At 65.6% G+C, this 57,525-nt stretch carries 50 protein-coding genes and 1 pseudogene (1 of these 51 only partly in view); 28 read left to right on the plus strand and 23 right to left on the minus strand.

Going from position 1 to position 57,525, the window contains the following annotated elements; translation table 11 throughout:
- The 8 genes and pseudogenes from KGM94_RS01115 to KGM94_RS01150 form a co-directional block, all read left to right on the plus strand.
- Positions 1–233, plus strand: a pseudogene (locus KGM94_RS01115) (cytochrome c oxidase subunit I); the annotation flags it as partial.
- Positions 234–293: 60 nt separating this feature from the next.
- Complete coding sequence (locus KGM94_RS01120; RefSeq protein ID WP_300254011.1) at positions 294–1,238, plus strand: heme o synthase; 945 nt, start codon at positions 294–296, stop codon at positions 1,236–1,238.
- Positions 1,235–1,411: a CoxF protein gene (locus KGM94_RS01125; protein WP_300254013.1), complete on the plus strand. Its 177-nt coding sequence runs from the start codon at positions 1,235–1,237 to the stop codon at positions 1,409–1,411. Before KGM94_RS01120 ends, KGM94_RS01125 begins: the two co-directional genes overlap by 4 nt.
- Before the next feature lie 5 nt (positions 1,412–1,416).
- Entirely contained in the window at positions 1,417–2,064 is a 648-nt protein-coding gene (locus tag KGM94_RS01130) for a cytochrome c oxidase assembly protein (protein ID WP_300254015.1), read from the plus strand.
- Between the two features lie 78 nt (positions 2,065–2,142).
- Positions 2,143–3,039 carry a cytochrome c oxidase subunit 3 gene (locus KGM94_RS01135; protein ID WP_300254017.1) on the plus strand — a complete coding sequence of 299 codons (897 nt, stop codon included), beginning with the start codon at positions 2,143–2,145 and terminating at the stop codon, positions 3,037–3,039.
- A 76-nt stretch (positions 3,040–3,115) separates the two neighbouring features.
- Entirely contained in the window at positions 3,116–3,502 is a 387-nt protein-coding gene (locus tag KGM94_RS01140; RefSeq protein ID WP_300254019.1) for a DUF983 domain-containing protein, read from the plus strand.
- A complete protein-coding gene (locus KGM94_RS01145) occupies positions 3,499–4,275 on the plus strand; it encodes an SURF1 family cytochrome oxidase biogenesis protein (protein WP_300254020.1) in 777 nt (258 codons plus the stop codon). The genes KGM94_RS01140 and KGM94_RS01145 overlap by 4 nt, the downstream gene beginning before the upstream one ends.
- Before the next feature lie 95 nt (positions 4,276–4,370).
- Positions 4,371–4,736 carry a nuclear transport factor 2 family protein gene (locus KGM94_RS01150; protein WP_300254022.1) on the plus strand — a complete coding sequence of 122 codons (366 nt, stop codon included), beginning with the start codon at positions 4,371–4,373 and terminating at the stop codon, positions 4,734–4,736.
- Between the two features lie 35 nt (positions 4,737–4,771).
- Here KGM94_RS01150 and KGM94_RS01155 read toward each other — a convergent pair whose 3' ends face one another.
- Positions 4,772–5,566 carry a HAMP domain-containing protein gene (locus KGM94_RS01155; protein WP_366526203.1) on the minus strand — a complete coding sequence of 265 codons (795 nt, stop codon included), beginning with the start codon at positions 5,564–5,566 and terminating at the stop codon, positions 4,772–4,774.
- A gap of 135 nt (positions 5,567–5,701) precedes the next feature.
- Between KGM94_RS01155 and KGM94_RS01160 the strand changes: the two genes are divergently transcribed.
- The 5 genes from KGM94_RS01160 to KGM94_RS01180 all read left to right on the plus strand — a co-directional run bounded on the left by KGM94_RS01160 (position 5,702) and on the right by KGM94_RS01180 (position 10,857).
- Positions 5,702–6,346, plus strand: a complete 645-nt coding sequence (locus KGM94_RS01160) for a response regulator transcription factor (RefSeq protein WP_300254026.1) — start codon at positions 5,702–5,704, stop codon at positions 6,344–6,346.
- A gap of 388 nt (positions 6,347–6,734) precedes the next feature.
- The gene (gene thrC / locus KGM94_RS01165) at positions 6,735–8,153 is read left to right on the plus strand and encodes a threonine synthase (protein ID WP_300254028.1); all 1,419 of its coding nucleotides are present in this window, start codon (positions 6,735–6,737) and stop codon (positions 8,151–8,153) included.
- Positions 8,150–9,439 carry a pitrilysin family protein gene (locus tag KGM94_RS01170; RefSeq protein WP_300254030.1) on the plus strand — a complete coding sequence of 430 codons (1,290 nt, stop codon included), beginning with the start codon at positions 8,150–8,152 and terminating at the stop codon, positions 9,437–9,439. The genes thrC and KGM94_RS01170 overlap by 4 nt, the downstream gene beginning before the upstream one ends.
- A 37-nt stretch (positions 9,440–9,476) precedes the next feature.
- Positions 9,477–10,064 carry a GNAT family protein gene (locus tag KGM94_RS01175; protein WP_300254032.1) on the plus strand — a complete coding sequence of 196 codons (588 nt, stop codon included), beginning with the start codon at positions 9,477–9,479 and terminating at the stop codon, positions 10,062–10,064.
- A gap of 121 nt (positions 10,065–10,185) precedes the next feature.
- Positions 10,186–10,857 carry a hypothetical protein gene (locus KGM94_RS01180; protein ID WP_300254034.1) on the plus strand — a complete coding sequence of 224 codons (672 nt, stop codon included), beginning with the start codon at positions 10,186–10,188 and terminating at the stop codon, positions 10,855–10,857.
- 140 nt (positions 10,858–10,997) lie between these two features.
- Here the strand turns inward: KGM94_RS01180 and KGM94_RS01185 are convergent, their stop codons facing one another.
- From KGM94_RS01185 to KGM94_RS01205, 5 genes are all read right to left on the minus strand, one after another.
- Positions 10,998–11,483 (minus strand): ATP F0F1 synthase subunit B, encoded by a 486-nt coding sequence (locus KGM94_RS01185; RefSeq protein ID WP_300254036.1) that lies wholly within the window; start codon positions 11,481–11,483, stop codon positions 10,998–11,000.
- Between the two features lie 5 nt (positions 11,484–11,488).
- Positions 11,489–12,055 carry a F0F1 ATP synthase subunit B gene (locus KGM94_RS01190; protein ID WP_300254038.1) on the minus strand — a complete coding sequence of 189 codons (567 nt, stop codon included), beginning with the start codon at positions 12,053–12,055 and terminating at the stop codon, positions 11,489–11,491.
- A gap of 60 nt (positions 12,056–12,115) precedes the next feature.
- Positions 12,116–12,346: a F0F1 ATP synthase subunit C gene (locus KGM94_RS01195; protein ID WP_007599451.1), complete on the minus strand. Its 231-nt coding sequence runs from the start codon at positions 12,344–12,346 to the stop codon at positions 12,116–12,118.
- A gap of 51 nt (positions 12,347–12,397) precedes the next feature.
- Positions 12,398–13,147, minus strand: a complete 750-nt coding sequence (locus KGM94_RS01200; protein ID WP_300254055.1) for a F0F1 ATP synthase subunit A — start codon at positions 13,145–13,147, stop codon at positions 12,398–12,400.
- A gap of 104 nt (positions 13,148–13,251) precedes the next feature.
- On the minus strand, positions 13,252–13,626 hold the full coding sequence (locus KGM94_RS01205) for an AtpZ/AtpI family protein (protein ID WP_300254057.1): 375 nt from the start codon (positions 13,624–13,626) through the stop codon (positions 13,252–13,254).
- Positions 13,627–13,995: 369 nt separating this feature from the next.
- On the opposite strand from KGM94_RS01205, the gene KGM94_RS01210 reads away from it, so the two are divergent.
- Both KGM94_RS01210 and KGM94_RS01215 read left to right on the plus strand, forming a co-directional pair.
- Positions 13,996–14,517, plus strand: coding sequence for a hypothetical protein (locus tag KGM94_RS01210; RefSeq protein WP_300254059.1), 522 nt, complete (start codon positions 13,996–13,998; stop codon positions 14,515–14,517).
- 17 nt (positions 14,518–14,534) lie between these two features.
- Positions 14,535–15,008, plus strand: coding sequence for a secondary thiamine-phosphate synthase enzyme YjbQ (locus KGM94_RS01215; protein ID WP_300254061.1), 474 nt, complete (start codon positions 14,535–14,537; stop codon positions 15,006–15,008).
- A 174-nt stretch (positions 15,009–15,182) separates the two neighbouring features.
- Here the strand turns inward: KGM94_RS01215 and KGM94_RS01220 are convergent, their stop codons facing one another.
- Entirely contained in the window at positions 15,183–16,817 is a 1,635-nt protein-coding gene (locus KGM94_RS01220; RefSeq protein ID WP_300254063.1) for an MFS transporter, read from the minus strand.
- A gap of 308 nt (positions 16,818–17,125) precedes the next feature.
- Here KGM94_RS01220 and KGM94_RS01225 point away from each other — a divergent pair, with 308 nt between their 5' ends.
- On the plus strand, positions 17,126–17,797 hold the full coding sequence (locus KGM94_RS01225; RefSeq protein ID WP_300254065.1) for a response regulator transcription factor: 672 nt from the start codon (positions 17,126–17,128) through the stop codon (positions 17,795–17,797).
- 86 nt (positions 17,798–17,883) lie between these two features.
- On the opposite strand, the gene KGM94_RS01230 is transcribed toward KGM94_RS01225, so the two are convergent.
- The 6 genes from KGM94_RS01230 to KGM94_RS01255 all read right to left on the minus strand — a co-directional run bounded on the left by KGM94_RS01230 (position 17,884) and on the right by KGM94_RS01255 (position 27,825).
- Positions 17,884–21,405 carry a PAS domain-containing hybrid sensor histidine kinase/response regulator gene (locus tag KGM94_RS01230; RefSeq protein WP_300254067.1) on the minus strand — a complete coding sequence of 1,174 codons (3,522 nt, stop codon included), beginning with the start codon at positions 21,403–21,405 and terminating at the stop codon, positions 17,884–17,886.
- A gap of 182 nt (positions 21,406–21,587) precedes the next feature.
- Positions 21,588–22,817 (minus strand): 5-aminolevulinate synthase, encoded by a 1,230-nt coding sequence (gene hemA, locus KGM94_RS01235; RefSeq protein ID WP_300254068.1) that lies wholly within the window; start codon positions 22,815–22,817, stop codon positions 21,588–21,590.
- 208 nt (positions 22,818–23,025) lie between these two features.
- Complete coding sequence (locus tag KGM94_RS01240) at positions 23,026–24,087, minus strand: MBL fold metallo-hydrolase (RefSeq protein ID WP_300254069.1); 1,062 nt, start codon at positions 24,085–24,087, stop codon at positions 23,026–23,028.
- Between the two features lie 173 nt (positions 24,088–24,260).
- Complete coding sequence (locus KGM94_RS01245; RefSeq protein ID WP_300254071.1) at positions 24,261–26,408, minus strand: HAMP domain-containing methyl-accepting chemotaxis protein; 2,148 nt, start codon at positions 26,406–26,408, stop codon at positions 24,261–24,263.
- A 162-nt stretch (positions 26,409–26,570) separates the two neighbouring features.
- A complete protein-coding gene (locus tag KGM94_RS01250) occupies positions 26,571–27,296 on the minus strand; it encodes an outer membrane beta-barrel protein (protein ID WP_300254073.1) in 726 nt (241 codons plus the stop codon).
- A 217-nt stretch (positions 27,297–27,513) separates the two neighbouring features.
- Positions 27,514–27,825, minus strand: coding sequence for a hypothetical protein (locus tag KGM94_RS01255; protein ID WP_300254074.1), 312 nt, complete (start codon positions 27,823–27,825; stop codon positions 27,514–27,516).
- Between the two features lie 254 nt (positions 27,826–28,079).
- Here KGM94_RS01255 and irr point away from each other — a divergent pair, with 254 nt between their 5' ends.
- On the plus strand, positions 28,080–28,574 hold the full coding sequence (gene irr / locus KGM94_RS01260) for a Fur family transcriptional regulator Irr (RefSeq protein WP_300254076.1): 495 nt from the start codon (positions 28,080–28,082) through the stop codon (positions 28,572–28,574).
- A 20-nt stretch (positions 28,575–28,594) separates the two neighbouring features.
- On the opposite strand, the gene KGM94_RS01265 is transcribed toward irr, so the two are convergent.
- Positions 28,595–29,146, minus strand: a complete 552-nt coding sequence (locus KGM94_RS01265; RefSeq protein WP_300254078.1) for a cytochrome b — start codon at positions 29,144–29,146, stop codon at positions 28,595–28,597.
- Between the two features lie 336 nt (positions 29,147–29,482).
- Between KGM94_RS01265 and mddA the strand changes: the two genes are divergently transcribed.
- A complete protein-coding gene (mddA, locus tag KGM94_RS01270; protein WP_300254080.1) occupies positions 29,483–30,259 on the plus strand; it encodes a methanethiol S-methyltransferase in 777 nt (258 codons plus the stop codon).
- Positions 30,260–30,383: 124 nt separating this feature from the next.
- Here the strand turns inward: mddA and KGM94_RS01275 are convergent, their stop codons facing one another.
- Positions 30,384–31,946 carry a winged helix-turn-helix domain-containing tetratricopeptide repeat protein gene (locus KGM94_RS01275; RefSeq protein WP_300254082.1) on the minus strand — a complete coding sequence of 521 codons (1,563 nt, stop codon included), beginning with the start codon at positions 31,944–31,946 and terminating at the stop codon, positions 30,384–30,386.
- A 339-nt stretch (positions 31,947–32,285) separates the two neighbouring features.
- Between KGM94_RS01275 and pcaB the strand changes: the two genes are divergently transcribed.
- The 3 genes from pcaB to KGM94_RS01290 all read left to right on the plus strand — a co-directional run bounded on the left by pcaB (position 32,286) and on the right by KGM94_RS01290 (position 35,706).
- Positions 32,286–33,647, plus strand: a complete 1,362-nt coding sequence (pcaB, locus tag KGM94_RS01280) for a 3-carboxy-cis,cis-muconate cycloisomerase (protein WP_300254084.1) — start codon at positions 32,286–32,288, stop codon at positions 33,645–33,647.
- Positions 33,648–33,748: 101 nt separating this feature from the next.
- Complete coding sequence (locus KGM94_RS01285; RefSeq protein WP_300254086.1) at positions 33,749–35,008, plus strand: aminopeptidase; 1,260 nt, start codon at positions 33,749–33,751, stop codon at positions 35,006–35,008.
- A 242-nt stretch (positions 35,009–35,250) separates the two neighbouring features.
- Positions 35,251–35,706, plus strand: coding sequence for a cupin domain-containing protein (locus KGM94_RS01290; protein ID WP_300254088.1), 456 nt, complete (start codon positions 35,251–35,253; stop codon positions 35,704–35,706).
- A gap of 66 nt (positions 35,707–35,772) precedes the next feature.
- On the opposite strand, the gene KGM94_RS01295 is transcribed toward KGM94_RS01290, so the two are convergent.
- The 6 genes from KGM94_RS01295 to KGM94_RS01320 form a co-directional block, all read right to left on the minus strand.
- Complete coding sequence (locus KGM94_RS01295) at positions 35,773–36,828, minus strand: amidohydrolase family protein (RefSeq protein ID WP_300254090.1); 1,056 nt, start codon at positions 36,826–36,828, stop codon at positions 35,773–35,775.
- A 12-nt stretch (positions 36,829–36,840) separates the two neighbouring features.
- Positions 36,841–37,650, minus strand: a complete 810-nt coding sequence (locus tag KGM94_RS01300) for an MBL fold metallo-hydrolase (protein WP_300254092.1) — start codon at positions 37,648–37,650, stop codon at positions 36,841–36,843.
- A gap of 71 nt (positions 37,651–37,721) precedes the next feature.
- Positions 37,722–38,117: a type II toxin-antitoxin system VapC family toxin gene (locus KGM94_RS01305; RefSeq protein ID WP_300254094.1), complete on the minus strand. Its 396-nt coding sequence runs from the start codon at positions 38,115–38,117 to the stop codon at positions 37,722–37,724.
- A complete protein-coding gene (locus KGM94_RS01310; RefSeq protein WP_300254108.1) occupies positions 38,114–38,368 on the minus strand; it encodes an AbrB/MazE/SpoVT family DNA-binding domain-containing protein in 255 nt (84 codons plus the stop codon). Before KGM94_RS01310 ends, KGM94_RS01305 begins: the two co-directional genes overlap by 4 nt.
- Positions 38,369–38,448: 80 nt before the next feature.
- Positions 38,449–39,975, minus strand: a complete 1,527-nt coding sequence (locus KGM94_RS01315) for a permease (RefSeq protein WP_300254096.1) — start codon at positions 39,973–39,975, stop codon at positions 38,449–38,451.
- Positions 39,972–40,763 (minus strand): ABC transporter ATP-binding protein, encoded by a 792-nt coding sequence (locus tag KGM94_RS01320; protein ID WP_300254109.1) that lies wholly within the window; start codon positions 40,761–40,763, stop codon positions 39,972–39,974. The genes KGM94_RS01315 and KGM94_RS01320 overlap by 4 nt, the downstream gene beginning before the upstream one ends.
- Positions 40,764–40,988: 225 nt before the next feature.
- On the opposite strand from KGM94_RS01320, the gene KGM94_RS01325 reads away from it, so the two are divergent.
- From KGM94_RS01325 to KGM94_RS01350, 6 genes are all read left to right on the plus strand, one after another.
- Complete coding sequence (locus KGM94_RS01325) at positions 40,989–41,864, plus strand: branched-chain amino acid ABC transporter permease (protein WP_300254098.1); 876 nt, start codon at positions 40,989–40,991, stop codon at positions 41,862–41,864.
- Between the two features lie 5 nt (positions 41,865–41,869).
- The gene (locus KGM94_RS01330) at positions 41,870–43,021 is read left to right on the plus strand and encodes a branched-chain amino acid ABC transporter permease (RefSeq protein WP_300254100.1); all 1,152 of its coding nucleotides are present in this window, start codon (positions 41,870–41,872) and stop codon (positions 43,019–43,021) included.
- On the plus strand, positions 43,018–43,776 hold the full coding sequence (locus tag KGM94_RS01335) for an ABC transporter ATP-binding protein (RefSeq protein WP_300254101.1): 759 nt from the start codon (positions 43,018–43,020) through the stop codon (positions 43,774–43,776). The genes KGM94_RS01330 and KGM94_RS01335 overlap by 4 nt, the downstream gene beginning before the upstream one ends.
- Positions 43,777–43,780: 4 nt before the next feature.
- On the plus strand, positions 43,781–44,569 hold the full coding sequence (locus KGM94_RS01340) for an ABC transporter ATP-binding protein (protein WP_300254102.1): 789 nt from the start codon (positions 43,781–43,783) through the stop codon (positions 44,567–44,569).
- A gap of 80 nt (positions 44,570–44,649) precedes the next feature.
- Entirely contained in the window at positions 44,650–46,488 is a 1,839-nt protein-coding gene (locus tag KGM94_RS01345; RefSeq protein ID WP_300254103.1) for an AMP-dependent synthetase/ligase, read from the plus strand.
- Between the two features lie 127 nt (positions 46,489–46,615).
- Complete coding sequence (locus KGM94_RS01350) at positions 46,616–47,815, plus strand: ABC transporter substrate-binding protein (RefSeq protein ID WP_300254104.1); 1,200 nt, start codon at positions 46,616–46,618, stop codon at positions 47,813–47,815.
- Positions 47,816–47,954: 139 nt separating this feature from the next.
- Here the strand turns inward: KGM94_RS01350 and KGM94_RS01355 are convergent, their stop codons facing one another.
- Both KGM94_RS01355 and KGM94_RS01360 read right to left on the minus strand, forming a co-directional pair.
- Positions 47,955–49,067, minus strand: coding sequence for a lysozyme inhibitor LprI family protein (locus tag KGM94_RS01355; protein ID WP_300254105.1), 1,113 nt, complete (start codon positions 49,065–49,067; stop codon positions 47,955–47,957).
- Positions 49,068–49,183: 116 nt separating this feature from the next.
- The gene (locus KGM94_RS01360) at positions 49,184–49,930 is read right to left on the minus strand and encodes a transglutaminase-like cysteine peptidase (RefSeq protein WP_300254106.1); all 747 of its coding nucleotides are present in this window, start codon (positions 49,928–49,930) and stop codon (positions 49,184–49,186) included.
- 646 nt (positions 49,931–50,576) lie between these two features.
- On the opposite strand from KGM94_RS01360, the gene KGM94_RS01365 reads away from it, so the two are divergent.
- Positions 50,577–57,525 carry part of the coding region annotated (locus KGM94_RS01365; protein WP_300254107.1) for a tandem-95 repeat protein on the plus strand (this coding region is incomplete at its 3' end). The annotated region continues 576 nt past the right edge of the window, so 6,949 of the 7,525 annotated nt are shown.

A 57,525-nucleotide genomic window follows, 5' to 3' on the forward strand; every position in this document is an offset into this window, starting at 1 on the left:
GCCGCTATGTGGACTATCCCGACGCGTTCGCGGGCTGGAACTACGTCTCGTCGGTCGGCTCCTACATCTCCGGCTTCGGCGTGCTGATCTTCCTCTGGTGCGTGCTCGACGCCTTCATGCGCAAGCAGAAGGCTGCCGACAATCCCTGGGGTGCCGGCGCGACCACGCTGGAGTGGACGCTGCCCTCGCCGCCGCCCTTCCACCAGTTCGAAGTGCTGCCCCGCGTGCAGTAGGCAACATCGGCCGCGACGCCCCTCGACGCGCCGCGGCCCGATCTCGAAGCGAGTAAGCCCGTGTCGGTCATCGATCAAAACGCCATCGACGTCGGTCCCCGGATCTCCGAGGCCGACGTTGCCGACTACCTCGCGCTGTTGAAGCCGCGGGTGATGTCGCTGGTGATCTTCACCGCGCTGGTCGGGATGATGATGGCGCCCGGGCATTTCCATCCCGTGCTCGCGATCACCTCGCTGCTCTGCATCGCGGTCGGCGCCGGAGCCTCCGGCGCGCTCAACATGGCGCTCGAGGGCGACATCGACGCCAAGATGACGCGCACGGCCAACCGGCCGATTCCGCGCGGCCGCGTGACCCGGGCCGAAGCCATGGCATTCGGCGTGACGCTGTCGTTCTTCTCGGTGATGACGCTCGGCATCCTCGTCAACTGGATCGCGGGCGGCCTGCTTGCCTTCACCATCTTCTTCTACGTCGTGATCTACACGCTGCTCCTGAAGCGCTGGACCGCGCAGAACATCGTGATCGGGGGCGCGGCCGGTGCGCTGCCGCCGGTGGTCGCCTGGGCCGCGGTGACCGGCTCCGTCGCGGTCGAGCCGCTCCTGTTGTTCGCCATCATCTTCTTCTGGACGCCGCCGCATTTCTGGGCGCTGGCGCTGTTCCGTTCCGACGACTACGCCCGTGCCGGCGTGCCGATGCTGCCCGTCGTCGCCGGACCCGACGCCACGCGGCTGCAGATCCTGCTCTACACCGTCGTGCTGGTGGCGGTCGCCGCCGCGCCCTGGCCGCTCGGCTATTTCGACGCGGTCTACGGCATCGCCTCGCTCCTGCTCGGCGCCGGCATGCTGGCGCTCGCGATCAACGTCTATGTGTGCCGCGAGCGCGGCCAATCGCTGCGCGCGACCCGCAAGCTGTTCGCCTTCTCAATTCTTTATTTGTTCGCGCTGTTTGCGACCCTGCTCGTCGAGGTCGTGTTCCCGGCGCTTGCTTCGATGGCAGGGGGCGCATGACGCTGATTATGGCCGATCCACGCGAGCCAGAAGGAATAGTCCTCACCGAGGCGCAGAAGCGAAGCCGCCGTCAGCGTTCGATCGCGATCGCGCTGGCGCTCGGCGTGCTGGTGGTGTTGTTCTTCGCGGTCACCATGGTGAAGGGGCCGGCGGTGCTGCAACGGCCGTTGTGACAGGGATGGATCAGAAGCCGACCATATCGCAGGACGTCCGCCCGGCCGGGGCCGGCAAGGCCGCGCGCCGGGGTTTGGGGCGCGATGCGGTGGTGGCCTCGATCTGCGGCGCCATCGTGGCGCTGATGGTCGGCGCGTCCTATGCGGCGGTGCCGTTCTACAACTGGTTCTGCCGCACCACCGGCTTCAACGGCACGACGCAGGTCGCGACCGCGGCGCCGAAGACCGGGCCGATCGCGCGCAAGATCGCGGTGCGCTTCGATGCCAACGTCGCGCCCGGCCTGCCCTGGAAGTTCGAGCCGGAACAGACCGAGATCGAGGTCAATATCGGCCAGGTCGTGACGGTCTACTACACCGTGACCAACCAGGCGGCGCGCACCACGTCGGCGCAGGCGGCCTACAACGTCGCGCCGCTGACGGTCGGGTCCTACTTCCAGAAGATCAACTGCTTCTGCTTCACCGAGCAGACCATGGCGCCCGGAGAGAAGCGGGAGATGCCGGTGGTGTTCTACGTCGATCCGTCGATCGTCGACGACCACGACAATGACGGGCTCGGCACGATCACGCTTTCCTACACGTTCTATCCGCTGCGCGACCCGGCCGTGAAGCCGCTCGCGGCGGGCGAGAACGACAAACGCAAGGGCAATCTTTGATCGCCGGGACCGCTCCCGGGAGATCGACGTCATGGGGATGAGTGCCTGATGGGCACGGGCTTAAGGAGAACGACCGCAATGGCTACGGCGCAAGGCAAGCAACACGATTACCACCTGGTCGACCCCTCTCCGTGGCCGGCCGTCGGGGCGGTGTCGGCCTTCATCATGGCGGTCGGTGCGATCGCCTGGATGCATCACATGTTCAAGGGCGCGCCGATCGTGTTCGGCGTCGGCGTCATCGGTGTGCTCTACACCATGGCAAGCTGGTGGGGCGACGTGATCCGCGAGGCCCAGTACAAGGGCGACCACACCCGTGTCGTGCAGCTCCATCATCGCTACGGCATGATCCTGTTCATCGCCTCCGAGGTGATGTTCTTCGTCGCCTGGTTCTGGGCCTTCTTCAACTCGGCGCTGTTCCCGGCCGACGCCGTCCATGCCACCCGCGATGCGGTGTTCGGCTGCGGGCTCGGCACGCAGGCCGGCGCCTGCAGCGTGCCGGGCACCTGGCCGCCGAAGGGCATCGAGACCTTCGATCCCTGGCACCTGCCGCTGCTCAACACGCTGATCCTGCTGACCTCGGGCACCACGGTGACCTGGGCGCATCATGCGCTGCTCGAGAACGACCGGCAGGGCCTGAAATACGGCCTGATCCTCACCATCCTGCTGGGCGCGACCTTCACCTGCGTGCAGGCCTATGAGTACGGCCACGCGGCGTTCCACTTCTCCGGCAACGTCTACGGCGCGACCTTCTTCATGGCGACCGGCTTCCACGGTTTCCACGTGCTGATCGGAACCGTGTTCCTGACCGTCTGCCTGGTGCGCGCCTATGCCGGCCATTTCAGCCCGAAGCAGCATCTCGGCTTCGAGTTCGCCGCCTGGTACTGGCATTTCGTCGACGTGGTCTGGCTATTCCTGTTCCTCTGCATCTATGTCTGGGGCCGCGGCGTCGAGGTGGCGGCCCACGCCGCGCACTGACGAACGATCGATTGTGCTACAAGGGGCGGCCTTTACGGGCCGCCCCTTTCGCATCAGGGGAGGGGCAGGAGAGCGAATGACGGACCATCCTCCGACGACCGTGTTCCAGAGCGCGATGCGTGGGCTCGCCTGCAAATGCCCGCGCTGCGGTCAGGGCAAGCTGTTTGCGGGCTTTCTCACCCTGGCGCCACGCTGCGACCGTTGCGGCGTCGACTATGCCTTCATCGACACCGGCGACGGGCCGGCGATCTTCGTCATCATGCTGGCTGGCGCCATCGTGGTTGCTTGCGCGCTGATCGTCGAGGTCAAGTACCAGCCGCCGTTCTGGCTGCATGCGGCGCTGTGGCTGCCGCTGATCCTCGCCACCACGCTGCTGCCGCTGCGTGCGATGAAGTCGCTGCTGATCGCGCTGCAATTCCACCACAAGGCGGCGCCGGGCCGGCTGGTCGATCGGGCGAAATGAAGGGGACCGCGACGCGCAGGCCCGGCATCGCCGGCTTCGCCCTGTTCACGCTCGTCGTGACGGCGCTCTTCATCGCGCTCGGCATCTGGCAGTTGCAGCGCCGCGTCGCCAAGCACGCGCTGATCGCGGCGCTGACCGAGCGGCTGGCGGCCGCGCCCGTCGCCTTGCCGCCGCCCGCGCAATGGCCCGCGCTCAATCAGGCCGGCGACGAGTTTCGCCGCGTCACGCTGACCGCGAGCTACGCGCCGTTGCCGGACGCGATGGTCTACAGCTCCGGCTCCGCGATCCGCAAGGATGCCGCGAGCCCGGGCACCTGGGCCTTCCTGCCGGCGCGGCTCGCAAGCGGCGAGATGGTGGTGATCGATGCCGGCTTCGTCGAGAACACGATGCAGGATCGCGCCGTGCAGGATCGCGCGGTGGCAAAGCTCGTCACCGGGCAGCCGGCGGCGCTGACGGGCTATCTGCGCTTCCCGGAGGCACCGGGTCTCCTGACGCCGGCGGAAAACCGCGCCAGGCGGCTCTGGTTCGTGCGCGATCACCTCGCCATTGCCAGCGCGCTCGGCTGGGGGGCGGTCGCGCCGTTCTATATCGATCTGGAGCAGCCGATGCCGGAGAACGGCATCCCCCGGCCGGGGTCGCTCGACATCCATCTCAAGGACGACCACCTGCAATATGCAATCACCTGGTTCGCGCTCGCGGGCGCCGTGCTGATCGCGTTCGGGGTCTGGGTGAGGGGACGGCAGCGCGGACCTCCGCGGCAGGTTGGTTCCTGACCACCGGGATTGTCCGGGGCTATCATTCAGCCTCCGTTCACGCGTTAGATCATAAGCCGTCGTCGAATTTTCAGTGACCGAGCCGGAATTCCTGCGTGAGCGATTTCGATTCCATGGGGATTGTCGTCGACTGGCTGGACGCCTGTCGCAAGGGCGACCTGCAGTCGCTGCTGGACCTCTACGCCGACGACGCCGAGCTCGAATGCGAGTGCGACGGCACGCGCCTGTATCGCGGCCGCAGCGGGCTTGCGGACTATTGGGGGCCGCGGCTCGGCGGCTTCTCCTCGGCGGGCTTCGGCCTCGAGGAGCTCAGCCCGGCCCCGCACGGCGTCGAGCTCGAATATTCGATCGCGGGATCCCTGCGCATCCGTGCGATCTTCGGCTTCAATGCGGACGGCAAGATCTTCCAAACGCGGTGTACGCCGGGTCGGCAAAATCCGGGCGATTGCTGCACCTGCTAACATGATCCGGAAAGGTACGCGCTTTTCCGAAGCGGTCATGCTCGAGCGATGACCTGAACGCGATGACGGCTCGTCCCGATCTGATCGCGTTTGCCGAACAGGACCGGCCCGAGCTCATCGTGCAACTCGCGTGCGAGGGCCTGGCGCTCGTTGTCCTGCAACGACACCAGCCGGCGCAACAGGTCGCGATTGTCCTGGCTCATGCGATCGAGCGTGCGGGCCAGCGCATTGGCCTCCGCGCAGCTCTGCCGGATCTCCGGCGGTCCCTCGATCGGGATCATCTGTGCGTAATCCCCGCCTCGCATCCGTGTGAAGCCTTCGCCGAGATTTCGCAGGGGACGCAGCGCCGATCCCGCGATGGCGTAGACAATGACTCCGGTCAGCACCGCCAGCACCAGGACGAGGCCGCCGAACGCGAGAAAGCCGATCCATTTTTCGAAGAGGTCGGCCGACAGGTCAGGCGGGAGAACGATATCGCCGACGTGCTCGCCGTCGATCGTCACCGGAAATGCGGTCTCGACGTCGGGTACCGCGAGAAGGTCGACGAACCATTTCGGCACGCCATGTGGATTCTGCCGGAGGGCGGAGGCCGTCGAAGGTCGTAGCGGAACTGGTTCTGCCGAGCGGAATTGAATGGCGGCGGACTGATCGAGCGACTGTACGAACGCCTGCAAAATCCTGCGCGGATTCTCCGACGAGGCGAGCGCATCGTTCAGTGCCTGGGCAACCGCCGGGGCTGCCCGCCGCGCCGGCTGATGCTCGTCGATCAACTGATCGGTCGCGAACATCTGCAGGAGCGCGATACCCATGATCAGCGCGGCCAGGAACATCGCGCCGAGCGGGAAAAACAGTTGCGCTCTGAAGGAAAGTCGCTTCCACATTAGGTCAATTCTAGCGAGTATCGGCGCAATTCCGCCCGTGCATCTTTTCCCGCCGGGTTATCTGTTCGGTAGAAAGAGCCAGCAATGCAAGATACGCCTAAACCGGCGACCAGGGTACTGATCGTCGACGACCATCCCGTGGTCCTCTCCGGTTGCAGAACCCTGTTTGCGGCGGATCATTCGATCCGGATCGACGAGGCGAGCGACGCCAGATCCGGGCACCGTGCCTTCATCAGCAGGCGTCCGGACGTGACCGTCATCGACATCAGCCTGCCCGATGTCTCCGGCTTCGAGTTGATGCGTCGCATCCGCAAGGACGATCCCGACGCCAAGATCATCATGTTCAGCATGAACGACGACCCGGCCTTCGTGGTGCGGGCGGTCGAGTTGGGGGCGCAGGGCTATGTGTCCAAGGGCGATGACCCGCGAATTCTGCTGAAGGCTGTCCGCAAGGTCGCGGCCGGCGACAACTTCATCTCGCCGCAGCTGGCCGAGGCCGTGACGTTCTCGGGTGCCGCAATCAAGGCGAATCCGGCATCGCAGATGACGCCGCGCGAGCTCGAAATTCTTCGCCTGCTGGGGCGCGGCAACAAGATCGTCGAGGTCGCCGAAGCGCTCGGCATTTCCTACAAGACCGTCGCCAACACCACGTCGCTGCTCAAGCAGAAGCTCGGCGCGAAGAACCATTCCGACCTGATCCGGATCGCCGTGTCGATCGGGATGGGCTGACGGCGCCAACAGGCCGCCGGCGGCCGCGGGGCACGTCCGCATCGTCCCTGAGACGGACCGGGAAAAACCGGAACATTCGGCGCCGCTTGCCGTTTTTGCCCTTGACGATCAGATGACGGACGACCAAAGCTCACGGCGACCAAGCAAGGGTTTCGCCGCGATCGAGCCCCCAAGGAGATAATGAAGGTCTGCACAGATCAACGACAGACCCTTCCAAGAGAGGGCTGCGGACACTCCCGCAGCCCTTTTTTGCGTCACGCCGGGTGCGACGGGGACGGTTTCCCGATGCCGCAAAACGCTTTATGGTGCCGCCCGCAGCCTGTTGTTGCAAACTAGGAACTTATATAAATCAAAGGCTTAGGCTTGTAGCCGGCCTTTGGAGGGCGGATTGACGCGGTATATTTCAACCCGGGGCGAAGCCCCCGAGCTTGGCTTTTGCGACGTGATGCTGGCCGGGCTTGCCCGCGACGGCGGCCTCTACGTGCCGGTCGTATGGCCGCAGCTTTCGGCCGAGACTATCGCCGGCTTTTTCGGCCGTCCCTACTGGGAGGTCGCGGTCGATGTGATCCGCCCCTTCACGGGCGGCGAGATTTCGGACGCCGAGCTCGGCCGCATGGCGAACGAGGCCTATGCCACGTTCCGCCATCCGGCCGTGGTGCCGCTGCGCCAGATGTCGCCGCACCAGTTCGTGCTCGAGCTGTTCCACGGCCCGACGCTCGCGTTCAAGGACGTGGCGATGCAGCTGATCTCGCGGCTGATGGACCACGTGCTGGCGAGCCGCGGGCAGCGCATCACCATCGTGGTCGCGACCTCCGGCGACACCGGCGGCGCCGCGGTGGAGGCCTTTGCCAGTCTCGAGAATGTCGATCTGATCGTGCTGTTTCCGCACGGGCGCATCTCCGACGTGCAGCGGCGGATGATGACCACGACCGGCGCGGCCAACGTGCATGCGCTCGCCATCGAGGGTACCTTCGACGATTGCCAGGCCATCGTGAAGGGAATGTTCAACCATCACCGCTTCCGCGATGCGACCGCGCTGTCCGGCGTCAACTCCATCAACTGGGCCCGCATCGTCGCGCAGGTGGTCTATTACTTCACCTCGGCGGTCGCGCTCGGCGCGCCGGCGCGGCAGGTCGACTTCACCGTGCCGACCGGCAATTTCGGCGACATCTTCGCGGGCTATGTCGCCAAGCGCATGGGCCTGCCGGTGCGGACCTTGCGCATCGCCGCCAACGTCAACGACATCCTGGCGCGTACGCTCAAGACCGGCATCTACGAGGTGCGCGAGGTGCACGCCACCGCGTCGCCTTCGATGGACATCCAGATCTCCTCGAATTTCGAGCGGCTGCTGTTCGAGGCCGGCGCGCGCGACGCGACCGGAGTCCGACGGCTGATGGACTCGCTGAAGCAGTCGGGCCGCTTCGTGCTGCCGGATCGCCTCTTGGCTGCGATCCGCGAGGAGTTCGACGCGGGGCGCGCGGACGAGACGGAGACCTCGGCCGCGATCCGTGCCGCCTGGCGCGAGGCCGGCGAGCTCGTCGATCCCCACACCGCGGTGGCGCTGGCGGTAGCCGATCGCGACACGACCGACACGAGCGTGCCCAACATCGTGCTGTCCACCGCGCATCCGGCGAAATTTCCGGACGCGGTCGAGGCCGCCTGCGGCATGCGGCCGCAACTTCCTGCCTGGCTCGACGGCTTGATGACCAAATCCGAACACATGAGGGTGGTGAAGAACGATCAGGCCGAGGTGGAGCGGTTCGTGTTGTCGGTCAGCCGGGCGACAAAGCAGGGAGTTGCCGGATGAGCGTCGAGATATCCAAGCTTGCCTCCGGCCTCACCGTCGTCACCGACAACATGTCCCATGTCGAGACCGCTGCGCTCGGCGTCTGGGCGGGCGTCGGCGGCCGCGACGAGAGGCCGAACGAGCACGGCATCTCGCATCTGCTCGAGCACATGGCCTTCAAGGGCACGACGCGCCGCTCCTCGCGCGAGATCGTCGAGGAGATCGAGGCCGTCGGCGGCGACCTCAATGCCGGTACCTCGACCGAGACGACGTCCTATTACGCGCGGGTGATGAAGGCCGACGTGCCGCTCGCGCTCGACGTGCTCTCCGACATCCTCGCCAATCCCGCCTTCGAGCCGGACGAGCTCGAGCGCGAGAAGAACGTCATCGTGCAGGAGATCGGCGCAGCCCAGGACACGCCCGACGACGTCGTGTTCGAACACCTCAACGAGCTCTGCTACCCGGATCAGCCGATGGGCCGCTCGCTGCTCGGCACCGCGAAGACGCTGCGCAGCTTCAACCGCGACATGCTGCGCGGCTATCTGTCGACGCATTATCGCGGGCCCGACATGGTGGTGGCCGCGGCCGGCGCGGTCGATCACGGCCAGGTCGTAGCCGAGGTCGAGAAGCGGTTCGCGGGCTTCGAGGCTGCGCCGGGGCCGAAGCCGCAGTCCGCGCAGTTCGGCAAGGGCGGCGCGAAGGTGGTGCACCGCGAACTCGAGCAGGCGCATCTGACGCTGGCGCTGGAGGGCGTGCCGCAGACCGACCTGTCCCTGTTCTCGCTTCAAGTGTTCACCAACATCATCGGCGGCGGGATGTCCTCGCGGCTGTTCCAGGAGGTGCGGGAGAAGCGCGGTCTCTGCTACTCGATCTACAGCTTCCACGCGCCCTACACCGACACTGGTTTTTTCGGCCTCTATACCGGCACCGACCCCGCTGACGCGCCGGAGATGATGGAAGTGGTCGTCGACGTCATGAACGATTCGGTCGAGACGTTGACGGAAGCCGAAATCGCGCGGGCGAAGGCGCAGATGAAGGCCGGCCTTTTGATGGCGCTGGAAAGCTGCAGCTCGCGCGCGGAGCAACTCGCCCGCCACGTGCTGGCCTATGGGCGGCCGCAGACCGTGCAGGAACTGGTGGCCCGGATCGACGCGGTCAGCGTCGAATCGACCCGGAACGCGGCCCGGGCGCTGTTGTCGCGCAGCCGGCCGGCCGTGGTGGCCCTGGGCAGCGGCAGGGGTCTGGACACGGCGGTCTCTTTTGCGGAAGGATTGACCCGGGCGCGCGCCAAGGCACGGCTGCACTAGCAGACGTGCCGGCGGGCCGCGCCCCCGGAAGCATCACATGGCCCTCTTTCGCTTGCCCTCCAGTGGACCCGCCGCCCTTGCCCCGCGCGGCAACGGGCTGCTGCTGCGGGCGCCCCAGATGTCGGATTTCCTGCAATGGGCGCATTTGCGCGAAAGCAGCCGCGACTATCTGACGCCCTGGGAGCCGATCTGGCCGTCGGATGATCTCACCCGCTCGGGCTTCCGCCGGCGCCTGCGCCGCTACACCGAGGACATCGCGGCCGACCGCTCCTATCCGTTCCTGGTGTTCCGCGAACTCGACGGCGCCATGGTCGGCGGCATCACGCTCGCCAATGTCCGGCGCGGCATCGTCCAGGCCGGCACCATCGGCTACTGGGTCGGGCAGCCCTACGCCCATCGCGGCTATATGACCGCGGCGCTGCGGGTGCTGCTGCCGACGCTGTTCGGCGAGCTCAACCTGCACCGCGTGGAGGCCGCCTGCATCCCGACCAATGCGCCGTCGATCCGGGTGCTGGAGAAGTGCGGCTTCTCCCGCGAAGGCCTGGCGCGCCGCTACCTTTGCATCAACGGGGTCTGGCAGGACCACGTGCTGTTCGGTCTGCTGCACGAGGATTTCCGCGGCTGATGCGGTCGTCGCGAAGGTCGTTTCTGCGGCCAAAGTCTGCGGCAGGGGCCGCCGTTATGCCTTGGGTTCGCCGATTTTGGCGATATAACGCGGCCGGACCGGAGAACCACCGGGCATTCTCATGGAGTACGAAGCCTTGCTGATGAAGGAGCTTCGAAAGTCGTCGGTCGGACGACGAGGTGCGGGGATCGCGTTCGCGCTCGCAGTCGGCCTGGCGGCCGCAGCATCGCCCGCGGCGGCGCAGTCGCTGACCGATCGGTTCAAGAGCTTGTTCGGCGGCAAGTCGGATCAGCCCGCGCAGACCACGACGCCGGCTCCGGGGCAGCCGGCAGAGGCGGAAATCGACTGTCCGCAGGTCACCATCCGTGCCGGCGCGTCGACCTATGCGGTCGCGGCCGCCGGCAAGCAGGCGGTCGGCAACGACGTGCGCTACCAGGCCTCCATCACCAAGATGGCGCGTGAGTGCGCTCGCAATGGCGGCGAGATCACGGCGCGTGTCGGCATCCAGGGCCGTGTCGTCGCCGGACCCGCCGGGGCCCCGTCATCGGTTGAAATCCCGTTGCGCGTCGCCGTGGTGCTGGGCGGCATCGGCGAGAAGGTGATCGCGTCGAAGGCCTATCGCACCACCGTCGAAATGTCCGAGGACGGCAGCGTCCCCTTCACCTTCGTCGCGGAGGACATCGTCTATCCGGTGCCCTCGGCCGCGGTCGCGGACAATTACATCTTCTATGTCGGCTTCGATCCGCAGGCGCTGTCGGCCGGACCGAAGGTGCACCCGAAAAGGAAGAAATGATTGACTGTGCCCCGGCTCTGAGGGGCAGCGTTGCACGCTGCACTGCGTCCGGGACACCGACCGGCGGATTCCACTTCCGGTGATCCAAATAAAGAAGCCGGCGCTTTCGCGCCGGCTGATCTGTTCTTGCGGCGGTCTCGTCAGTTCAGCTTCTGCCGAACCTCGGCGATGCCCTTGGCGAGCAGCTCGTCGGAGACCTGGCCCTTGACCGACTGCGACAGGATGCGGGATGCAGCCTGCACTGCGGCTTCCGCGGCCGCTGCGCGGACGTCGGCGAGCGCCTGGGCCTCGGCGAGCGCGATCTTGCTCTCCGCGGTCTTGGTGCGACGGGCGACGAAGTCCTCCATCTTGGTCCGGGCCTCGGCAGCGATGCGTTCGGCCTCGGCCTTGGCACCGGCGACGATCTCCTGGGCCTCGCGTTCGGCCGTGGCGCTGCGGGCCTTGTAGCCAGCGAGCACCTTGGCCGCCTCCTCCTTGAGGCGCAAGGCGTCGTCGAGCTCGGCCTTGATGCGTGCGGCGCGATGATCGAGCGCCGTCAGCACGGTCTTGTGCACGCCGATATAGGCGAACACCCCCATCAGGATGACGAAGGCGACGGCGACCCAGAATTCCGGCTCGGTGAACATCTCGACTAACCCTTCAAGGACGCATCGACCGCGGCGTCGACCGACTTGGCGTCGGGGACGACCCCGGTCAGCCGCTGCACGATCGTGCTGGCCGCGTCGGCCGCGATGCCGCGGACGTTGCTCATGGCGGTCGTGCGCGTCGTGGCGATGGTCTTCTCCGCCGCGGCGAGCTTGGCCGTCAGTTGGTCTTCCAGCGCCTTGCGCTCGGCTTCGGCCTGTGCGTTCAGCTTGTCGCGGGTCTCGTTGCTGATCGCCTGTGCCCGCGAGCGCGCCGCAGCGAGCTCGCCTTCATAGGCCTTCAGCGCCGCATCCGACTGGTCCTTCAGCTTCTGCGCTTCGGCCAGGTCGCCCTCGATCTTGTTCTGGCGCGCCTCGATCACGCCGCCGACACGCGGCAGCGCGACCCGGGACACGATCAGGTAGAGCGCGACGAAAGCGATCGCCAGCGACACCAGCTGCGAGGCGAAGGTGCTGCTTTCGAACGGCGGAAAGCCGCCGCCGTGGTGGCCGCCGTCGGCCTCGGTGTGGGCGCCGGCCGGTTGGCCTTTTGCCCCGCCATGACTCTCAGCCATGGTGTTCTCCTGTTGCTGTCATGCGCGCCGCCCGAGGTTTCGGGCGGCACGAAGGCGTCCTCAGAGCGGAACGAACAGCAGAAGCAGCGCGATCAGCAGCGAGAAGATGCCGAGCGCCTCGGTCACGGCGAAGCCGAAGATCAGGTTGCCGAACTGGCCCTGGGCGGCTGACGGATTGCGCACCGCCGCGGCAAGGTAGTTGCCGAAGATGACGCCCACGCCGACGCCCGCACCGCCCATGCCGATGCACGCGATGCCCGCGCCGATAAGTTTTGCTGCTGCCGGATCCATTTTTGACTCCTTGAAAGAAAGACAGGTGTGGGTGGAAATTCCCCGGACCGCTCAGTGTCCCGGATGAATGGCGTCGTTGAGGTAGATGCAGGTCAGGATCGCAAACACGTAGGCTTGCAGGAAGGCGACCAGCAGTTCGAGCGCGGTCAGCGCGACGGTCAGCGCCAGCGGCATCACGCCGCCGATCCAGCCGACGGCGCCGAGCGAGACGCCGAGCATGGCGACGAAGCCCGCGAACACCTTCAGCGCGATGTGGCCGGCCAGCATGTTGGCGAACAGACGCACGCTGTGCGAGACCGGCCGCAGGAAGAACGACAGGATCTCGATGAACATGACCAGCGGCAGGATGTAGCCCGGAACGCCCGACGGCACGAACAGCTTGAAGAACTTCAGGCCGTTCTTGGCGACGCCGTAGATCAGCACCGTGACGAACACCAGGAGCGCGAGCGCCGCGGTGACGATGATGTGGCTCGAGACCGTGAAGGCGTAGGGGATGATGCCCACCAGATTCGAGACGCAGATGAACATGAACAGCGAGAAGATCAGCGGGAAGAACTTCATGCCCTCCGCGCCGGCGGTGCTGCGGATGGTGCTGGCGACGAATTCGTAGGAGAGTTCGGCTACCGACTGCAGGCGCCCGGGAACCAGTTGCTTGCCGCTGGTCAGCATCAGCAGCGTGATCACCGCGACGGCCACCAGCATATAGAGCGATGAATTCGTGAACGCGATCGTGTGATTGCCGATGTGGCCGATCGTGAACAGGGGCTCGATGTTGAACTGGTGAATCGGGTCGATTTTCATCCGCGCGACATCTTTCGGTCTGCCGGCAAGCCGGCTGGTCTCGATCTGCCGGCCTTACCCGGCGCGTACCGGTGAGGCCGGCACGAAAAACTCAACTGGCGAGGCTACGAACCGCTGCGCCTGCCTTGACCCGCGCCGGCCGACCTCACCACGTTCACCACGCCGGCCACGAAGCCCAGCAGCAGGAACACGATGAATCCGAAAGGCGACGTCGACAGCAAGCGGTCGAAACCCCAGCCAATCCCCGCCCCGACAGCGACCCCGGCGATCAACTCGGAGGAAAGCCGGAAACCCAGCGCCATCGCCGAGGCTCTGGCTGCTCCGTCCCCACCTTCACCTGCTGGTTGCTCCGTCTTCGTCCGGCGGTCCCGAAATTCGGACAACCGCTGATTCAGACTTCCGAGCCTTGCGGAAAGCGCAGCTTCCTCGGGCGATTTATCGCCATTTCCATTCTCGCCGTGTCTCGTGCCCTGAGCCATGCAACGAAGACCCGAAACGCGCGGTTGAATGGAAACTACGCCCGCCACCCTCAAAAGCCGCGCGGACCATACTGACCGCATCTAGCCAAGTCAAGATTGCGTGTGGCTTGTCTATGATGTTGATTTATTTGAAATTTCCTCTGTTTCGGCTGCCGTTGCGCAGGAAGCGACGCCGCACCGCAGCAGCTTGTACGACCGCCGCACGATGCCGTGCGCGCCCGATCCGGGTCGGCGTGCGATCGGGAGGTTCGCAATCATCCTCCGTGGCCCGCGTTTTTCGCCTCCACGCGCGCCTGCCGAGCGGTGCACCCCTTCGCACGCCGGTGTAGGATGACGTCAACCCGATGAACTCTTCGACGGAGCAGCTCGATGCGACGGGCGACGTCATCCACAATATCATTGTTCGCGACTGCGGTCGCGGTCGTGGCCCTTGCGCTATGCGGAGGCCTTGTCGCGGCGCAATCGGCGCCTGACGGCGAAAATGGCCGCTACACCATGACTCCAACGCCGGAAGGCGTGCTCCGGCTGGATACGCGCACCGGCACCGTGTCCACCTGCAGCAAGAATGGCGCCGGCTGGGCCTGCTACGCCGTGCCCGACGAGCGCTCCGCGCTCGATGCCGAGATCGGCAGGCTGCAGGCCGAGGTCGAGAAGTTGAAGGCGGAGCTGGCGGCCGGACCCAGGGTTTCCGGCAAGATCGATGACGCGATGCCGAAGTCGGACTCGCTGAAGCCGCCGGAGCCCAAGGCCGCGGAAGGCGAGCGCAAGTTCGAGATCCCGCTGCCGAGCGACCAGGACGTCGATCGCGTGATGTCGTTCCTGGAACGGGCCTGGCGGCGGTTGATCGAGATGGCCAACCGCGTCCAGAAGGACGTGTCGGGCAGGATTTGATCGGCCGCGGAGCATTCATGACACAGGCGAAATCCGTTTCGCGCTCCGCCCCTTCCGCCGTGCAGCCGTCCACGATTACTACGGCGTTGCTGACGGTGCAGACGCCGGGCCGCGGCTTCGTCGATCTCACGGCCGAGGCGGCGACGTTTCTGCGCGACGCCGGGGCGAAGGAGGGGGCGCTGACGCTGTTTGTCCGGCACACGTCGGCGTCGCTGACGATCCAGGAGAATGCCGACCCGTCGGTGCTCGACGATCTCGCCACCGCGCTGTCGCGGCTCGCCCCGGAAGACGCCGGCTGGACCCACGACACCGAGGGGCCGGACGACATGCCGGCGCACATCAAGACCATGCTGACGGGGACCTCGCTGCAGGTGCCGGTCCTGAAGGGCGCGCTCGCGCTCGGGACGTGGCAGGCGCTCTACCTGGTCGAGCACCGCAGCCGCCCGCACCGGCGCGAGGTCGTGCTGCAATTCATCGGCGAGGGCCGATGACGGAATGAAGGGGATCGCCTTCGTGAACGATGCATGATGAAAAAGGGCGGATGAACCCCGGTCGTTCCCGATGCCGTATCCGCGTGCTGATCTGAGCGCGGTTCGAAGGCGGCGCAAAAAGATGCGGCCGCAGGGAAGCCCTGCGGCCGCATGTTGTGTGGAGCCAGAGCCCCGTCAGGTCTTGGTGATGTCGACGTCCTTGGTTTCCGGCAGGAACAGGAGGCCGATGATGAGGCTCATAATGGCGACACCGACCGGGTACCAGAGGCCCGAGTAGATGTTTCCGGTCGCCGCTACGATCGCGAACACCGTCGCGGGCAGGAAGCCGCCGAACCAGCCGTTGCCGATGTGGTAGGGCAGCGACATACTGCTGTAGCGGATGCGGCTCGGGAACAGTTCAACCAGCCACGCCGCGATCGGGGCGTAGACCAGCGTCACGTAGACCACCAGGATCCAGAGCAGCACCGTCGTCATTACATAGTTGATGTCGTTGGGGTCGGCACTTGCCGGATAGCCGTGGCCCTTGACCGCCGCGGGCAGCGCTTTGGCGAAGTCCGCCGCAGTTGCGGTCAGCGTCGTATCGCCGATCTTCACCTGCGCAGGCGTTCCCTTCGGCGCCTCCTGGTTGGCATAGTTCACGGACAGGTTGACCAGGGCCGACTTCGCGATGTCGCAGCCGGTGGTGAATTTCTCGGTTCCGGTCGCCTTGAACTGGAACGAGCATTCGCCCGGGTCGGCAATCACGGTCACCGGCGACGATGCCAGCGCGGCTTCGAGCTTCGGGTTGGCGAAGTGGGTAATCCCCTTGAAGATGGGGAAGTAGGTCGCCGCCGCGAGCAGGAAGCCAGCCAGGATAATCGGTTTTCGGCCGATCTTGTCGGACAGCGCGCCGAAGATGATGAAGAAGGGCGTGCCGAGCGCCAGCGCGATCACGATCAGGATCTGAGCGGTCACGCCAGGCACCTTTAGGGTCTGCGTCAGGAAGAACAGCGCATAGAACTGTCCGCCGTACCACACCACGGCTTCGCCAGCGGTCGCGCCGAGCAGCGCGAAGATCGCGATCTTGGCATTCGACCATTCCGCGAAGGACTCGGTCAGCGGCCGCTTCGAGGTCTTTCCTTCTTCCTTCATGCGCTGGAAGATCGGCGACTCGTTCAAGCTCAAGCGGATCCAGATCGAGATCAGCAGGAGGAGTCCGGACGCCAGGAACGGGATGCGCCAGCCCCACTCGCCGAAGGCATCTTCGCCCATCGCCGTGCGGATGGCGAGAATGAGCAGCAGCGCCATGAACAGGCCGAGCGTGGCGGTCGTCTGAATCCACGACGTGTAGTAGCCGCGCTTGTCCTGCGGCGCATGTTCAGCGACGTAGGTTGCCGCGCCGCCGTACTCGCCGCCCAGCGCGAGGCCCTGCACCAGACGCAATCCGATCAGCACGATCGGCGCGGCGATGCCCCAGGTCGCGTAACCCGGGATCAGGCCGATGAAGAAGGTGCCGATGCCCATCAGGGTCATGGTGATCAGGAACGTGTACTTGCGGCCGATCATGTCGCCGAGACGGCCGAAGATCAGCGCGCCGAAGGGCCGGACCGCAAAGCCGGCGGCGAATGCCAGCAGCGCGAAGATGAAGCCAACGTTCGCGGGCACGTTGGAGAAGAAGTATTTTGCGAGGAACGCGCCCAGCGTGCCGTAGATGTAGAAATCGTACCACTCGAACACGGTGCCGAGCGAAGATGCGAAAATCACCTTTCGCTCTTCCGCCGTCATACCCCTTCTGCGTACGTTGCCGCCTGCAGTTGCAGCCATTGTCATCGTCTCGCTCCCAAATAGCTTTGCGCCAACTCAGGCGCCCGGATTGCTGCCGGATACCTTGAGTCTTCACCCTAAAGTAACATCGCCGTGAAACCGATCCCAATACGACTTTTGGCTTTGCGCACCGGTGCCGCAGGTATCCGATGCCGCCTCGCAATCGGCCGGGAGGCCGTCGCGATCTCACTGCGACGGATTAACCCCTTTGCTGCAAAGGGATATTGTGTGCTTGCATGCCACCGCGGGTCGGGGAAGAATTGCGCTGCTAGCCGTGCCTATCCGAGCTCCCGCGCAGCCACAGCAAGAGATCGATGAACGCTCCTTCAACCCACCTCATCATTGCCGACGATCATCCCCTGTTCCGCGACGCGCTGCGGCAGGCGGTGGCCGGCGTTCTGAGCTCGGCCAGGATCGACGAGGCCGGCTCCTTCGAGGACCTGACCAAGCTGTTGGAACAGGACTCGGACGTCGACCTGATCCTGCTCGATCTCTCGATGCCGGGCATCAGCGGGTTTTCCGGCCTGATCTATCTGCGCGCGCAATATCCCGCGATCCCGGTGGTGATCGTCTCCGCGAGCGACGACAACGCCACGATTCGCCGCTCGCTCGATTTCGGCGCGTCGGGCTTCATTCCCAAGCGGTTCGGGGTCGATACGCTGCGCGACGCCATCCCGAAGGTGATGGACGGCGATGTCTGGGTGCCGGCGGATGCCGACCTGTCGTCGGCGGCCGATCCGGACATGACGCGCCTGCGCGACCGTCTGGTGACGTTGACGCCGCAGCAGGTGCGGGTCCTGATGATGCTGTCGGAGGGACTGCTGAACAAGCAGATCGCCTATGAGCTCGGGGTCTCCGAGGCGACGATCAAGGCCCACGTCTCGGCCATCCTGCAGAAGCTCGGGGTCGAGAGCCGGACGCAAGCCGTGATCGCCGCGGCCAAGATTGCCGGCAGCCAGTGGCGGCAGGGCACGCCGACGGGTTGACCGGGCGCAGCGGGCGGCGTTGCCGGCGCTCGCCTGCGCCTTTGCATGGGGTCGTTCTCGAAATCTTGCAGGGCGGCCGCGAGAGCCTATTCCGCCGCCACCATCTGCTGGGTGCGCCATTGCCCGAGCAGGGCGCGCAGCGAGGCCGGCTTCACCGGCTTGTTCAGCACCGCGATCTTCTCCTCCCGCGCCGCGACCTGGACCTGGGGGCTGCGGTCGGCCGTGATCAGGATCGCGGGGATGGCCTCGCCGAAGCGGCGGCGGATCTCGCGGATGGCGGCAATGCCGTTGCCGCGGTCGAGGTGATAGTCGACCAGCAGGCCGGTCACGGGCCGGCCGGCGGCCTCGATCGCGGGTATCGCCGTTTCGGGATCCGCGACCGCGATGACCTCGGCGTCCCATGCGCTGAGCAGCGTGCGCATGCCGTCGAGGATCGCCGCGTCGTTCTCGATGCAGACGATGAGGGCGCCCGAGATCGGCGTCCGCGACAGCGGCGTCGCGCTGGTCACCGCCGCGGTGTGGGTGACCGCCTTGGCGGTCGGCACCGTCACCGAGAACACCGATCCACCGCTCCCATTGGCGTCGATGGCGATGCCGTGATCGAGCACGCGCGCCAGCCGCTCGACGATCGACAGGCCGAGCCCGAGGCCGCGCGCGATCCGCGCGCCCTGCTCGAGGCGGTGGAATTCCTTGAATATCTCGCCGCGCTTGACCGCGGGAATGCCGACGCCGGTGTCGTAGACGCAGATTTGCAGGGACTGGCCGCGACGGCGGCAACCCACCAGCACACGCCCGCGCGGGGTATATTTGATCGCGTTGGAGATCAGGTTCTGCAGCAGGCGGCGCAGCAGCAGGCGGTCCGACTGCACCGGCAGCGAGCAGGGCACGAAGGTGAGATTCAATCCCTTGGCGCGCGCGATCGGGGCGAACTCGATCTCCAGCGACCGCATCAGGTCGCCCATCTTGAAGCTCGAGATCGAGGTGGTCATTGCGCCCGCATCCAGCCGCGAAATGTCCAGGAGCGCGCCGAGGATCTCCTCGATCGCCTGCAGCGATTCGTCGATGTTCTCGACCAGCCTGTTCTCCTCGCCGCCGGTCCTGCGCTCGACGAGGCTCGTGACGTAGAGCCGCGCCGCGTTGAGCGGCTGCAGGATGTCGTGGCTGGCGGCGGCGAGGAACCGGGTCTTGCTGATGCTGGCGTCCTCCGCCGTGCTCTTGGCGAGCGCGAGTTCGGAGTTCAGCCGGGTCAGCTCCTCGGTGCGGTCGCGGACGCGTTTTTCCAGCGTCGCGTTGGCGCGCTCCAGCGCCTCCGCGGCCTCGAAGGTCGGCGTGACGTCGGTGAAGGTGATGACGAAGCCCCCGCCGGGCATGCGGTTGGTGAGTACCTCGATCACCATGTGCCGGTCGGGCAGGCGCTCCAGATAGGGCTCGCTCTCGGTCGTGTAGGCGGCGAGCCGCCGCTCCAGCACTGCGTCGAATTCGGAGCCTTGCCCGGCTGCGTCTGTCTCGCCGCTGGTGCCCATGAACTCGAGGATCTCGCGCAACGGCGTGCCGAACTGGACCAGGTGAAGCGGCACGCCCAGGATGTCGCCGAACTGCCGGTTGGAGCAGATCAGCTGCAGCTCGGCGTCGAACACCGCGATGCCCTGGCGCACGTGATTGAGCGCGTTCTGCAGGATCTCGCGGTTGAAGTGCTGCGCTGCGTGGGAGTCGTCGAGCAGTTTCAGCGCCGCCCTCGCCGAAACCGTCCGTTTGCGCAGCAGGAGCGACATCACGAGGCGTGAGGATGCCGCGCCGATCGACGAGGCGATCAGATGTTCGGCATGCTGCAGCAGCTCGAAATCCGCCGGCGCCGCCGGGTCGAGCCGCACATTGCGCCGCGTCATGAAGGCTTCGAAGGAGTGCCTGGCACGGTCGGGCCCGAGATATTGCGCCACCGTGCTCTGGATGTCCTGCACCGTGACGGTGGAGCGCCAGCGGCGGAAGCTCGGCGCGCTCGGGGCGAGGGTGTTGGGCACGAACAGATCGGCCTGCACGAGCTCGATCGAGCTCGGCTGCCGCGCCAGCGACAGCGCGACGTAGGTGAGGATGTTCAGCGCCAGCGACCAGGCGACGCCGTGCAGCAGCGGCGGCAGGTCGGCGCCGAACAGGGCCTGCGGCCTCAGCGCCTCGATGCCGAACGGCCCGTGCTGCAGCAGGAGAATGCCCGACGTCGAGGAGTCCAGGAAGCTCGGCAGGAACAGCGTGTAGGCCCATACCGCGAAGCCGACCAGCATGCCGCCGATGGCGCCGCGCGCGGTGGCGCGCCGCCACAACAGGCCGCCGAAGAACGACGGCGCGAGCTGGGCGATCGCGGCGAACGACAACAGGCCGATCGCCGCGAGCTGGGCGTTGCCGAGCGCGCGATAGTAGAAATACGCCATCACCATGATGGCGAAGATCGCGAACCGCCGCGAGCGCAGGAGGAAGTCGCCGAAGTCCTTGCCGCCGGTGCGCCCCTCGGGGCGGCGCTTCAGCACCAGCGGCACCACGATGTCGTTGGAGACCATGATGGAGAGTGCAACGCATTCCACGATCACCATCGCGGTCGCCGCGGACAGGCCGCCCACGAAGATGGCGACGCTGAGCAGTTGGGCACCGCCCTCCATCGGCAGCGCCAGCACGTACATGTCGGGATCGACCGCGCCGAACGGGAAGGTGATGAGGCCCGCGAGCGCGATCGGGATCACGAACAGGTTGATCGCGACGAGGTAGAGCGGAAACAGCCAGCGCGCCCGGCCGACCTCGGCGTCGGACGAATTCTCCACCACGCTGACGTGGAACTGGCGCGGCAGCAGCATGATCGCGCAGAACGACAGCAGCGTCATGGTCAGGAAGTTGCCGATCGCGGGCGTGTAGTTGATGGCGCGCACCGCTTCCGGCGTCTTCATGGCGCGCTCGACCAGTTCGTGCGGCGAGAACATCCAGAAGGTGACGAAGGCGCCCGCGGCGAGGAAGGCCACCAGCTTGATGATCGATTCAGTGGCAACCGCGAGCATCAGGCCGTGCTGGTGCTCGGTGGCGTCGGTCTGCCGCGTGCCAAACAGCACCGCGAAGGCGGCCATCGCTAGCGTTACCATCAGCGCCATGTCACCGAGGATCGGGATGTGGGAGAAGGCCTGATCCTCGCTCAGGATGGTCTCGAGCGAGGAGGCGACCGCCTTGAGCTGGAGCGCGATGTAGGGCACCGAGCCGATGATCGCGATGAACGCAACCGTCGCCGCCACCGCCTGGCTCTTGCCGTAGCGGGCGCCGATGAAGTCGGCGATCGAGGTGATGTTCTGGGCCTTCGCAAGCTGGATCACCCGGCGCAGCACGCCGGTGCCGAGCCCGATCATCAGGACCGGGCCGATGTAGATGGCGAGAAAGTCGGTGGCGGTGCGGGTGGCGAAGCCGACCGAGCCGAAGAAGGTCCAGGACGTGCAGTAGATCGAGAGCGACAGCGGATAGATCAGGCCGGAGGCGCGGCCCGCCTCGGCCGGCGAACGGCGGTCGCCATGGCTCGCCACCAGGAACAGGAAGCCGATATAGCCGAAGGCGGCTGCGATCACGCCCCAGTCATGCAGCATGGGCTGACGGGCTCTCCCTTGGGCCGCGGGCATTTCCGCGCCGGTCTCATTTTCGAACGCAAATTTAGCGCGTCGGGCTGCGGGAGGCGACAGCGAAATGGCCCGGAAGGTTCCGATCCGGGATCGTCGTTAAGCCACGGGGCGAAGCTTGCCCTCCAGGGGAGGGCGAAAACGAGGCCGCGTTACTCCGCCGCCAGCGACTTCTGGCGCAGCGGCAGGCCGAGCCGGTCCCAGACCTGCAGCAACGCTTCGGCGAGCTGATCGATCAGGCCGTCGTCATGATAGGGCGAGGGCGTGATGCGCAGCCGCTCGGTGCCTTTGGGCACGGTCGGATAGTTGATCGGCTGGATGTAGATGCCGAACTCCTCGAGCAGCATGTCGGAGGCCTGCTTGCACTTCTCGGCATCGCCGATGAACAGCGGCACGATGTGGGTGTCGCTCGACATCACCGGCAGTCCCGCGGCGTTGAGGATCGCCTTGACGCGGGCGGCGCGGTCCTGGTGGCGCTCGCGTTCCCAGTTCGAGGTCTTCAGGTGCTTGATCGCGGCGGTCGCCGCCGAGCAGATCGCCGGCGGCAGCGCGGTGGTGAAGATGAAGCCGGGCGCATAGGAGCGCACGGCGTCGATGATCTGGCCGCTGGCCGCGATGTAGCCGCCGAGGCAGCCGAAGGCCTTCGCCAGCGTGCCCTCGAGAATGTCGATGCGATGCATGACGCCGTCACGCTCGGCGATGCCGCCGCCGCGCGGGCCGTACATGCCGACCGCATGGACTTCGTCGACATAGGTCATCGCACCGTATTTTTCGGCGAGGTCGCAAATCCTGGCGAGCGGCGCCACGTCGCCGTCCATCGAATAGAGGCTCTCGCAGGCGATCAGCTTCGGCCGGTTGGGGCCGGCAGCCTTCAGAAGCTCCTCCAGATGCGCCACGTCGTTGTGGCGGAACACGATCCGCTCGCAGCCGGACTGCCGGATGCCCTCGATCATGGAATTGTGGTTGAGCTCGTCCGACAGGATCAGGCAGTTCGGGATGAGCTTCGCGATGGTCGCGATGCCGGTCTGGTTGGAGACGTAGCCCGAGGTGAAGAGAAGAGCGGCTTCCTTGCCGTGGAGGTCGGCGAGCTCGGCCTCGAGTTGCACCAGCGGATGATGGGTGCCGGCGATGTTGCGCGTTCCCCCCGCGCCGGTACCGACCCGGGTCGCCGTCTCGACCATGGCGCCGATCACCTTGGGGTGCTGGCCCATGCCGAGATAGTCGTTGGAGCACCAGATCACGACGTCGCGCTTGCCCTTCGGCGAGTGCCAGACGGCGTGCGGGAAGCGGCCGGCGGTCCGCTCCAGGTCGGCGAACACGCGATAGCGCCGCTCGGCGTGGAGGCGCTCGAGGGCGGAGCTGAAATACTGATTGTAATCCATTGCTTAGACCTGGAACCGGCTGGAGCCTCGGATGTCGCCTCGGGGGCCGTCTTGAGCATTCCCGCGGGCGTCGGCGTGGACCTTTCTAGAGCCTTTCCAACTCCGATGTCGAGCCGGAAACCTCCGTCAAACCGAACGTAGCCTATCCTCCGGAACCGGCCCCAGGCTTGATCGGCATCAATGAGCCCAAAGGAAATGGGCCGGGCGTTCAGGTGGTCCTGAACCGCAGCACGCCGTCGACGAGCTCCGAGGTCAGGCGTCCCTCCACCAGCATGTAGTTGACATGGGCGATCAATTCGCCGGCGGCAAAGCCCATCTGGTGGGGATCGAGCACGTGCTTGTGGAACACCACCGGCACGAGCTGGGCCGAGGTCTGCGGCACGTCGCGCGCGGCTTCGGCGATCAGCCGGCAGCGCTCCTCGTGGTGGTCGGCGAGCTGCTTGATTCGGGTCTTGAGGCCGTAGAACGGCACGCCGTGGCCAGGCAGCACCAGCACGTCATAGGGCAGCGTCGTGGTGAGGCTCGCGAGCGAGGCGAGATATTCGCCGAGCGAGTTCTGCTCGGGCTCGACCGCCCACACGCTGACATTGGGCGAAATCTTGCTCAGCACCTGGTCGGCGGACAGGAACAGCTTGTCGTCCGCGCAATACAGCATCACCTGGTCGAGCGCGTGGCCGCCGCCGGTGATCACCTTGAAGCGGCGCGTGCCGATCACGACGTCGTCGCCGTGCGAGACACGGTAATAGGACGGCGGCAACACCGACACCCGCTTCAGATAGTCCTGGCCGCGACCGAGCAGTTTTTCGGTCAGCGATTCGTCCATGCCGTGGCGGCGGAAGAACAGCCGCTGTGCGTTGCGGCGCTCCTCGGTGCCGCGATTCTGGTGATAGACCGACTGCAGGTATTCGACCTGCGACATCTGCAGCGGGCAGCGGAAGCGCTCGGTGATCCAGCCCGCGAGCCCGACGTGATCGGGGTGGGAATGGGTGACGATCAGGCGCGAAAGATGGACACCCTTGAGCGGGCCTTCGAACAGCCTGGTCCAGGCCTCGATCGTCTCTTCATTGCCGAAGCCGGAATCCACCATCGCCCAGCCGTCGCCGTCGGCGAGCAGGTAGATGTTCACGTGGTTGAGGCGGAACGGCAGCTTGAGCCTCACCCACAACACGCCGGGCCGCACCTCCACGACCTCGTCCGGGCCGGGGTGCTGTTCCCAGGGGTAGCGCAAGGCCTCTGCGGAGGACTGCACGGTATCGGTTTTCGAATGCATGCGTATCCGCTTAACCCTGCCGGGGGCGCAATGCCAGCCGAAAAACCGGCCGAGACGGCCTCCGCATACCCGTCATTCCGGGGCGCGCAAAGCGCGAACCCGGAATCTGGAGATGCGGGCGCGAGATTCCGGGTTCGGCACTCCCGCGCCGCGCCGGAATGACGGTGGAAGCCTTACGCCGCGCGGATGTTGGTGAGGAAGGCGTCGATTTCCGAACGCAACACGTCCGCCTCGCGGCGCAGCGCGTCGGAGGCGGTCAGCACCTCGGTCGCCGCGGCGCCTGCTTCCGCCGACGCGGTGGAGACGCCGACGATGTTGCTGGAGACCTCGCTTGTGCCGCCGGCGGCGTGCTGGATGTTGCGGGCGATCTCGCGCGTCGCCGCTCCCTGCTCCTCGATGGCGGCCGCGATCGCCGTGGTGACGTCGTTGATCTCGCCGATGGTCTGGCCGATGCCCCGGATGGCGCCGACTGCCGACGTCGTCACCTGCTGCATGCTGGCAATCTGGGTACGGATTTCTTCGGTCGCCTTCGCGGTCTGGCTCGCGAGGCTCTTCACCTCGGAGGCGACCACCGCGAAGCCGCGACCGGCTTCGCCCGCCCGCGCCGCCTCGATGGTGGCGTTGAGGGCGAGTAAATTGGTCTGCGAGGCGATGGTCTGGATCAGATCGACCACCACGCTGATGCGGCTGGCGCCGTCGGCCAGGCCCTGCACGGTGGCGTCGGTCGCACCGGCTTCGTTCACCGCCTTGCGCGCGATTTCCGCCGAGGTGACCACCTGGCGGCTGATCTCGGCGATCGAGGACGACAATTGCTCGGTGCCGGCCGACACCGTCTGGACGTTGACCGAGGTCTCCTCGGCGGCCGAGGCGACCGCGTTCACCAGCGCGTTGGACTGGTCGGCCGTCGATGACATGCTTTGTGCCGTGCCCTGCATCGAATTGGCCGATTGCGCGAGACCGTCGAGCGCGATGCGCACCGTGCCTTCGAATTCGGCGATCTGCGCTTCCATGCGCGCGGCGCGCTCCGCCTTGGCGATGCGGTCCTTGTCCTGCTCGCCCGAAAGCGCCCGGGCGTTGATCATGCTCTCGCGGAACACCTGCAGCGTCTCGGCCATCGCCGAGATCTCGTCATTGTGGTGGCGCGAGCGATAGATCTCGGTTTCGAGGTCGCCGTTCGAGAGCATCTGCATCGATTGCTGCAGGGCGTGGATGCGGCGCAGGATGTTGCGGCCGACATAGAGCCAGACGAACAGCGCCGAGCCGACCAGCATCAGCGCGCCCAGCGCCAGCATGCCCATGGTGGCGAGCGAAATCTCCTTGCGCGCCTGGAAGGTGGAATCGTTGGTCTCCTTCTGCACGCCATCGACCAGTTGCTGGACGCTGATTCCGAGGCCGACGTTGAGCTTGCGCGTCTCGTCCAGGACGGTCTGGCCGTAGTCGATCGAGTCGAGCTCCTTCTGGCGGATCTTGAACACGCCGGTCTTGCCCTCGCCGAACGTCAGCAGCTTCTGGACGCCGTTCCTCATCGCGCTGACGGCGGGGTTGTCGGGCAGATCCTCCAGGCTCGACTTGACGCGCTCCCGGCTCGCCTTGAACTCCTTCTCGATCGCCTCGAGCGTGTCGCTCGAATTGGCCGACAGCGCCGCCATCAGGTCGGCGGCCATCAGATTGCCGTTGGCGAGCACCGTGCTGATCTGACCGACCGAGCGCGCCGCGGCGGTGGCGTCGTCGGCCGACACTTCGGCCGAGCCAAGGATCGCATTCAGCCGGGTCTGCGCGTCGAGCATCGCCGGATTGGCGGCGCCCACGAAGGCGAGCTGCGCCTTGCGCAGCGCGTCGTACTGCTTCTCGTGCATGGCGGCGGCATCGAGCCGCTCCTTCGCCGCCGACACCAGGCTCTGGGTGGCTTCGTCGATGCTCTTGACGGTCTCGCCGAGTGCGTTGGCGGTGGTCTTGTCGGCGCCGAGTTCGATGATCTCGCCGAGCTTGGCCATGGCCAGTTGCTGGATCTCCTTCACCTTCTTGGTGCGTTCGGTGAGCAGATCGTCGTTCGGCGAGGCCAGCAGGCCGGGACCCTGCGCGGCGAGCGTCGCGCTCTGCGAGGAAAGCTGCAGGCTTGCGGAGAGCCGCGGGATGTCGCGGCCGCTCAAATCCATCATGGTGTTGCCGAGATGGTCGAAGACGAAGCCGGCGCCGGCGCTGATCACGAGGCCCATGCCGGCGATCACCGCAAAGGCTGCGAACAGGCTGCCCCTGATGCCCCATTTCGGCAACGAGAGCCGAGGAAGGCTGAATTTGCCCATGCTCAAGCGGAACGCCATTTCCATTTCCCCCACGCCACCATTCTTGATTGCGCGCGGAGTATCGCGGCGGTCAGTTAAAAAATCGCAAGTTGCGCAATCGTTTGTCGGATTTCCATACGGCAAAAAAAGAAGGACCGGCGCAACCGCCGGCCCTTCGTGAAAGGGAAGTCTGGTTACCGATCAGTAGCGCGCCGCGACCGGGCCGCCCCAGTTGAAGCGGTAGTTGACCCCGGCCTTCAGCGTGTGATCGTCGGTGGTGAAGTTGCCGGCCGGCACCATGGCGGCGGGCGCGGTGAAGTGGGCGTCGCCGAAATTATAGTACTGGTATTCGGCCTTGGCCGACCAGTTCGGGGCGAACATGTATTCGACGCCGGCACCGACCGTGTAGCCGTTGCTATGGTCGCCGGAAATCGCGAAGGCGACCGGTACGCCGCCGAGCGTTACCCTCTCGTTGTTGTCCGAATAGGCGTAGCCGCCCTTCACATAGACCAGGCCCGGACCCCAGGTGTAGCCGACGCGGCCGGTGATCGAGCCGAGCCCGCGCTGGTCGTTGGCGTAGGCGTAGCCGCCGGGAAACACCGCGCCGACGTTACCGGACAGCCAGCTATACTGGCCTTCGACGCCGACCACCCAGTTCGGGTTGAATTGCCAGTCCGCGCCGGCCTGCAGGCCGCCGAGGAAGCGGCCGTTGGCGTTGTTGCCCGTGGTCAGGCCGCTGAAATTGCTGTCGCTGGAGAACGCGCCGCCGAGATGCGCACCGAGATAGAAGCCGGTCCAGTTGTAGATCGGCGCAGCATAGGCGGGCGCCTGCTTGTAGTAGTTGCGGGCGCCGAGGTCGGCGCCGATGGCCGGCGCGGCCGCGCCCAGCGCGAGCAGCGCCACGGTGGCGAACAGGATCTTCTTCATGGTCTTTACTCCAACACTCAAAACCCGGCAGGCGCCGATCGGGCGCCTTCGTCGGTTACGCAGATAGCGATCATTCGACTAAAATGCTGTCACTTGCGCGGCACAGCCGCGCGCAACCCGACGTATTGGCCGGCAATCGTCGTCTGTGCCTAACGGGAGCTTAAGAAAGGCTGAAGCAAGCGTTAATTTCACGGCCCCTGCAGGCGCCATGCCGTCGCTATTCCTTGCCGAGCGCCGCCTGCAATTCGCTCAGCGCCTCCGCGAGCTGCTCGCGGTGCGCGATGTCATCCTTCGGAATCGCGGTCACGCTCGCCGCGAGTTCGCGCAGGATGCCGGCCAACAGGCCGAAGCTGATGTGCAGGTGCACCGATTTGCGCACCTCTTCCGCGCCGGGACGTGTCAGCACCAGGGCAAAGCCGCTTCCGTCGAGATGGGCCTCAAACCGCGATGAATGCTCGAAGGTCCCGACATAGAACTTGTCGGGATATTCCAGCGCGACCTCTGCCTTGTCCGGGACCGGTTTTGACATTGTTGTCCTCGTCGATATCGGTTCATTCTGGCAGCCGGCGAGACGTTCGACTTGCGATAGGTCAGAGACGGCAGGGCATCGACCGCCCTCAGGATGCGACCTCGCGGCGCGGGCCGTTCACGGCCAAATTTGATCCGGATCAAAGCAGAATTGTTGCAATTGCGATCCGATTGCAACGGGAGAACGTGAAGCGGGTCGATGTCGGCGCGCGGCCTGGTCGCTCCCGGTATCATCCAACCGTGAGACGCCCCGCGATGGATATCCTCTCCAGCAATGCCTTCGCCAACGAGCCAGGCGAGATCTTGGCCGACATCGCCGTCGGATCCCGGCGCGCGGACGACGGCATGGCACGCTGCGAGGAACTCCTACGCAGCGTCGCCTTGCGGCCGACCCGTCAGCGCCTGATGCTGGGTCACCTGCTCTTTTCAAATGGTCATCGCCACGTCACGGCGGAGGCGCTGTTCGACGAGGCGATCGCCGCGAACATGCAGCTTTCGCTCGCGACCGTCTACAACACGCTGAACCAGCTCACCGAGGCCGGGCTGTTGCGCCGGGTCGCGGCCGACGGCATCAAGTCGTTCTTCGACACCGACACGTCGGTGCACCCGCATTTCTACCTCGAAGGCGAGGATATCCTGGTCGACATTCCCCAGGGACTGATGTTCGAGAAGATGCCGGACGCCCTGCCGGGCCATGACATCGCGCGCGTTGACGTCATCGTGCACATCCGTCGGAAGACGGCGCCTTAGGTGGTGTGGACCCCTGGAAGTCAGCCCCGAGATCGCGGCAGCATGCGGACCAGGGTGCGGTCGCGCAGAACGTAGTGGTGAACCAGCGCGGCGGCGGCGTGCAGGCCGACGAGAATCAGAAGTCCGTTCGCGAGCGTCTCATGCACCTCCTTGACCGAGCGGGAGAAGCTGCGGTCGGCGGTCCAGGGTGAGGCGATCTCGAACAGGCCGAACACCGGCAGCGATTGGCCGCGGGCGAACTGGAGCACGATGCCGACGACCGGCGCGGCGATCAGCAGCGCATACATCAAATAATGTATCGCGTGGGCGGCCCGTTCGCTCCAGGGGCCGATCGAGGGGTCCTCCGGCGGCGGCGAATCGGCGAGGCGCCAGAACAGCCGCGCCGCGACCAGCACCACGATCGAAAGCCCGAGGAACATGTGGACGAGCTCGCCGGCCTCGCGCTGCGGGCCGCGCGGCAGAACGTCGCCGAACTGTCCGGTCAGCCACGCGCAAGCCACCAGCATCACGACGGCCCAGTGCAGGGTCATCGCAACGGCGCCATAGCCTTCCCGCGAATTGCGAATATGCATGAAGACCATGTAGCACCGGCAGAAGGTCGTCACCTTTGATGCAGGTCAAGGGCCGGCTTGCGCTCGTCCAGCTCAGCCCCGCGCGGCGAAAACCTTCGAGATCGAAGCAACTCCTGCTCGGCCATCGCCGGCACGGCCGCGCCGTCGCACGAGAGCGCGAGCAGGTCGTCGTCGAGCGACCTGATTTTCAAGGCGAAATCGCACCGGCGTCATCTCAAGCAAAAATCATCGTCGCCTCAGGCGAAAATCAATCGGCCGTAAAAGCCACGGCCCGTCCCATCCGGCATGGTGCAGCGACGCAAGAAGTGGCGAACTCTCGGCATAACGGAGCTATCCATGACCCAAATTCATACCATCGGCCCGGATATTTCGGGCTCCAGAGTGTTCAAGATCATCGCATTTCTGTACGGAATTGCGGCCTATCTCGTGGCATTCGTGACCCTCCTCTACGCCATCGGCTTCGTCATGGGCCTGGTGGTGCCGAAAAGCATCGATACCGGAGCCGATTCCTCCGCGATCGAGCCTCTCGTCGTCGACCTGCTGCTGATGGCGCTATTTGCCGTTCAACACAGCGTGATGGCGCGTCAGCGCTTCAAGGCATGGTGGACGCAGTACGTCCCCAAGCCGGTGGAACGCAGCACCTACGTGCTGGCGGCTGCGCTGTCGCTCGCTCTCCTGTTCTGGCAGTGGCGTCCGATGCCGCAAGTCATATGGGAGGTCGAAGACCCCGATTTCGCGGTGACGATCGTCACGCTGTCCCTGGCGGGCTGGGCGCTGCTCTTCGCCAGCACGTTCATGATCAATCACTTCGAACTTTTCGGCCTGCACCAGGTCACCAACCATCTCATCGACAAGGAGCCGCCGGCGACGCAGTTCAGGACGCCGCTGGTCTACAAGTTCGTCCGGCATCCGATCTACCTCGGCCTGATCATCGCGTTCTGGGCGGCGCCGACCATGACGGTGGGGCACCTGCTGTTCGCGTCGGTCACCACGGCCTACATCCTGCTCGGCATCGCCCTGGAGGAACGCGATCTCATCGCGGTGTTCGGCGACGAGTACCGGCAATACAAGGAGCGCGTCGCGATGCTCGTTCCCTGGCGCAAGTCGGTTTGAGACTGCCGCCGGCACCCTCGCGCGCAGGGTTGCGAGGGGCCGGCGGCGTTCGCCTCTTCTTCAAGTCACCGGCGGCAGCGACGAGACGGTTGCGGAGTAGTCCATCGTATGGCGCTGAACTCGCCTACCTCATCCCCGCGCGCCGCAATCCCTCGAGATAGTGCTCGCGATCGGCCGCCCGCTTCATCGGCAGTTCCTTGGTGATCCAGGCCAGCGAGATGTTCGGCTGGGCCCGGTGCAATCCCGCAAGCGCGGTCGCCGCCAGCAATCGATCGCCCGACATGCCGGCGGCTGCCGCGAGCACGCGATGGGCGCCGACGAAATCGCTCCGCAGCCGCAGCGATTCGCGCGCCAGCCGGATTGCCTCCTGATAGTTGCGACCGATGAATTGCGCATAGGCGGCAACGCCGCAAAAGATCGCCGCGAACGGATCGCGCGGGCTGAGCCGCAGGGCACGGCGCGCGGCCGCGTCGCCGTCCTGCCAGCGGCCCGAATAGCACAGCGTCACGCCGTAGAAGGCGTGCCCCAGCGCGAAATTCGGATTGAGCCGGAGCGCCAGTTCGAACTCGGCCACCGCGTCGTCGAAACGACGCTGGAACAGATAGGTGTAGGCGAGGCCGTGATGGGCCCAGGCGTCCTCTCGATCGGCCTCGACCGCCGCCAGCGCCGCGCGCTCGGCGACCGGCACCGCGGTCGTCATGCTGGCCCATCCCATATGGGCGCCGGAGATGTGGCTGGTCGCCAGCAGGCCCAGCGCCTTGCCGTAGGCCGGATCGATCGCGATCGCCTTTTCGAGCAGCGTCTGGGCCGCCAGATTGTCCTGCGGCGTGATCCGCCAATAATGCGACAGCGCGCGCATCACGAGGTCCCAGGCGTCGAGGCTGCCCGGCGGCTTCTGCTGGGCACGAAAACTCTCGGCGGCGTAGAGCTTCGGCTCGATCGCCGCGACGATCGCCTCGGTGATCTCGTCCTGCACGGCGAACACGTCGGCGAGATCGCGATCATAGCGCTCGGCCCAGAGATGGCTGCCCGAAGAGGTGTCGTTGAGTTGGGCGGAGATACGGACCCGCTCGCCGCTCCGGCGCACGCTGCCCTCGAGCACGTAGCGCACGCCGAGGTCGCGCGCGATCTCGCCGATGTGCACGGCCCGGCCCTTGTAGACGAAGGACGAGTTGCGCGCGATGACGAAGAACCAGCGCAACCTGGATAGCGCCGTGATGATGTCTTCGCTGATGCCGTCGGAAAAATATTCCTGGTCGCGGTCACCGCTCATGTTGGTGAAGGGCAGGACCGCGATCGCCGGCCGGTCGGGCAGGGCCAGAGCGGCGTGAAACTCGCCGTTCTGCGCGGTCGGTTCCGCCGGCACGGAATGGCCGGGCCGCGTCTCGACCTCGCCGACGAAGCGAAAGCCCTTCCGCGCGATGGTGCGGATCAGGGCCTGATCTGCGCCGCTGTCGCCGACTGCCCGGCGCGCCGCATTGATCCGGCTGGTGAGGGTGGACTCCGAGACGGACCGCCCGTGCCAGATCTTGTCGATCAGTTCATCCTTGGTCACCACCCGATCGCGATTCTCCATCAGGTGAACGACGAGGTCGAACACCTGGGGCTCGACGGAAATGGGAACCTGTTCGCGGCTCAGCTCGCGCCTGTCGGTATCAAGCAGATGATCCGTAAACAGAAACTGCACTTCGGAACTCTGACCTCGCGAGACGATCGAGCGGAAGAAAAGGCAAAATGAATTGGTGCGATATGTCTTTGAGTCCGCCGACCGGCATCCTTGGTTCAACGTCACCGCCGCCGTTGCTCTGACGGCAAGGGATGCCAGCCATGTCATTTGCAGCAGAGACAAGGACAGCGAGCGGTGTGAGCCGCGTCAACGCCGGGAAATGAGCCAAGGCCGCCGAACACGTGATGCTCCGTCGAGCCGGAGCATGACAGCGGTGTGGATGGTTGATAGTCGTTGCCCGGCCAACGATCCGGCGTAAGCTGACCCTTGCGTCCACCCCAAGCAAAGACCTCCCCGCCCATGCCCGTCTTTTCCGCCTCCACGACCGTGCTCGATTCGATCCTGTTCCGCGACGCCTTCGGCACGCCGCGGATGCGGGAGGTGTTTTCGGACTTCGCGCTGATCTCGCGCTATGCAGAGGTCGAGGTCGCGCTGGCGAAGGCCGAGGCGCGATGTGGAGTGATCCCGCAGGAGGCCGCCGACGCGATCGCCGCGCGCACCGACGTCGCGGCGCTCGATTTCGACCTGCTGCGCCGGGAGACCGACATCGTCGGCTATCCGATCCTGCCGCTGGTGCATCAGATGGTGAAGCAGTGCGGCGAGGCCGGCCGCTACGTGCATTGGGGCGCAACCACGCAGGACATCATGGATACCGCGGTGGTGCTGCAGTTGCGCGACGGGCTGAAGATCATCGAGCAGGACATCGCCGAGTTGCGCGACATCCTCGCAAGGCTGTCGAAGCGATACAGGGACACGCCGATGGCCGGCCGCACCCATCTGCAGCAGGCTCTGCCGGTGACCTTCGGCTACAAGACCGCGATCTGGCTCGCCATGTTCGATCGTCACGACGAACGTCTCGGCCAGTTGAAGCCGCGCGTGCTGGTCGGCCAGTTCGCCGGCGCCGCGGGCACCCTGGCCTCGCTCGGCGACAGGGGATTCGAGGTGCAGCAGGCACTGTGCGAGGAATTGAAGCTCGCCGTCCCCGTCTCCACCTGGCATGTCGCACGCGACGGCCTCGCGGAGACCGTGAATTTCCTCGCGCTGGTCACGGGCTCGCTCGGCAAGATCGCGCTCGACATCATGATGATGGCCTCGACCGAATTCGCCGAGGTCTACGAACCGTTCGTGAAGGGGCGCGGCGCCTCCTCGACGATGCCCCAGAAGCGCAACCCGATCTCGTCCGAGTTGATGCTCGCCGCATCCAAGGCCGTCCGCCAGCACGCCGGCCTCATGCTCGATGCCATGGTGCAGGATTTCGAGCGCGCCACCGGGCCCTGGCACGCCGAGTGGATGGCGATTCCGGAAAGCTTCGTGCTCGCCGCGGGCGCGTTGCATCAGGCGAAATTCGCGCTCGCGGGCCTGATCGTGGACGAGAGGAAGATGGACGAGAATCTCGCCATCAGCCGCGGCCTGATCGTGGCGGAAGCCGTCATGATGGGGCTCGCGCCGCAGATCGGCCGGCAGGAGGCTCATGACGTGGTCTACGACGCCTGCCGGCTCGCCAACGAAAAAGGTCTGGCGCTCGCGGAGGCGCTGCTCGCCGATCCGCGTGTGTCTGACAGGATCGATCGCGCCACGATCGAGGCTCTGACCTCACCGAAAAACTACCTTGGCCTCGCGCCGGCCATGGTCGACCGGGTGCTCGGTTCGGTGGCGCGCTGAAAACCCGATTGCGTGAAATTGCGCATCTCGCAGGAGGCGCGCGCACTTGCGCCTCGCGATGCCAGACTTAGATGTGAGACAGTTTTCGCAAAGGATCCCGCATGACCGAACAGCGCAATTCCACTGCTCCCGTCGATCCCGTGAAGCTCGACCGGCTGGCCGAGGTGGCGGTGAAGGTCGGGCTGGGCCTGCGGCCGGGACAGGATGTCCTCCTGACGGCGCCGGCCGTGGCGCTGCCGCTGGTGCGGCGGATCGCCGTGCACGCCTACAAGGCGGGTGCCAACCTGGTGACGCCGATCCTGTCGGATGAGGAAGTGACGTTGTCGCGCTACCGCTTCGGGCGGGATGCCAGTTTCGACCGTGCCGCAGGCTGGCTTTACGAAGGCATGGCGAAGGCATTCTCCGAAAATACCGCGCGGCTTGCCATCGTCGGCGACGATCCGATGCTGCTGTCCGGCGAAGACCCCGCCAAGGTCGCGCGCGCCAGCAAGGCCAATTCGATGGCCTATCAGCCGGCGCTGGAGAAGATCGTCAATTTCGACACCAACTGGAACATCGTCGCCTATCCGAGCCCGTCCTGGGCCAGGCAGGTGTTTCCGAACGAGCCGGAGGAGGTCGCGGTCGGCAAGCTGGCAGACGCCATCTTCGCCGCCTCCCGCGTCGACCGCGTGGATGCGACCGCCAACTGGACCGCGCACAATGCCGTGCTGCGCGAGCGCACCGACTGGCTCAACGGCAAACGCTTCCGCGCGCTTCAATACAGCGGGCCCGGCACCGACCTCACCATCGGTCTCGCGGACGGCCATGAATGGGAGGGCGGCGCGTCGGTCTCCAAGAATGGCATCAGCTGCAACGCCAACATTCCGACGGAAGAGGTTTTCACCACGCCGCATTGCCGGCGTGTCTACGGCCATGTCGTGAGTTCGAAGCCGCTATCGTACCAGGGCACGCTGATCGACGACATCGCGGTGCGTTTCGAGGACGGCCGCATCGTCGATGCCAGGGCCTCGCGCGGCGCCGAAGTGCTGAACAAGGTGCTCGACACCGACGAGGGCGCCCGCCGTCTCGGCGAAGTGGCGCTGGTGCCGCATTCCTCGCCGATCTCGCAGAGCGGCCTGTTGTTCTTCAACACCCTGTTCGACGAGAACGCGGCTTCCCACATCGCGCTCGGCCAGTGCTACTCCAAGTGCTTCGTCAACGGCGCAAAGCTCACGCCGCAGCAGATCGCCGCGCAAGGCGGCAACCAGAGCCTGATCCACATCGATTGGATGATCGGCTCCGCCGAGACCGATATCGACGGCATCCTGGAAGATGGCAGCAAGGTGCCCGTGTTCCGCAAGGGCGAGTGGGCGCGAAGCTGAAGCGGCCGGATCGAGCGGGGCCCGAACCGGCGCATTTTGTCGCACCCCGGAAGGGATGGATTCGCATGCATGAATCTGCAGGCAAATCGTCGCGTTAGGGATGTCGGACCTGCAACTTGCGGCTGATTGTCCACGCCCGCGTAAGGAAGAATTAAAAGACCGCTACTAGCGTCACCCGCATTGTTCCGGAGGCCCGTCGCGGGGCTGGCCTTTAACGCTTTGTTCAATGCTCGAGGTGACCGATGTCGCGTGCGCTTATCGAAACCGGCTCTACCAGTGTGGATCTCAAGCCGGCACCGATCGAGCCCTCCTGGATCATCGAAGGCAATCCGGAAGCCCGTTCCTGCGCGCTGTCCACCAGCGACGACGGCACCGCCACGACGCTGATCTGGCATTGCACCGAAGGCAAGTTCAACTGGTACTATGATTTCGACGAGACGATCATGATCCTGGAAGGATCGATCGTTCTCGAAAGCGACGGCATGCCGCCCAAGCGCTACGGCGTCGGCGACGTGATCTTCTTCCGCGACGGCGCCCACGCCAAATGGCACGTCGAGGGTCACGTCAAGAAGATCGCCTTCTGCCGCAAGACCAATCCGGTGCTGATCGGCTTCATGGTCCGCGTCCTCAACAAGCTGAAGCGGATGTTCCTGGCCCCCGGAGAGCGCCGCTCCGCGAGCCTCGTGGGCGCCGGCTAGACGAGTTCAAAGCGCTTCCCAGCGCAGGAGAGGGGTCGGGACGGACGTTCCGGCCCCTCTCTTCGTTCAGGTCGGCAATTCGAGCCGATAGAACTCGGTCGCGGTGCCCGAGAACAGTGCGGACTTCTCCGGTTCGCTCAGGGGAGCCGCGATGCGCTTGAAGGTGTTGAAGATCACCTGATAGCTGCACTGTCCCTTGTCCGGCGGGAAATTGCTCTCGAACATCGCCCGTTTCGGTCCGAACGCCTCGATGCAGGTCTCGATGTAGGGCCGCCAGGCGGCCGCGAGTTCCTCGGAGGAGGGCGGCTTGGCGCGCAAATGGAAGTCGTAGCCGAGCAGGCACATCGCGAGCCCGCCGAGCTTGACCACCACGTTCTCGCATCTGGCGATCTCGCGGATCGCGGCGCGCCAGAGCGGAAACTGCTCCTCACGGCGACCGGCGAAGCGGCCGATGCCGGCCGGGCCGCCGCAATGGTCGAGCACGATCCTGGTATCCGGAAAGGCGCGGGCAAGATCGGTGAGCTCGCCGATCTGCGGATGGAACAGCCAGGCGTCAAAACTCAGATTGAGCGGCGCGAGGCAGGCGAAGCCCTTGCGGAAGGTTGCATTCAGCAGCAGTCCTTTCGGACGGTTGGCGTACATGCCGGCGACGTTGGGGTCCTCGTCCCACGCGGAGGAGTGGCGGATGCCGCGGAAGCGGCCGCCTCCGGCGGCGATCTCGGCTTCGAGCACGCCCCTCGCCTGATCGCCGAGCAGCAGGTTGGCGTGGCTGACGATGCCGGCGCAGATCGCGGCCGGTCCATAGCCGCCGCTCGCGCTCATCGCGGCGACGCCGTTGGCGAACTCGACCTCGCCGACCGGGCGGAACGCCTCGGGTCCGCGAGCGCGATACATGGAGCGGCAATCGACATAGACGGTGGCGACGATGTTGTGGCCCGAGGCGATGTCCGCGACCATCTCCTCGATCAGGTAGCGCTGGCCGCCGCGGTCCCAGAGGTGATGGTGCGGATCGACGATTCGGCGCGCCGGATCAATCACCTCTTCCTGGTGCAGCGCGAGCCAGTCCTCGCGCGGATCGGCAAAGAGGCCGCTCTTGTTGGCGGATGCGCTGATCGCAGTCATGCTGTCGTCTCCCTAGACCCCGTCGAGGATGATCACTGTCGGCGTGCCCGGCAGCGTGTCGCGCGAGATGCGGAAGCTGCGCCCGGGTCGCCGGTCGATCTCGAACTCTTGCCCGATCCGGCGCATGAAATCGTCGAGCGGCGTGGCGAAACGGTGCATCGGCAGCACCACGGAGGCGCGCAGCCGCTTCGTGATGTCCGAGATGCCGCCGAGCGACATGGTGTAGGTGCCGTCGATCGGCACCATCACGATGTCGAGCCGCCCGATCTGCGCGAAATGGCTGTCGTCGAGCTTGTGATGCAAATGGCCGAGGTGCCCGATGCAGAGGCCCGCGACCTCGAAGATGAAGATCGAGTTGTCGTCGCGGATCATGTCGGTGCCGGAATCGTCGCCGAAGTAGCGGCGGATGTCGGTCGTGACGTTGCGGATGAAGGTATCGCCGATGCGCGTCGAGATCAACGCGGGCTTGCCGTCCTCGCCCCAGCCGTGCAGCACATGCGGGATGCGCTTGTCGGGAAAGAGCGAGTAGTGCGTGCTGTGGGCGCGATTCATCGTGACGACGTCGGGCAGCCGGCCGACCTGGTAGGCGCCGCTATAGTCGGTCGCGATCCGCACGCCGCCGGGCGTCTCGATGAAATAGGTGGAGTGGCCGGCGTAGGTGATCTCGACCTCGGCCGCATTGGCCTGCCGCCAAGCCACCGGAATCGCGCGGGGCGCAGCATTCGCCATGGCCAGGCACTCGCTGCGCTGTGCCTGCTGGGCGAGGGCAGGCGTCAGGAGCCAGCCGAACAGCGCAAGGGCCGTCAGGAATGGTCGAGACATTGCGGGACCGTCCGTCGCTCGTTCGACAATCCAGAGAGTTTATCGCCGGATTTGCCTGCCGTCATGCGGCGCTAGGGCAGCCGCGCCGATCCGCGGCTTGCCTCGATCAGCTTTACGGCCTTCTTGTTGAAGGACACGAAGGTCTCGCCGCCGAGCCAGCTGCCTTCATGCGCGATGATCCCGTCGGCAAGATCGCCTCCGCGTTCCAGGAATGCCAGCCCCGCCTCGGCCAGGGGCCGGTTCACGACGACATTTGAGGCATTGATCAGACGTCGAATTGCGTCCGCAATATCCTCGAACGAAATCCTGTAGCCTTGCGAGAGCACCCAGACCAACTCGCATAATGCGGTGACCGAAATGGCCACGACGTCTGCTTTCCTGAGGATGGTCTCTGCCGCCTTGCTCTGCTCGGCATCGTCTTCGACGAGGACCCGTACCAGGACGTTGGTGTCGGCCGTGATCTTCATCGCTTGCCGGCCCAGCCTCGAGCGATGACCTCATTCATCTGCGCGATCGACAGCGGCCGGCCCTTCCGTTTTGCCTTCAGGCAGCCGAAGGCCTCCAAAATGCTTCCGGAAGGCTGAGCCGCCTTCACCTCGACCCGGCCGCCGGGAAGCTTCTCTATCGAAATCTTGTCCCCCGGAGACACACCCAGGTGCTCCAGCAGGTCCTTGCGCAGCGTGACCTGTCCCTTTGCGGTGACGGTAAGTGTCCCCATGGCGGCGACTCCGAAATGTTGAGGATGGCATGTAAGGCGAAATAGCCTTACTTCCAAGGCGAGCGACGGCTTGCGGCTTTTCATGCCCTCCGCGGGCTGAACTTCCAGGTCGCGGCGACGAGGCTGGCGGTGATCGCGCCGCTGACGAGGCCGGCGACGGGCAGCACGAGCAGCAGCGCGGCGGTGGCGGCCCAGCCGATCGAGGAGAACGCCTCGGCAAACGTCGCCAGGCGCGACGATGTCTGACGGCGGCGGAACTGGCTGCGTTTCGCCTGCACCCGGAACCAGAGCTGGATTGCGGTGGCGCAGGCGGCGCCGACCAGGATCGCGCCCGCCGTGATCGCCGCCTGCAGCGGCGAGGCAAAGGCGAGCGCTGCGACCAGCGGGGCGAAGATGGCGGCGATCGCGATCAGCACGACCTCGACCTTGGCGCGGATGACGCGCGAGGCCGGCAACGGCGCGGTGGCGGCGAGGTCGGGGGCGTCCTCGCCCGAGATGGCCAGCCAGGCGAGACCGCCGGCAAGCTGTCCCGCAGCCATCACGATCACGGGCGTGATCAGCACCAGTGCCGCCGAGCTCTCGGCAAAGCTGCGCCACAACAACAGCGCCGGCGGCACGAGATAGAGAAGCTGCATCATCGTTTGCGAGATCAGCCAGGGATCGCGCCACAGCAGCATGAATTCCTTGCGGCGCAGCGCCTGCGGCCGCGAACCGGCGCGGAAGCCGCGCTCGCGCACGCTTCGCCGGCTGCGCGCGCCCTGGGCGGCGGCATCGATCGCGGTGTCGGCGAAGCGGCTCGAGAAGGCGGCCATCACGCTGCCCAGCAGCACGAGGCCGAAGGCGAGCAGCAGCAGGAGCGCCTCGCCGTCGCCCAGCACGGCGCGCGCCGGCCACCACAGGAGGCTGTCGACGCCGGGCGCATGGGCGGCCGCGGCGTCGGAGGTCAGCACGGCGAAACGCGACAGCGTGCCGTAGGAGACGATCGCGGCGATCTGCAGCGCGATCACGAAGCCTGCACCGATGATGGCGGCCAGGACCTGCGCGACGAAGCGCGTCCGCGCCGGCCCGATCAGCCGGAACAGGAGGATCGTGATGGCGATCGCGAGCGCTGCGGCCGACAGGCCCATGGCGACGACGACGCCGAAGGCCGCCAGCCACCGCGCGCCGCCGCCGATTACCAGCACGTCGACGAACGGGGTCGACAGCAAGAGCGCCATCGTCGTGACCGTGAGCGCGATCGCGCCGATGCGGATCGAAAACAGATTGGTCAGCTTCGCCGGCGAGGACATGATGAGATCGAGATCGGCGCGGGCATAGAATACCCGCGTCACCGATTCGATCGCCTGCGATAGCATCAAGGCCCAGGCGAGGAGGATCGTCGAGGAGACGACGATCAGCGAGGACTTGTCGAGCGGCAGTCGGAGGTCGGCGAAGCGGCCGACCACCGCCCAGGCCGGCAGATGCAGCAGCGCAGCGAACACGACTAGGCCGACCGCAGCGGCGCGCCTTCGCTTGCGCCGGCCGCCGGTCATCATCGCGAGCCATTCGCGCCAGGCGAGCCGGAGCTCGTGACGCGCGAACCAGGACAGCGCGGTCGCCGAGCTCATGCGGCGGCGGCCTCGAGGTCGACCAGTGCGATGAAGAGATCTTCCAGGCTGGTGTCGGTGCGTCCGTTCTGCTGGCGCAGCTCGGTGAGCGTGCCTTCGGCGATGAGGTGGCCGGCGGCGATCACGCCGATCCGGTCGGCCATGCGCTCGGCGACCTCGAGAATGTGCGTGGTCATGATCACGGTGCAGCCCGCGTGCACACGGCTCGCGAGCAGCCCCTTCACATGGCGGGCCGAGACCGCGTCGAGCCCCGTCAGCGGCTCGTCCAGGATGATGAGGCGGGGGTCGTGCACCAGCGCGCCGGCGAGCGCGACCTTCTGGCGCATGCCCTTGGAAAATCCCTCGCAGCGCTCGTGCCGGTGCGGCGCGAGCCCGAGCGAGCTCAGGAGCTCCTGCGCAGCGGGTTCGGACGCCTTGGGATCGATGCCCCAGAGGCCGGCGACGAATTCGAGATATTCGATCGGCGTCAGCTTGTCGTAGATCATCGGCTCGTCCGAGACCCACGCCATCACCTGCTTGGCGGCGACGGGCTCGGCGAGCGCATCGATGCCGAAGATCGAGACCGTCCCCGCATCGGGGCGCAACAGTCCCGCGATCATGCGCAGCGTGGTCGTCTTGCCGGCGCCGTTCGGCCCGACCAGCGCGTAGAATTCGCCGCCGCGGACCGCAAGATCGAGGGAATCCACCGCCAAACGGTCGAAACGCTTCGTTAACCCTCGAACCTCGAGGGCCGAGCTGTCCGGTCTCATCACGGCGACACCATCCGGTTTTGCGTCGCCGGCGACCATGACCCGAAGATATTTCGGCACGGTGAATTCGGTCGCCGCAAATTCCGCGGTCCGGCATGGATTGCGACCGGTTCGCATTTGTTGACAGCGCTTAACGGTTGGGGCTGAATTGGTATCGGACAAATGGCGCATGACGGCGGCTGGAACCGCTGCGTAGCGACTGGACACAAGATGCGGCCAGGCGGTCGAAGAACCGCTGTCTGCGTCGGGGGAGGGTGAACGGCAATGCTGGACTTCGTTCAGCAGCTGGTCAGCGGCGTCGCGCTCGGCTGCGTATACGGCCTCATCGCGCTCGGCTTCGTGCTCGTCTACAAGGCAACCGAGGTCGTGAACTTCGCCCAGGGCGATCTGATGATGCTGGGCGGATTCTTCGCCTTCACCTTCATCGGCATGCTGGGCCTGAACTACTGGGTCGGCTTTGCCGGCGCGGTCGCCGCCATGGCTGCCTTCGGCATGCTGGCCGAGCGGATCGTGGTGCGGCCGATCCTCGGCTACCCGCAATTCTCCATCATCATGGCGACCATCGGGCTCGGCTACTTCCTGCGCTCGGTCGCCGGCATGATCTGGGGCACCGACGACTTCAAGATCGAGACGCCGTTCAGCCAGGGCGTGCTGCGGCTGGGCTCGCTGGTGCTGGCCTACGACAAGCTCTCGGTGATCGCAGCCACGATCATCCTGTGCGCGCTGCTCTACCTGTTCTTCAACAAGACCACGCTCGGCACCGCGATGCGCGCGAGCTCGGAGAACATGCTGGCGGCCTACTACATGGGCATCCCGGTGAAGCGCGTGGTGTCGATCGTCTGGGCGATCAGCGCCGCGGTCGCGACCTGCGCCGGCGTGCTGCTCGCGCCGATCACCTTCATCCATTCCAACGTCGGCCTCGTGCTCGGATTGAAGGCTTTCCCGGCCGCCGTGCTCGGCGGCTTCGGCTCGATCCCCGGCGCCGTCGTCGGCGGCGTGCTGATCGGCGTGATCGAGAGCATGGCGGGTTTCTATCTGCCGGAGGGCTGGAAGGACGTCGCGCCCTATCTCGTGCTGCTCGCCGTGCTGCTGCTCAAGCCCGAAGGCCTGTTCGGCCTCCACGTCCGCAAGAAGGTCTGAACACCATGCGCTTCCTGTTCAAGACCGACTACGAGGACGACATCCGGCTGTTTCCGCATTCCGGCTATGTGGTGTCCTACGGATCGCTGTTCGCGGTGCTGCTGGTCGCGCCCTACGTGCTCTCCAGCTACCTGATGAGCCAGCTCGTCTTCGTCTGCATCTACGCTACCGTTGGCGTGGCCCTGCTGATCCTCACCGGCTTCACCGGGCAGGCCTCGCTGGGGCACGCCGCCTTCCTCGCGATCGGGGCCTATACGGCCGTCTATCTGCAGCAGTTCAATGTGCCGTTCCCGGTCTATTTTCTCGCCGCCGGGCTCCTGACCGGCGTCATCGGCGCGCTGGTTGGCTTTCCGGCGCTCAGGCTGCAGGGCATCTATCTCGTCATCGCCACCATCTCCTTCGCCTTCATCGTCGAGGAGATTCTGGCGCGCTGGGAGAGCGTCACCAACGGTAACGAGGGCATGCGGGTCAAGGCGCTGTCGCTGTTCGGCACCGCGGTGTCGCGCGACAGCCCGGCCTTCTATTTCCTCTGCCTGGCGGTGCTGGTGCTGACCATCGTCGGCACGCTCAACCTGTTGCGCTCGCCGACCGGCCGCGCCTTCGTCGCGATCCGCGACAGCGAGACGGCGGCGCGCAGCATGGGCGTCAACGTCGCGCTCTACAAGGTGAAGTCGTTCGCGATTTCGGCGGCGATCACCGGCTTTGCCGGCGTGCTGTTCGCCCACAAGCTGTCCTTCATCAGCCCGGAAATGTTCACCCTACAGCTCTCGATCGAGTTCATCATCGTGATCCTGATCGGCGGCACCTTCAGCCTGCACGGCGCGGTGCTGGGCGCCATCTTCATCGTGATGATCGATCCGTTCCTCACCTACCTCAAGGACGACATGCCCGGCATCATCGCCGGCGTCGCCGCGACGCTCGGCGCGGGCAAGGAGCGTGCAGCGCACATTCAGGACGGCATCGCGGCCTTCGCCTCGCTCAACGGCCTGAAGGGCGCGATCTACGGCGTCATCATCGTGCTCTTCGTTCTCTTCGAGCCGCTGGGCCTCTATGGCCGCTGGCTGAAGATAAAGCTCTTCTTCCAGTTGTTCCCGCTCTACAAGCGCGCCACCTTCAAGCGACAGAAGATCTACGTGAAGTCGGAGCGGAACCGATGAGCTATTTTCGCGCCGAGAACCTGTCGCTGCGTTTCGGCGGCCTGAAGGCGGTCGACGCGGTCTCGTTCGCGGTCGAGAAGGGCGAGATCCTCTCGATCATCGGGCCGAACGGTGCGGGCAAGAGCTCGATCTTCAACCTGATCTCGCGGATCTACCGGCCGACCTCCGGGCGCATCTTCTTCGAGGACCAGGACATCACCGAAGAGCCGCCCTACGACATCGCAAGACTCGGCATCGCCCGTACCTTCCAGAACATCGAGCTGTTCGAGAACGCGACCGTGCTCTCCAACCTGCTGGTCGGCCGGCACCGGCATTCGACCACGCAGCTCTGGCAGGAGCTGTTGTTCCTGCCCAGCGTGCGGGCGAACGAGAAGGTGCACCGCCGCCGGGTCGAGCAGGTCATCGAATTCCTCGATCTCGAAGCCTATCGCGACAAGCCGATCTCGGGACTTCCCTACGGCGTGCGCAAGGTGATCGAGCTCGCGCGCGCGCTGTGCTCGGAGCCGAAGCTGATCCTGCTGGACGAGCCGTCGTCCGGGCTCAACGTGGAGGAGACCGACGACATGTCGTTCTGGATTCGCGACATGAGGCGCGAGCTTGGCGTCACCGTGCTGATGGTCGAGCACGACATGTCGCTGGTCAACCGCGTCTCCGACCGCGTGATCGCGCTGAACTACGGCCGGGTGCTGGCGATGGGCTCGCCCGCCGAGGTGCAGCAGCATCCCGACGTCGTCGCGGCTTATCTGGGAGCTTGACGCGATGGATGCCGCAGCCGCGCCCGACATCATCCTGAAGCTCAGCAACATCGAGAGCTATTACGGGCCGATCATGGCGATCCGCGGCATCTCGCTCGAGGTGCCGCGGGGCCGGATCGTCGCGCTGTTGGGCGCCAACGGTGCCGGCAAGACCACGGTGCTGAAGACCATCTCCGGCATTCTCGATCCGCAGAAGGGCTCCATCGAGTTCATGGGCAGGCCGATCCAGCGCATGGAGGCGGACAGGATCGTGCGGCTGGGCTTGAGCCACGTGCCGGAGGGGCGCGAGGTGTTCCCGTTCCTTTCCGTGCGCGAGAACCTGATGATGGGGGCCTATCCGCGCCGCGACCGCGACGGCGTCGCGGAGGACATGGAGCGGGTCTACGGCTATTTCCCGCGGCTGAAGGAGCGCATCGAGCAGCCGGCCGGCCAGCTCTCCGGCGGCGAACAGCAGATGCTGGCGATCGGTCGCGCGCTGATGAACCGGCCGACGCTGCTCCTGCTCGACGAGCCGTCGCTCGGGTTGTCGCCGATCCTGGTGAAGGAGATCTTCACGATCATCCGCCGCGTCAACGAGGAGCAGGGCATGTCGATCCTGCTGGTCGAGCAGAATGCCAAGGTGGCGCTGGAAACCGCCCATTACGGCTACGTGCTGGAGATCGGCCGCGTGGTCATGAACGACAGCTGCGACCGTCTGATGCATTCGCAGGACATCCAGGAATTCTACCTCGGGGCCAAGGAAGCCGGCGCGCGGGGCGAACGACGCTGGAAAAAGAAGAAAACGTGGCGTTAAATATGGTGTCCCCCTACCGGACATAGACCGCCTTCAAGGCGGCGGCGGGAGGGGACGGGAGCGACAGGGAGGGAAGAGGCATGGCCAAACCGGCGGTGCTGACGGTCGCCGACACGATCGCGAAGAGTTTTCTGCTCGCGGCGCAAACGCGCGGCGACAGGCCCGCGATCCGCGAGAAGAAGTTCGGCATCTGGCAGCCGACGAGCTGGCGCGAGTGGCTGGCGATCTCCAAGGAGATCGCCTACGCGCTCCACGCCAGCGGCTTTCGGCCCGGCGACGTCGCTTCCATCATCGCCAATGCGGTGCCGGAATGGGTCTACGCCGACATGGGCGTTCTCTGCGCCGGCGGGGTGTCCTCCGGAATCTATCCGACCGACTCCGCGGCGCAGGTCGAATATCTCGTCAACGACTCCTCGACGCGGGTGATCTTCGCCGAGGACGAGGAGCAGCTCGACAAGGTGCTCGCCTGCCGCGCGCGCTGTCCGACCCTGCAGAAGATCGTCGTGTTCGACATGGAGGGCCTGAGCGGGTTCACCGACGACATGGTGATGTCGCTCGACGAATTCCGCGCGCTCGGGTGTAACCACATGGTCGGCAACGAGGCGCTGTGGCCTTCGATGATCGAGAGCCGCGGCAGGGAGGATCTCGCGGTCCTGGTCTACACCTCGGGCACCACGGGCCCGCCCAAGGGCGCCATGCACGCCAACCGCAGCGTGGCGCATCAGATGCGGCACGCCAACGACTTCATCCCGGCGCAGGAGCATGAGGAGCGGCTGATCTTCCTGCCGCTCTGCCACGTCGCCGAGCGGATCGGCGGCTATTACGTCTCGGTCGCGCTCGGCTCGGTGATGAACTTCGCCGAGAGCCCGGAAACCGTGCCGGACAATCTGCGCGAGGTGCAGCCGACCACCTTCCTCGCAGTGCCGCGCATCTGGGAGAAGTTCTACTCCGCGGTCACCATCGCGCTGAAGGATGCGACGCCGCTCCAGCAATGGGTCTACCGCCGCGCCATCGATATCGGCTTTCGCGTCACGGACTGCCGGATCGAGGGCGGCCGGCCGTCACTGCCGCTCAGGATCGCCAACAGCTTCGCCTACTGGCTGGTGTTCCGCAACATCCGCCGCATGATCGGGCTCGATCGCTGCCGCATCGCGTTCACCGGCGCGGCGCCGATCTCGCCGGACCTGATCCGCTGGTATCTCGCGCTCGGCATCGACATGCATGAGGTCTACGGCCAGACCGAGAATTGCGGCGTGGCGACGCTGATGCCGGCCGACCGCATCAAGCTCGGCTCGGTCGGCAAGGCCGTGCCGTGGGGCGAGGTCAGCCTTTCGCCGGAGGGCGAGATCCTGATCCGGGGCGACTTCCTGTTCACGGGCTATCTGAACCAGCCGGAGAAGACCGCCGAGACCATCGATCCGCGCGGCTGGCTGCACACCGGTGACGTCGGCACCATCGACAATGAGGGCTTCGTCAAGATCACCGATCGAATGAAGGACATCATCATCACCTCCGGCGGCAAGAACATCACGCCCTCGGAGATCGAGAACCAGCTCAAGTTTTCGCCCTACATCTCGGACGCGGTGGTGATCGGCGACAAGCGGCCGTATCTGACCTGTCTCGTCATGATCGACCAGGAGAACGTCGAGAAGTTCGCGCAGGACCACGACATCCCCTTCACCAACTACGCGAGCCTGTGCCGGGCGATGGAGATCCAGGATCTGATCTGGCGCGAGATCGAGCAGGTCAACGCCAATTTCGCCCGCGTCGAGACCGTCAAGAAGTTCTACCTGATCGAGCGCCAGCTCACGCCGGAGGATGAGGAGCTGACGCCGACCATGAAGCTGAAGCGCAGCTTCGTGAACAAACGCTACGCTGCCGAAATCGACGCGATGTATCGCGAGCGCGCGGTGGCTTGATACGCGTGGCCCGGAAAAGCGGGAACTGGTTTTCCGACAAGGCCATGCGCGAAAGAACAGTTTCAAAACGACGAAGGAGCGATGGCCCCGCCCTTCGCGCAAAACGGGCCAGGGAGAGGAGATGTCAATGTCGAAATCGTTCAGGGCGTTCGGCCTTGCGGTGGGCGCGGTGGTGCTCACCCACCTGCCGGCAGCGGCGCAGACCAAGGTCACCAATGAGGGCATCTCGGCGAACGAGATCGTCATCGGCACCCATCAGGACCTGTCGGGCCCGATCAAGGTGTGGGGCGTGCCGGTGTCCAACGGCATGAAGATGGCGGTCGAGGAGATCAACGCGGCCGGCGGCATCAACGGGCGCAAGCTCAAGCTGATCCTCGAGGACAACGGCTACGACCCGAAGAAGGCAGTGCTGGCGTCGCAGAAGATGGTCGAGCGCGACAAGATCTTCGCGATGATCGGCCCGATGGGTTCGCCGACGGTGCTTGCCGCCCAGGACGTGCTGTTCGACGCCGGCGTGCTGCAGCTGTTCCCGCTGACGGCGGCCGAGTTCACCTTCAAGTTCGATCCCGCCAAGCCGCAGGAGCGGCTGAAGTTCAACAACCTGCTGCCCTACGTCGAGAGCACGCGGGCCGCGCTCAAATACATGATGGAGTGGAAGAACTTCAAGAAGCCCTGCATCATGCACCAGGACGACGAGTACGGCAAGAACGTGCTCGACGGCTTCACCCAGCAGCTCGCCGCGATGAAAGTGCAGCCGGCCTCGGTGACGAGCTACAAGCGCGGCGCCTCCGACTTCAGCGCGCAGATCGCCAAGATGAAGTCCGACGGCTGCGATCTCGTGGTGCTCGGCACCGTGATCCGCGAGACCATCGGCGCGATGGGGGAGGCCAAGAAGCTCGGCTGGGACGTCACCTTCCTCGGCGCCACGCCGACCAACGTGCTTGAAGTGCCGACCCTGGGCAAGGACGCGGTCGAGGGGCTCTATGCGGCCTCGGGCTTCGAGATTCCCTATGAGGACACGGCCAAGGGCAAGGTGAAGGACTGGCTCGTCAACTACGAGAAGATGTTCGGCACCAAGGCCAATACGCAGGCCATCATCGGCTACAACGCGGTGGAAACCTTCGCCTTCTACGCCAACAAGGCCGGCAAGGATCTGACCGGCCAGAAGATGCTGGATGCGCTGGAGTCCGGCGACAAGTTCCTCGACATCTTCAGCTCGCCGCCGACGAAGTTCTCCAAGACCGACCACCTCGCCAACACCATCACCCAGGTGCAGCAGGTCAAGGCCGGCCGTTGGGTTCTGGTCAAGGACAATTTGATGTTCTGATGTGAGCTTACCTCGTCCCGCTTGCGGGGAGAGGTCGGCGCGAAGCGCCGGGTGAGGGGGACTCTCCGCGAGTCCATTTCTCACCGTCCTCGTGGAGGCTCTCCCTCTCCCCGCACGCGGGGAGAGGGAGAGGACGAGTCTACGGTCCGCCGCCCGCGACGCCGTAGTCGACTGGCGCCAGCTCGTCCTCCTTGCAGCGCCAGCCGTCGTCGCCCTTCTGAAAGGCGAAGGTGCGCTGGATCCTGAGCCGGCGCGTCACATTGAAGCTGTCCTTGGCGGGCGATGAGGGCAGGGCATTGCCCGACCTCGGGTCCCAGCAGGTGCCGGTGCAGATGGACGCGATCCTGCTGCAGGCGGCGAAGGGCGCCAGCACGACCATCTCGACCTCCGCGGTGACCAGCGCCTGCGGATCCGCCACTTCGCTGTCGATTTCGAAGACGCGGTTGATGCGGACGAAGTCGCCGCAGGAATTGGCCGCGTGAATGCGCGCGACGCAGAAATCGACGGCATCGGTGTCGGGAGCGCGCGCTGCGATCTGCCGGCCGAACACCCGCTTCGGATCGCCCTTGGCGGCGACCATCTCGGCGGTCTTCCGACTGAGAAAGTCGGCGAGGCAGGCCTCCGAGGGCGAAAGCTCCTCCAGCGGCACGTTGTCCTTGCCGACAAGGTTGCATTTGCGATCGCGTTGCCTCGTCCATCGGCCGTATTCGGCGAAGGCAAATCGCGCCTCGGTCTCATTCAGCTTCTTGATCAGGCCGAGCACCTCGTCGTTGAGTTCCGCCTCCGCCAGGGCCAGCGCCGGATCGCTGCAGATCACGGCGCCGGCGGCCGTGTCGGCAGCCAGGCAGTCGAAATTGGGATCGCGCAGGATAGCGGTTCTCTCCACCGTCTCCGTCAGGAGGCAGGCTTTGACCCGGTCGATATCCTCGTAACGGACCGCGTCTTGACCGAAGATGCCGCAACTGAGGTTGCGTTGCCGGATCCAGAGCGCGTTTTCCCCGATCGCCGGCAGGCGGTCCGGCAAACGCGACAGTCGTGCCTCGATTGCGGCGCTGAGCTTCTCGGCCGCGGCCGCGAGTTCGGGATCGCCGCAAAACAGCCGGTTGGCCGGGTCGCGACGCTGCTCGCAGTTGTTCTTGACGAACAGCGGCAGCTTGTCGGCGATCGCGCGATCGGAATTGCCGGTCTGGGCGCGGGCAAGCGGTGTCAGCGACACCCAGATCGCGACGATGGCCAGCACAACAAGCCGCATTCCCCGTCCTCCCGAGCCCATGGTGCTGCCATGCTAGCTTCCCGGAAGGCCGGGCGAAACGGCCTTGTGAGCGCGGATTTGTCCCAGGGTTGAGGCGGTCGGTTCGTCGGTCCGTCTCAGCGCGACTCGACACCGTCCTGGCGGGAGGCAAGAACCGGCGTGTCGACATACTTCATCACGGCGGACTGATACAGCACGAAGCGCGGCTGGTAGCCCCGGGCATTGTCGTCCTCGACCATCGCCATGCGGCGGTTGTCGAGCATCAGCCAGTGTCCGTCCAGCCGTGCGGCCGTGACCGCGTGCTCCTCGCCCTGCAGCACGTCGCGCACGACGACGATGCGCAGGTCCTCGGGCGCGACGCCGGCAAGGCGGAGCGCGACGAGCTTCGCGATCGCATAGTCCTCGCAATCGCCCGCGCCGCGCGCGAACGTAACGAGCGGCGGGCTCCACACGTCCTCTTCGCCGTACTGAGCGAAATCGCTGGCGGGCCTGATCGCGAGATTGATGGCGCGGTTGGTTTCGCCGAGCCGCGCGCGGCCCTCGCGGGCGCGGGCCTGGTCGACGATGGCCAGCAGCTTCAGCGCCGCCGGCGAGACGCATCCTGCGCGATCGCCGTCGCACAACGCGAGTTGCACCATTTCGTCGTCGAGCCTGTCCTTCAGGCGAAACCATTTTTGGCGCAGGCCGCCATCGGATACGGCAAAGGCGAACACGCCGAAGGGTTCGGCGGACTTGCGGACCAGCGTGGCCGGGCCGGGCGACAGCAAGGTGCCGGCGCGAAGGTCGGCGGCCGACCCGAAGAGGATCCATCCGCACAGCAGCAGGGCTGCGCGAAGGGTGCGCGAGTGGGCAATGGTCTCCATCTGACATCCCCTGTCCGCCATCGGCGGGACATCCCTCGACCCGCGCGTGCCGGCTTTTGTTTCTATGCGGGGGATGGTGCGGGAGGCGGGTTTTGGTCTGCTTAACGGCGGCGTTGGAGAGCCGAGAACCACGGCACAGGCTGAAATCGGCCTCGCCGATCTGTGTAAAACTTTAGGAAATCGGCCCGAGGGCGGCCCGGGAAACCGGGCGGATTGCAGGTTGAAGTTGTGCCGGTACCGATTCCGCGACTTATGGCTAACGGTCGGTTATTTCGCCGGTTCTGTTAGCTGGCTCACAGTCAAATCTCTGTATTTGCCGCAATATGTTGCGAAGGTTCCCGCGCGCAAGACGATGCAAGTATCCGTATCGGATCTCTACGTCGTAATACTTGGCAAGGCGGAGAATGCGTAAAAAATCGTGGAAATATATTGCGCGTTATTCCGGCGAATACCCGAATTGGCGGGGATGCGCGGCCCGAGAAATCGGACAGAACCTTTCTGCCGCGTTAATCGACACAAGCGAAGGATGGTTTCGTTAAGGGGTTGATAATGATAAGCAAGCTTAGGCGATCGATACTTATTTAAATATTAACCCTTTTACGGTGCCCAGTTGAATTACACTGGCAAATTTGACGCCGCGCTTTCCTTGGATGGCCAGGGTTCGGCCCCGTCCGTCCATTTTCACGTCGAGTCATTTACCGCCAAGGGCCACGGCGCGGTTCCGGCGGGCGCGTTCGTCGTTCCCGACCCCAACTTCATCTTTCATGGCGAGTTCAAGCGCGCCGGCGTCGACCTGATCCTGTCCAACGACGGCCGGGACTTCGTCGTTCACGACTACTTCAAGGGCGAGAAGCGCGCATCGCTCGCCTCTCCCGACGGCGCGCATCTCACCGGCGACCTCGTCAACGCGCTCGCCGGCAACGTTCAGTATGCGCAGGCCGCGCCGGGCGCCGGCGCCGCCCAGGTCATCGGCCACGTCACCAAGCTGACCGGCAGCGCGACCGCGATCCGCAACGGCGTTTCGATCATCCTGAACCAGGGCGACAACGTCGAGAAGGGCGACGTGGTCTCGACCGGTTCGGATTCGACGCTCGGCCTCACCTTCATCGATGGCACCGTGTTCGGTCTGTCCGCCAACGCGCGGATGGTCCTGAACGAGATGGTCTACGACCCCAACGGGTCGAACAACTCCTCGCTGCTCAGCCTGGTCGCCGGCACCATCACCTTCGTCGCCGGCGAGACCGCCAAGCACGGCGAGATGAAGGTCGATACGCCGGTCGCCACGATGGGCATCCGCGGCACCGCGGTGGTGACGGAGATCAGCTTCATCATCCCGGCGGCGACGGTCGACAATCCGCAGCCGCAGCCGCAACCGCAGGCGAACTTCCAGGTGCTGGTCGAGCCCGACGGTCACACCGGCTCCTACATCCTGTTCGACAAGACGACGCTGCTGCCGATCGCCACCGTCAATCAGGCGGGGCAGATGATCCAGATCAGCGGCGGCAACGTCACGATCGGTCAGGCACTGCTGTCGCCGGAGGTGCAGAAGCTCATCACCGACGTGTTCACGCTGAAGTTCACGGACAATTCGGGCAATACCAAGCTCACCAACAACAGCACCGACTCGATCACGCAGGAAGGCAACAAGATCACGGTCACGACGGCGAGCGGCTCGTCCGCGACCGCGACCGTGACCAACACCGTCAATACCACCAATAATACCCAGCAGCAGGGTCCCAGCGACAAGACGGTAGCGGGCGATCGCATTCCCGGCGCGCCGAAGGCGGCAAGCCTCGACCTCGCCGGCAATCCGACACAAGGCTTCGCCATCGCCGAGCGCGGAGGCGACACCAACACCAACGATACAGCCGACCTGGATTCAGTCAGCGGCAAGGTGACCTTCCTCGACTTCAACCTCGGCGACACGCCGACGGTGAAGGTGAATCTCACCAATCCGCCCGTCGTCACCTACAAGGACGCCGGTCAGCACGACGTCACCGCTTCGCTCTCCGCTCTGCAGAAGCAGGACATCGCGGCGACCGAGGTCAAGATCGTCGTCGTTCCCGCTTCCGGCAACAACAACAACGGCTCGGCGGTCTGGACCTACAGCGTCCCCGACAATCTCTTCGACTTCCTCGCCGCGGGCGAAACGCTGACGCTGAACTATGTCGTTCGTGTCGACAACAATTTCGCCGCCAACAACGAATTCACCGAGATCCCGATCACCATCGTGATCACCGGCACCAACGACAAGCCGGTGATCACGTCCAGCGTCTCGACGATCGCGTTTTTCGGCGGCACCAGCGTGCCGGGCGGCCCGCTGACCAGCGGCGAGCCGACCTCGGGAACGCTGAGCTTCACGGACGTCGATCTGACCGACACGCACACGGTGTCGGTGGCGCTGACCGGCGCGAGCCTGCCGGGCGGCGCCGTACCGCCGGGTCCGCTCGCGGCCTTCGAGAGCGCGATGTCGGTCTGGATCGCGAACAACAACGACAGCACCGGCACGGGCGACGGTACCATCAACTGGTCGCTGGCCGACCTGCCCGTCTACCTCGCCGACTTCATTGCGAAGAACCAGGTCCTGACGCTGACCTACACGGTCACGGTGACGGACTCGCAAGGTGCGACCGCGACGCAGACCATCACGGTCGCGATCACGGGCACCGACAATCCGGCCGTGGTGTGGATCGCAACCGGTTCGGATGCGGGCGGGCTGTGGGACGACGCCGCGAACTGGGAAACCGGAACCGTTCCGCTCGCCGGCGACGACGTCATCGTCATCACCGACCAGCTGCACGGATTTGCCCCGTCCTACCCGGTGACGGTCGATGCCGCGGCGGTTGCCCATTCGGTGACCATGAACGATTTCGACGTGTCGAAGCCGGGGCATCTGCGGCCGGAACTCGACAACGAGAGCACGCTGACGATCGGCGACACGCTCACGGTCAAGGCGGACGCGTTCGTCCACAATTTTGCAGGCGCGGTCATCACGGTCGGCGGCGAGGTGACGTTCGGCGACGGCGTCAACATCAGCAAGCTCACGAACGAGGGCACGCTCACGCTTGCCGCCGGCGGCAGCATCGACGGCCTGACCGACGTCACCAATTCCGGCCTCATCGATCTGTCCGGCGGCACGCTCAACCTGTTTGCCGACATTGCCAATGCGAACGGCACCATCGAGGTCGATACCGACGCGACGCTCAATCTGTCCGGCGCCACGATCTCCGGCGGCACCATCGATGGCGCCGGCACCGTCGACGTGATCGGCGCCAGCACGATCGATGGCAATGCGACCCTGAGCGCGAGTCTTGTCATCGTCGACGCGCAGTTGACGCTGGATGATGTCACGGTGTCGGGCTCGGTGATTACCGACAATTCCAGCGTCGTGCTCGGCGACACCGTCAAGCTGAAGGACTCGGCCGAGATCAAGGGAGGCCCGGTCACCAACAACGGCACGCTGGAGATTGCCGGGGCGGCGGCGCTGAAGAACGACGCCGTGACCAACAACGGTACGGTGAAGGTCGACGGCGGCCAGACCCTGACGCTGGATACCACCACGATTACCGGCGGCAAGCTGACGATCGACGGCACCTTGGCGTCGACCGGCGCCAGTGCCATCAACAGTGCCGACATAACGAATTCGGGCACGATCGAGGTCGTCAGCGGCACGCTGACGATTGACCCGGCGGTCCAGCACATCATCACCAATCTCAACGCCATCGATGTCGACGGCGGCGCACTCGATCTCGTCAACGTCGAGGTCGACAATTCCGGGACGTTGACGGTCGCGGCCGGAGCAGAGCTGGACCTGACGTCGGTCGAGATCTACGGCGGAACCCTCGGCAATGCCGGCCATCTCTACGCCCTATCGGGCTTCAACAGGGTCACCGCCGCGGTCACCAATACCGGTACCCTTGAGGTCCAGAGCGGCACGCTCGATCTGGCGGGCGGCCTGGCCGGGGCCGGCGCGCTGATGATTGACAATACCGCGACGCTCGAACTGGCGGGCGCGGACGCGCAGACCGTCACCTTTGCCGGCGGCACCGATACGCTGCAGCTCGACGACCTCGCGGGCCAGAGCTTCACCGGGACCATCGCCGGCCAGTCGTCGTCCGGCGGCACCTTCACCGTCACCGGAGATGCGAACATCACCAGCGCCAGCGGCGATGCACTCGACTTCACCGCTTCCGGCGGGACGGGTTACAATCCGGCCAACGTCGTGCTGACGCCCGCGGGTACCCTGACCGGTGCGGCCGGCGGCATCGGCGTCACCCACAACGGCGTCGGAAATGTCTCGATCACGACGGCGGGCGCCGTCGCGGGCCTCGCCGGCGACGGTATCGACGTCATTCAGGACGCGGCCGGCGCAAGCGGCTCGACGCACATCACGAATGACGGCGCGGTCGTCGGCGCGGCCGGCTTCTCCGCGATCCACATCCGGGAGAACGCGACGGGCACCGCGCTGATCGACAACACGGGCACGATCGGTCCCACTGACGCCGGCGCGATCACGTCCTCGACCTCCGCCATCGTTGAAACCGGCGGCGCCGTCACGATCAACAACACCGGCGAGATCGACGGCAATATCTCGGTTGCGACCGCAACCTTCAACAACGAATCCGGCGGCACCTGGACCGTGGCGGGCACGAGCGTGTTCGGCGCTGCGTCGCTGATCGACAACGGCGGCCAGATCAACCTGCACGACGGCGCCGCGATCTCGGGCAGCGGGCTGAACATCACCAATTCCAGCGCGATCGACAGCTGGGGTACTACGTCGATCAGCGGCGCCATCGTCAATACCGGCACCATCGTGGTCGACAGCGGCGCGCTGACCCTGTTCGGCTCGCTGTCCGGCTCCGGCTCCGTGACCATCGACGAGGGCGCGACGCTGAAGCTCGAGGGCTCGGTGTCGCAAACCGTCACCTTCGCAGGCGACGGCTCCTCCGAGCTGAAGATCGACACCCCGACCTTCGGCGGATCGATCGCCGGGCTCGGAGCGGGCGACAAGATCGACCTGTCGAGCATCCACTACGACCTCGCGACCACGAGCGCGAGCTACGACACGCTGACGGGCGACTTGACCGTCACGGATCTCTTTGGCAACGCCATCACGCTGCACCTCGTCGGCAGCGATTACAGCCACGCGCATTTTGCCGGCAGCGACGACGGCACCGGCCACACGCTGATCACGCTCAACGCCGCTGACGACGCGCCGAATTTCGCGAGCGGCGAGGACGCGCCGAGCACGGGCTTCGCCGAGCTTGCCGGCACGACTGGCTCCTCGACGACCGATCCGTCGCCGGCGGCCACCGGCACCGTCCATTTCACGGATGTCGATCTGACCGATCTGCCGACGGCGTCCATCAGCGATCAGAGCGTGACCTGGACCGACGCCAACCATGTCGACATCTCGGCGTCGCTGACGCAGGGCGAGAAGGACGCGATCAAGCAGGCGCTGACGCTGCAGCAGAGCGAAAACCAGAACGGCGGTGCGATCGGCTGGACCTATTCCATCGCCGACAAGGCGCTGGACTTCCTCGGCGAGAACCAGACGGTGATGCTGGTGTCGACCGTCACGCTCGGCGACGGATACCCGGGCGGGACCGATACCGCGCAGGTCACCGTCACCATCCACGGCACCAACGACGCGCCGGTCATCATGGCGGAGAGCCATGACCAGGCCGGGGCCGACCTGACCGAAACGAACGCGGGGCAGACGGCGCACGGCACGCTGACCGTCTCTGACGCCGACGTGACCGATCACGTCACGGTGGCGCTCGACCACGTCGACGTCTATCTGGACGGCGTGCTGCAGGCTGGCCCGGTCGGCGGTCTTTCGAACGCGAGCCTCGAGAGCTATCTGACCGTTCAGGCCGGCGACATCCTCGACGGCACGGCAACCCACGCGCAGTTCGCGTGGAATTTCGACTCCCACGGTGAGGCCTTCGATTTCCTCGGCGTCGGACAAACGCTTTCGCTGCGGTACACCATTCAGCCGTCTGACGGCCATCAGCAGACCGGCAGCGGCAACGCCGTCGTCACGATCAACATCGCCGGTACGAACGATGCGCTCGTTGCGAATGACGACGTCATCTCCAGTCCGACGATCTACGAGGATACCGATGCTGCGCTGACGACGGCGCAGCTGCTCGCCAACGATACCGATATCAACCCCGGAGTTACGCTGACCGTCACCTCGGTCGGCGACCTGAGCGGTCACAGCCTGCATGGCGGTACGGTGAGCCTGAACGGCAACGCCATCACCTACCATTCGGCGCTCAACTACAACGGCCCGGACAGTTTCACGTATACGGTTTCGGATGGTACCGTGACGTCGATCGGAACCGTGCTGTTCAATGTTGCTGCCGTCGACGATGCGCCGGTGGCCGTTGCCGATACGCTGTCGGCAACCGAAGACACGCCGATCACCTACACGGCGGCGCAGCTGCTGGGCAACGACACCGACGTCGACAACAGCAACGGGCAACTGTCGATCGCGTCGGTGACGAGCGGTGTCGGCGGAACGGCGGTGTTGAATCCCGATGGCAGCGTGACGTTCACCCCGAATGCAGACTTCAACGGGGCGGCAAACTTCACCTACACGGTTGGTGACGGTGCCAGCATCAGCAATACGGCGACCGTCACCGTCAACGTTGCTCCGGTCAACGATCCGCCGACAGGCGCGGTGACGATCTCGGGTCTCGCCCAGGAAGGCCAGACCCTGACGGCCTCGAACACGCTCGGCGATGCCGACGGGCTCGGCGCCATCGCCTACCAGTGGCAGCGCGACGGCCATGACGTGGCCGGCGCCACCGGGACGACCTACCTGCTCGGCAATGCCGACGTCGGCCACAGCATCGACGTGGTGGCAACATATGTCGACGGCCACGGCACCGCCGAGAGCGTGACCAGTGCGGCGACCGCGACGGTCGGCAACGTCAACGATCCGCCGACCGGGACGGTGACGATCGCGGGGCTCGCCCGGGAAGGCCAGACCCTGACGGCGTCGAACACGCTCGGCGATGCCGACGGGCTCGGCGCCATCGTCTACCAGTGGCAGCGCGACGGCCACGACGTGGCCGGCGCCACCGGCACGACCTATCTGCTCGGCAATGCCGACGTCGGTCACAGCATCGACGTGGTGGCAACATATGTCGACGGCCACGGCACCGCGGAGAGCGTGACCAGCGCGGCGACCGCCACGATCGGCAACGTCAACGACCCGCCGACCGGTTCGGTGACGATCGCGGGGCTGGCCCAGGAAGGCCAGACCCTGACGGCCTCGAACACGCTCGGCGATGCCGACGGGCTCGGCGCCATCGCCTACCAGTGGCAGCGCGACGGCCATGACGTGGCCGGCGCCACCGGCACGACCTACCTGCTCGGCAATGCCGACGTCGGCCACAGCATCGACGTAGTGGCGAAGTATGTCGACGGCCACGGCACCGCCGAGAGCGTGACCAGTGCGGCGACCGCCACGGTCGGCAACGTCAACGACCCGCCGACCGGTTCGGTGACGATCTCGGGGCTGGCCCAGGAAGGCCAGACCCTGACGGCGTCGAACACGCTCGGCGATGCCGACGGGCTCGGTA

The sequence above is a fragment of the Bradyrhizobium sp. genome, assembly GCF_028868675.1.
GTDB lineage: Bacteria > Pseudomonadota > Alphaproteobacteria > Rhizobiales > Xanthobacteraceae > Bradyrhizobium.

Coding starts and splice junctions, on each gene's coding strand:
- KGM94_RS01185 (WP_300254036.1), bottom strand. CDS start 11,483: ATGTTCACCGAGCCGGAATTCTGGGTCGCCGTCGCCTTCGTCATCCTG.
- KGM94_RS01300 (WP_300254092.1), bottom strand. CDS start 37,650: ATGTCTCGACCATTCCTGACGGCCCTTGCGCTGTTCGGCTGGCTCCTG.
- KGM94_RS01125 (WP_300254013.1), top strand. CDS start 1,235: ATGACGCTGATTATGGCCGATCCACGCGAGCCAGAAGGAATAGTCCTC.
- hemA (WP_300254068.1), bottom strand. CDS start 22,817: ATGGATTACAATCAGTATTTCAGCTCCGCCCTCGAGCGCCTCCACGCC.
- KGM94_RS01180 (WP_300254034.1), top strand. CDS start 10,186: ATGGAGTACGAAGCCTTGCTGATGAAGGAGCTTCGAAAGTCGTCGGTC.
- KGM94_RS01345 (WP_300254103.1), top strand. CDS start 44,650: ATGGCCAAACCGGCGGTGCTGACGGTCGCCGACACGATCGCGAAGAGT.
- KGM94_RS01210 (WP_300254059.1), top strand. CDS start 13,996: ATGCGACGGGCGACGTCATCCACAATATCATTGTTCGCGACTGCGGTC.
- KGM94_RS01145 (WP_300254020.1), top strand. CDS start 3,499: ATGAAGGGGACCGCGACGCGCAGGCCCGGCATCGCCGGCTTCGCCCTG.
- KGM94_RS01265 (WP_300254078.1), bottom strand. CDS start 29,146: ATGCATATTCGCAATTCGCGGGAAGGCTATGGCGCCGTTGCGATGACC.
- KGM94_RS01285 (WP_300254086.1), top strand. CDS start 33,749: ATGACCGAACAGCGCAATTCCACTGCTCCCGTCGATCCCGTGAAGCTC.
- KGM94_RS01170 (WP_300254030.1), top strand. CDS start 8,150: ATGAGCGTCGAGATATCCAAGCTTGCCTCCGGCCTCACCGTCGTCACC.
- KGM94_RS01360 (WP_300254106.1), bottom strand. CDS start 49,930: ATGGAGACCATTGCCCACTCGCGCACCCTTCGCGCAGCCCTGCTGCTG.
- KGM94_RS01350 (WP_300254104.1), top strand. CDS start 46,616: ATGTCGAAATCGTTCAGGGCGTTCGGCCTTGCGGTGGGCGCGGTGGTG.
- KGM94_RS01135 (WP_300254017.1), top strand. CDS start 2,143: ATGGCTACGGCGCAAGGCAAGCAACACGATTACCACCTGGTCGACCCC.
- KGM94_RS01160 (WP_300254026.1), top strand. CDS start 5,702: ATGCAAGATACGCCTAAACCGGCGACCAGGGTACTGATCGTCGACGAC.
- KGM94_RS01335 (WP_300254101.1), top strand. CDS start 43,018: ATGAGCTATTTTCGCGCCGAGAACCTGTCGCTGCGTTTCGGCGGCCTG.
- KGM94_RS01255 (WP_300254074.1), bottom strand. CDS start 27,825: ATGTCAAAACCGGTCCCGGACAAGGCAGAGGTCGCGCTGGAATATCCC.
- KGM94_RS01290 (WP_300254088.1), top strand. CDS start 35,251: ATGTCGCGTGCGCTTATCGAAACCGGCTCTACCAGTGTGGATCTCAAG.
- KGM94_RS01315 (WP_300254096.1), bottom strand. CDS start 39,975: ATGAGCTCGGCGACCGCGCTGTCCTGGTTCGCGCGTCACGAGCTCCGG.
- KGM94_RS01195 (WP_007599451.1), bottom strand. CDS start 12,346: ATGGATCCGGCAGCAGCAAAACTTATCGGCGCGGGCATCGCGTGCATC.
- KGM94_RS01355 (WP_300254105.1), bottom strand. CDS start 49,067: ATGCGGCTTGTTGTGCTGGCCATCGTCGCGATCTGGGTGTCGCTGACA.
- KGM94_RS01295 (WP_300254090.1), bottom strand. CDS start 36,828: ATGACTGCGATCAGCGCATCCGCCAACAAGAGCGGCCTCTTTGCCGAT.
- KGM94_RS01130 (WP_300254015.1), top strand. CDS start 1,417: ATGGATCAGAAGCCGACCATATCGCAGGACGTCCGCCCGGCCGGGGCC.
- pcaB (WP_300254084.1), top strand. CDS start 32,286: ATGCCCGTCTTTTCCGCCTCCACGACCGTGCTCGATTCGATCCTGTTC.
- KGM94_RS01205 (WP_300254057.1), bottom strand. CDS start 13,626: ATGGCTCAGGGCACGAGACACGGCGAGAATGGAAATGGCGATAAATCG.
- KGM94_RS01140 (WP_300254019.1), top strand. CDS start 3,116: ATGACGGACCATCCTCCGACGACCGTGTTCCAGAGCGCGATGCGTGGG.
- KGM94_RS01320 (WP_300254109.1), bottom strand. CDS start 40,763: ATGGTCGCCGGCGACGCAAAACCGGATGGTGTCGCCGTGATGAGACCG.
- KGM94_RS01305 (WP_300254094.1), bottom strand. CDS start 38,117: ATGAAGATCACGGCCGACACCAACGTCCTGGTACGGGTCCTCGTCGAA.
- KGM94_RS01310 (WP_300254108.1), bottom strand. CDS start 38,368: ATGGGGACACTTACCGTCACCGCAAAGGGACAGGTCACGCTGCGCAAG.
- KGM94_RS01250 (WP_300254073.1), bottom strand. CDS start 27,296: ATGAAGAAGATCCTGTTCGCCACCGTGGCGCTGCTCGCGCTGGGCGCG.
- KGM94_RS01175 (WP_300254032.1), top strand. CDS start 9,477: ATGGCCCTCTTTCGCTTGCCCTCCAGTGGACCCGCCGCCCTTGCCCCG.
- KGM94_RS01245 (WP_300254071.1), bottom strand. CDS start 26,408: ATGGCGTTCCGCTTGAGCATGGGCAAATTCAGCCTTCCTCGGCTCTCG.
- irr (WP_300254076.1), top strand. CDS start 28,080: ATGGATATCCTCTCCAGCAATGCCTTCGCCAACGAGCCAGGCGAGATC.
- mddA (WP_300254080.1), top strand. CDS start 29,483: ATGACCCAAATTCATACCATCGGCCCGGATATTTCGGGCTCCAGAGTG.
- KGM94_RS01220 (WP_300254063.1), bottom strand. CDS start 16,817: ATGACAATGGCTGCAACTGCAGGCGGCAACGTACGCAGAAGGGGTATG.
- KGM94_RS01340 (WP_300254102.1), top strand. CDS start 43,781: ATGGATGCCGCAGCCGCGCCCGACATCATCCTGAAGCTCAGCAACATC.
- KGM94_RS01325 (WP_300254098.1), top strand. CDS start 40,989: ATGCTGGACTTCGTTCAGCAGCTGGTCAGCGGCGTCGCGCTCGGCTGC.
- KGM94_RS01330 (WP_300254100.1), top strand. CDS start 41,870: ATGCGCTTCCTGTTCAAGACCGACTACGAGGACGACATCCGGCTGTTT.
- KGM94_RS01155 (WP_366526203.1), bottom strand. CDS start 5,566: ATGTTCCTGGCCGCGCTGATCATGGGTATCGCGCTCCTGCAGATGTTC.
- KGM94_RS01225 (WP_300254065.1), top strand. CDS start 17,126: ATGAACGCTCCTTCAACCCACCTCATCATTGCCGACGATCATCCCCTG.
- KGM94_RS01200 (WP_300254055.1), bottom strand. CDS start 13,147: ATGAAAATCGACCCGATTCACCAGTTCAACATCGAGCCCCTGTTCACG.
- KGM94_RS01230 (WP_300254067.1), bottom strand. CDS start 21,405: ATGCTGCATGACTGGGGCGTGATCGCAGCCGCCTTCGGCTATATCGGC.
- KGM94_RS01190 (WP_300254038.1), bottom strand. CDS start 12,055: ATGGCTGAGAGTCATGGCGGGGCAAAAGGCCAACCGGCCGGCGCCCAC.
- KGM94_RS01215 (WP_300254061.1), top strand. CDS start 14,535: ATGACACAGGCGAAATCCGTTTCGCGCTCCGCCCCTTCCGCCGTGCAG.
- KGM94_RS01240 (WP_300254069.1), bottom strand. CDS start 24,087: ATGCATTCGAAAACCGATACCGTGCAGTCCTCCGCAGAGGCCTTGCGC.